This is a genomic window from Micromonospora trifolii (genome assembly GCF_022229005.1).
GTDB lineage: Bacteria > Actinomycetota > Actinomycetes > Mycobacteriales > Micromonosporaceae > Micromonospora > Micromonospora trifolii.
The window spans coordinates 1-57,671 of sequence record NZ_JAKKFD010000062.1 but is presented as its reverse complement, the minus strand read 5'-3'; the positions used below and the strand labels follow the sequence as shown (position 1 = coordinate 57,671).

At 72.3% G+C, this 57,671-nt stretch carries 46 protein-coding genes and 2 pseudogenes (1 of these 48 running past the window's edge); 32 read left to right on the top strand and 16 right to left on the bottom strand.

The window, feature by feature from the left end; genetic code table 11:
* The 4 genes from NIE79_RS30495 to pspM all read left to right on the top strand — a co-directional run.
* Positions 1-356 carry the 3' portion of a CinA family protein gene (locus tag NIE79_RS30495; protein ID WP_238681857.1) on the top strand. It extends 154 nt beyond the left edge of the window, so only the last 356 of its 510 coding nucleotides appear in the window; its start codon lies off the left edge, out of view; its stop codon occupies positions 354-356.
* Positions 357-576: 220 nt separating this feature from the next.
* Positions 577-1,011 carry a helix-turn-helix domain-containing protein gene (locus tag NIE79_RS30490; RefSeq protein ID WP_030489447.1) on the top strand — a complete coding sequence of 145 codons (435 nt, stop codon included), beginning with the start codon at positions 577-579 and terminating at the stop codon, positions 1,009-1,011.
* 198 nt (positions 1,012-1,209) lie between these two features.
* Positions 1,210-2,082 (top strand): PspA/IM30 family protein, encoded by an 873-nt coding sequence (locus NIE79_RS30485; RefSeq protein WP_238681856.1) that lies wholly within the window; start codon positions 1,210-1,212, stop codon positions 2,080-2,082.
* A 23-nt stretch (positions 2,083-2,105) separates the two neighbouring features.
* On the top strand, positions 2,106-2,891 hold the full coding sequence (pspM, locus tag NIE79_RS30480; RefSeq protein WP_238681855.1) for a phage shock envelope stress response protein PspM: 786 nt from the start codon (positions 2,106-2,108) through the stop codon (positions 2,889-2,891).
* 40 nt (positions 2,892-2,931) lie between these two features.
* Here the strand turns inward: pspM and NIE79_RS30475 are convergent, their stop codons facing one another.
* On the bottom strand, positions 2,932-6,537 hold the full coding sequence (locus NIE79_RS30475; protein ID WP_238681854.1) for a hypothetical protein: 3,606 nt from the start codon (positions 6,535-6,537) through the stop codon (positions 2,932-2,934).
* Between the two features lie 166 nt (positions 6,538-6,703).
* Positions 6,704-7,513, bottom strand: a complete 810-nt coding sequence (locus NIE79_RS30470) for a DNA-formamidopyrimidine glycosylase family protein (RefSeq protein WP_238681853.1) — start codon at positions 7,511-7,513, stop codon at positions 6,704-6,706.
* Between the two features lie 109 nt (positions 7,514-7,622).
* Here NIE79_RS30470 and NIE79_RS30465 point away from each other — a divergent pair, with 109 nt between their 5' ends.
* Complete coding sequence (locus NIE79_RS30465) at positions 7,623-8,882, top strand: DUF8814 domain-containing protein (protein ID WP_238681852.1); 1,260 nt, start codon at positions 7,623-7,625, stop codon at positions 8,880-8,882.
* Positions 8,883-8,915: 33 nt separating this feature from the next.
* Here NIE79_RS30465 and NIE79_RS30460 read toward each other — a convergent pair whose 3' ends face one another.
* Both NIE79_RS30460 and NIE79_RS30455 read right to left on the bottom strand, forming a co-directional pair.
* Positions 8,916-9,158, bottom strand: a complete 243-nt coding sequence (locus NIE79_RS30460; RefSeq protein ID WP_238671784.1) for a CPCC family cysteine-rich protein — start codon at positions 9,156-9,158, stop codon at positions 8,916-8,918.
* Positions 9,159-9,183: 25 nt separating this feature from the next.
* Positions 9,184-9,753 (bottom strand): annotated as a pseudogene (locus tag NIE79_RS30455) (SAM hydrolase/SAM-dependent halogenase family protein); the annotation flags it as partial.
* Between NIE79_RS30455 and NIE79_RS30450 the strand changes: the two are divergent.
* The gene (locus NIE79_RS30450; protein WP_238681861.1) at positions 9,733-10,290 is read left to right on the top strand and encodes a hypothetical protein; all 558 of its coding nucleotides are present in this window, start codon (positions 9,733-9,735) and stop codon (positions 10,288-10,290) included. The pseudogene NIE79_RS30455 and the gene NIE79_RS30450 overlap by 21 nt on opposite strands.
* 168 nt (positions 10,291-10,458) lie before the next feature.
* Here NIE79_RS30450 and NIE79_RS30445 read toward each other — a convergent pair whose 3' ends face one another.
* A complete protein-coding gene (locus NIE79_RS30445; RefSeq protein ID WP_238681851.1) occupies positions 10,459-15,129 on the bottom strand; it encodes an Lhr family helicase in 4,671 nt (1,556 codons plus the stop codon).
* 178 nt (positions 15,130-15,307) lie between these two features.
* Between NIE79_RS30445 and NIE79_RS30440 the strand changes: the two genes are divergently transcribed.
* The 10 genes from NIE79_RS30440 to NIE79_RS30395 all read left to right on the top strand — a co-directional run bounded on the left by NIE79_RS30440 (position 15,308) and on the right by NIE79_RS30395 (position 25,627).
* Positions 15,308-15,694 carry a hypothetical protein gene (locus NIE79_RS30440; RefSeq protein ID WP_238681850.1) on the top strand — a complete coding sequence of 129 codons (387 nt, stop codon included), beginning with the start codon at positions 15,308-15,310 and terminating at the stop codon, positions 15,692-15,694.
* Between the two features lie 214 nt (positions 15,695-15,908).
* Entirely contained in the window at positions 15,909-18,743 is a 2,835-nt protein-coding gene (locus tag NIE79_RS30435; RefSeq protein WP_238681849.1) for a Na+/H+ antiporter subunit A, read from the top strand.
* Positions 18,740-19,219, top strand: coding sequence for a Na(+)/H(+) antiporter subunit C (locus NIE79_RS30430; RefSeq protein WP_238681848.1), 480 nt, complete (start codon positions 18,740-18,742; stop codon positions 19,217-19,219). The genes NIE79_RS30435 and NIE79_RS30430 overlap by 4 nt, the downstream gene beginning before the upstream one ends.
* The gene (locus NIE79_RS30425) at positions 19,219-20,724 is read left to right on the top strand and encodes a Na+/H+ antiporter subunit D (RefSeq protein ID WP_238681847.1); all 1,506 of its coding nucleotides are present in this window, start codon (positions 19,219-19,221) and stop codon (positions 20,722-20,724) included. The genes NIE79_RS30430 and NIE79_RS30425 overlap by 1 nt, the downstream gene beginning before the upstream one ends.
* Positions 20,721-21,332: a Na+/H+ antiporter subunit E gene (locus NIE79_RS30420; protein ID WP_238681846.1), complete on the top strand. Its 612-nt coding sequence runs from the start codon at positions 20,721-20,723 to the stop codon at positions 21,330-21,332. Before NIE79_RS30425 ends, NIE79_RS30420 begins: the two co-directional genes overlap by 4 nt.
* A complete protein-coding gene (locus NIE79_RS30415) occupies positions 21,329-21,592 on the top strand; it encodes an MrpF/PhaF family protein (RefSeq protein WP_030489433.1) in 264 nt (87 codons plus the stop codon). Before NIE79_RS30420 ends, NIE79_RS30415 begins: the two co-directional genes overlap by 4 nt.
* Positions 21,592-21,951, top strand: coding sequence for a monovalent cation/H(+) antiporter subunit G (mnhG, locus tag NIE79_RS30410; RefSeq protein WP_238681860.1), 360 nt, complete (start codon positions 21,592-21,594; stop codon positions 21,949-21,951). The genes NIE79_RS30415 and mnhG overlap by 1 nt, the downstream gene beginning before the upstream one ends.
* A gap of 182 nt (positions 21,952-22,133) precedes the next feature.
* Positions 22,134-23,489 carry a hemolysin family protein gene (locus NIE79_RS30405; protein ID WP_238681845.1) on the top strand — a complete coding sequence of 452 codons (1,356 nt, stop codon included), beginning with the start codon at positions 22,134-22,136 and terminating at the stop codon, positions 23,487-23,489.
* Positions 23,486-24,550: a hemolysin family protein gene (locus NIE79_RS30400; protein ID WP_238681844.1), complete on the top strand. Its 1,065-nt coding sequence runs from the start codon at positions 23,486-23,488 to the stop codon at positions 24,548-24,550. Before NIE79_RS30405 ends, NIE79_RS30400 begins: the two co-directional genes overlap by 4 nt.
* Before the next feature lie 147 nt (positions 24,551-24,697).
* Positions 24,698-25,627: a sporulation protein gene (locus tag NIE79_RS30395; protein ID WP_238681843.1), complete on the top strand. Its 930-nt coding sequence runs from the start codon at positions 24,698-24,700 to the stop codon at positions 25,625-25,627.
* Positions 25,628-25,753: 126 nt separating this feature from the next.
* On the opposite strand, the gene leuE is transcribed toward NIE79_RS30395, so the two are convergent.
* Together leuE and NIE79_RS30385 are read right to left on the bottom strand one after the other, a co-directional pair.
* The gene (gene leuE, locus NIE79_RS30390) at positions 25,754-26,425 is read right to left on the bottom strand and encodes a leucine efflux protein LeuE (RefSeq protein ID WP_238681842.1); all 672 of its coding nucleotides are present in this window, start codon (positions 26,423-26,425) and stop codon (positions 25,754-25,756) included.
* Positions 26,425-27,669 carry a bifunctional pyridoxamine 5'-phosphate oxidase family protein/GNAT family N-acetyltransferase gene (locus NIE79_RS30385; protein ID WP_238681841.1) on the bottom strand — a complete coding sequence of 415 codons (1,245 nt, stop codon included), beginning with the start codon at positions 27,667-27,669 and terminating at the stop codon, positions 26,425-26,427. The genes leuE and NIE79_RS30385 overlap by 1 nt, the downstream gene beginning before the upstream one ends.
* A 36-nt stretch (positions 27,670-27,705) precedes the next feature.
* Here NIE79_RS30385 and NIE79_RS30380 point away from each other — a divergent pair, with 36 nt between their 5' ends.
* The 7 genes from NIE79_RS30380 (at position 27,706) to rny (ending at position 36,445) form a co-directional block, all read left to right on the top strand.
* Positions 27,706-29,046: an aminotransferase class I/II-fold pyridoxal phosphate-dependent enzyme gene (locus NIE79_RS30380; protein ID WP_238681840.1), complete on the top strand. Its 1,341-nt coding sequence runs from the start codon at positions 27,706-27,708 to the stop codon at positions 29,044-29,046.
* A gap of 344 nt (positions 29,047-29,390) precedes the next feature.
* Positions 29,391-30,095, top strand: coding sequence for a UdgX family uracil-DNA binding protein (locus tag NIE79_RS30375; RefSeq protein ID WP_238681839.1), 705 nt, complete (start codon positions 29,391-29,393; stop codon positions 30,093-30,095).
* A 216-nt stretch (positions 30,096-30,311) separates the two neighbouring features.
* Positions 30,312-31,703: an MFS transporter gene (locus NIE79_RS30370; RefSeq protein ID WP_238681838.1), complete on the top strand. Its 1,392-nt coding sequence runs from the start codon at positions 30,312-30,314 to the stop codon at positions 31,701-31,703.
* 5 nt (positions 31,704-31,708) lie between these two features.
* Positions 31,709-31,909, top strand: coding sequence for a DUF3046 domain-containing protein (locus tag NIE79_RS30365; protein ID WP_238681837.1), 201 nt, complete (start codon positions 31,709-31,711; stop codon positions 31,907-31,909).
* 184 nt (positions 31,910-32,093) lie between these two features.
* Positions 32,094-33,140: a recombinase RecA gene (gene recA, locus NIE79_RS30360; protein ID WP_053656326.1), complete on the top strand. Its 1,047-nt coding sequence runs from the start codon at positions 32,094-32,096 to the stop codon at positions 33,138-33,140.
* 14 nt (positions 33,141-33,154) lie between these two features.
* Positions 33,155-33,853, top strand: a complete 699-nt coding sequence (locus NIE79_RS30355) for a regulatory protein RecX (RefSeq protein ID WP_238681836.1) — start codon at positions 33,155-33,157, stop codon at positions 33,851-33,853.
* Positions 33,854-34,678: 825 nt separating this feature from the next.
* Positions 34,679-36,445, top strand: coding sequence for a ribonuclease Y (gene rny / locus NIE79_RS30350; protein WP_238681835.1), 1,767 nt, complete (start codon positions 34,679-34,681; stop codon positions 36,443-36,445).
* A gap of 61 nt (positions 36,446-36,506) precedes the next feature.
* Here rny and NIE79_RS30345 read toward each other — a convergent pair whose 3' ends face one another.
* Genes NIE79_RS30345 through NIE79_RS30330 form a run of 4 tightly spaced genes read right to left on the bottom strand, consistent with a single transcriptional unit; the run spans position 36,507 to position 39,914 of the window.
* Entirely contained in the window at positions 36,507-37,478 is a 972-nt protein-coding gene (locus NIE79_RS30345) for an amino acid ABC transporter permease (protein ID WP_238681834.1), read from the bottom strand.
* Entirely contained in the window at positions 37,475-38,182 is a 708-nt protein-coding gene (locus NIE79_RS30340) for an amino acid ABC transporter permease (protein WP_238681833.1), read from the bottom strand. The genes NIE79_RS30345 and NIE79_RS30340 overlap by 4 nt, the downstream gene beginning before the upstream one ends.
* 41 nt (positions 38,183-38,223) lie before the next feature.
* The gene (locus NIE79_RS30335) at positions 38,224-39,102 is read right to left on the bottom strand and encodes a glutamate ABC transporter substrate-binding protein (RefSeq protein WP_238681832.1); all 879 of its coding nucleotides are present in this window, start codon (positions 39,100-39,102) and stop codon (positions 38,224-38,226) included.
* 56 nt (positions 39,103-39,158) lie between these two features.
* A complete protein-coding gene (locus NIE79_RS30330) occupies positions 39,159-39,914 on the bottom strand; it encodes an amino acid ABC transporter ATP-binding protein (protein ID WP_088946762.1) in 756 nt (251 codons plus the stop codon).
* A 195-nt stretch (positions 39,915-40,109) separates the two neighbouring features.
* Here NIE79_RS30330 and selD point away from each other — a divergent pair, with 195 nt between their 5' ends.
* Entirely contained in the window at positions 40,110-41,099 is a 990-nt protein-coding gene (selD, locus tag NIE79_RS30325; RefSeq protein ID WP_238681831.1) for a selenide, water dikinase SelD, read from the top strand.
* Positions 41,100-41,329: 230 nt separating this feature from the next.
* On the top strand, positions 41,330-41,809 hold the full coding sequence (locus tag NIE79_RS30320) for a hypothetical protein (protein WP_238681830.1): 480 nt from the start codon (positions 41,330-41,332) through the stop codon (positions 41,807-41,809).
* Between the two features lie 49 nt (positions 41,810-41,858).
* Here the strand turns inward: NIE79_RS30320 and NIE79_RS30315 are convergent, their stop codons facing one another.
* A complete protein-coding gene (locus NIE79_RS30315) occupies positions 41,859-42,107 on the bottom strand; it encodes a DUF2277 family protein (protein ID WP_238681829.1) in 249 nt (82 codons plus the stop codon).
* 162 nt (positions 42,108-42,269) lie between these two features.
* Between NIE79_RS30315 and NIE79_RS30310 the strand changes: the two genes are divergently transcribed.
* The 6 genes from NIE79_RS30310 (at position 42,270) to fxsT (ending at position 51,452) form a co-directional block, all read left to right on the top strand.
* Entirely contained in the window at positions 42,270-42,458 is a 189-nt protein-coding gene (locus NIE79_RS30310; RefSeq protein ID WP_238681828.1) for a hypothetical protein, read from the top strand.
* A 63-nt stretch (positions 42,459-42,521) separates the two neighbouring features.
* On the top strand, positions 42,522-44,798 hold the full coding sequence (locus NIE79_RS30305; RefSeq protein WP_238681827.1) for an FxsB family cyclophane-forming radical SAM/SPASM peptide maturase: 2,277 nt from the start codon (positions 42,522-42,524) through the stop codon (positions 44,796-44,798).
* Entirely contained in the window at positions 44,782-45,606 is an 825-nt protein-coding gene (locus tag NIE79_RS30300; RefSeq protein WP_238681826.1) for an AAC(3) family N-acetyltransferase, read from the top strand. Before NIE79_RS30305 ends, NIE79_RS30300 begins: the two co-directional genes overlap by 17 nt.
* A gap of 52 nt (positions 45,607-45,658) precedes the next feature.
* The gene (locus tag NIE79_RS30295) at positions 45,659-46,318 is read left to right on the top strand and encodes a TIR-like protein FxsC (protein WP_238681825.1); all 660 of its coding nucleotides are present in this window, start codon (positions 45,659-45,661) and stop codon (positions 46,316-46,318) included.
* The gene (locus tag NIE79_RS30290) at positions 46,315-47,586 is read left to right on the top strand and encodes a TIR-like protein FxsC (RefSeq protein ID WP_238681824.1); all 1,272 of its coding nucleotides are present in this window, start codon (positions 46,315-46,317) and stop codon (positions 47,584-47,586) included. The genes NIE79_RS30295 and NIE79_RS30290 overlap by 4 nt, the downstream gene beginning before the upstream one ends.
* Positions 47,583-51,452 carry an FxSxx-COOH system tetratricopeptide repeat protein gene (gene fxsT, locus NIE79_RS30285; protein WP_238681823.1) on the top strand — a complete coding sequence of 1,290 codons (3,870 nt, stop codon included), beginning with the start codon at positions 47,583-47,585 and terminating at the stop codon, positions 51,450-51,452. The genes NIE79_RS30290 and fxsT overlap by 4 nt, the downstream gene beginning before the upstream one ends.
* A gap of 55 nt (positions 51,453-51,507) precedes the next feature.
* Here fxsT and NIE79_RS30280 read toward each other — a convergent pair whose 3' ends face one another.
* Positions 51,508-52,416, bottom strand: coding sequence for an alpha/beta fold hydrolase (locus tag NIE79_RS30280; protein WP_238681822.1), 909 nt, complete (start codon positions 52,414-52,416; stop codon positions 51,508-51,510).
* 220 nt (positions 52,417-52,636) lie between these two features.
* On the opposite strand from NIE79_RS30280, the gene miaB reads away from it, so the two are divergent.
* The gene (miaB, locus tag NIE79_RS30275; protein ID WP_308193249.1) at positions 52,637-54,130 is read left to right on the top strand and encodes a tRNA (N6-isopentenyl adenosine(37)-C2)-methylthiotransferase MiaB; all 1,494 of its coding nucleotides are present in this window, start codon (positions 52,637-52,639) and stop codon (positions 54,128-54,130) included.
* A gap of 48 nt (positions 54,131-54,178) precedes the next feature.
* Here the strand turns inward: miaB and NIE79_RS30270 are convergent, their stop codons facing one another.
* The 3 genes and pseudogenes from NIE79_RS30270 to NIE79_RS30265 form a co-directional block, all read right to left on the bottom strand.
* Entirely contained in the window at positions 54,179-55,102 is a 924-nt protein-coding gene (locus tag NIE79_RS30270) for a pectate lyase family protein (protein ID WP_443677173.1), read from the bottom strand.
* 72 nt (positions 55,103-55,174) lie between these two features.
* Positions 55,175-55,507 (bottom strand): annotated as a pseudogene (locus NIE79_RS34305) (cellulose binding domain-containing protein); the annotation flags it as partial.
* 257 nt (positions 55,508-55,764) lie between these two features.
* Positions 55,765-57,348 (bottom strand): cellulase family glycosylhydrolase, encoded by a 1,584-nt coding sequence (locus NIE79_RS30265; protein ID WP_238681858.1) that lies wholly within the window; start codon positions 57,346-57,348, stop codon positions 55,765-55,767.
* Positions 57,349-57,671 lie beyond the last annotated feature (323 nt).

The window sequence follows — 57,671 nt, the reverse complement described above, 5'->3', positions numbered from 1 at the left end:
GGGTCTACCGGGGTGGCCTCGTGGTCTACGCCACCGAGTTGAAGGCGACCCTGGCTGGCGTACCGGATGACCTGCTGTCCGAGCGAGGCCCGGTGGACCCGGAGGTCGCGGCGGCGCTCGCCGAGGGCGGCCGGCAGCGGTGCGGCGCGGACTGGGGGCTGGCCACCACCGGGGTCGCCGGCCCGGAACCGCAGGACGGGAAACCAGTGGGCCTGGTCTACGTCGCGGTCGCCGGCCCGAACGGCGGCGAGGTCCGCCAGCTCGACCTGGGCAGCGGGCGGGACCACGTCCGCGCGGGCGCGGTGGTCGAGGCGCTGCGGTTGCTCGCCGAGCGGCTGGCCGCCGCGAACTCATGAACGCCAGGGGCCGAAGCGGTCAGAGCCACCCAAGCCGACGCCACACGGGCGGCGGCGCGCCCCGGTGAGCCCGTCCCGGCGAACCGACGGGCGGGGCGGGATGTCGCCCGGGCCCGCAACGGGTACGGTTGCGGGAAGGCTCCGACGTTCGGGGTCGGCGCGGTCCGCCGCCGCCGGCCGCCCAGCGGCGGGCGCGAGGTATCCCTCAGGGGGAGGTGCGATGATCCTGCTACGCCGGGTGATCGGTGACGCACTGCGGGCGCGCCGGCAGGGCCAGCAGCGCACGCTGCGTGAGGTCTCCACCGCTGCCAACGTCAGCCTCGGCTACCTCTCCGAGATTGAGCGCGGGCACAAGGAACCGTCCAGCGAGCTGCTCGCCGCGATCTGCGACGCCCTCGGCGCCCGCCTCTCCGAGCTGCTGCTCGAGGTGAGCGACACAGTGGCGCTCGCCGAGCAGATGCCCGGGGTGCTCGTCTCGATGCAGGACGAGCCGGCCGACGCCGCAGCCAAGAGCACCAACCGGGGTGTCCGTCAGGTCACCTCCGACGGCAAGGTCGCTGTCTCGGTCCGCCAGGACTCGCCGCTCAAGGCCACTCTGCGCAGCACCCGCGTCCGCCCGACCGAGCGCGACCGGGACGTGGTCTGCGCGGCCTGAGCCGCCGATCCAGTTGACCATGGGCGGGCTGGCCCCGGCCGCGTAGGGTTGCTCGCAGGAGCCGCCGGTGCTGTCGACCGCCCGGTACGGATGCCTCGTTGGCGTTCTGCTGGGACGATGGAGACCGGCCGGTCACGGTCGGTCGGTTCAACCGGCCCGGCCGTGGTGGAGCGACGCTACTGAGGGGATACCACGGAGATGGCGAACCCGTTCGTCAAGGGTTGGAACTACCTGATGGCGCTCTTCGGTGCGAAGATCGACGAGCATGCCGATCCCAAGGTGCAGATCCAGCAGGCCATCGAGGATGCCCAGCGGCAGCACCAGGCGCTGGTTCAGCAGGCTGCCGCGGTGATCGGCAACCAGCGTCAGCTGGAGATGAAGCTGTCCCGGCAGATGTCCGAGGTCGAGCGGTTGCAGGGCAACGCCCGGCAGGCCCTGGTGCTCTCCGACCAGGCGCGGGCCAAGGGCGACGAGGCCGAGGCGGTGCGGTTCGAGCAGACCGCGCAGACGCTGGCCAGCCAGCTCGTCTCCGCCGAGCAGGCCACCGAGGACCTGAAGACCCTGCACGACCAGGCGCTGGGCGCCGCCGCCCAGGCCCGCCGAGCGGTCGAGAACAACTCGATGATCCTCCAGCAGAAGCTCGCCGAGCGCACCAAGCTGCTCAGCCAGCTGGAGCAGGCCAAGATGCAGGAGACGGTGGCCCGCTCGCTGGAGTCGATGTCGTCGCTGACCGCGCCCACCAACACCCCGTCGCTGGACGAGGTGCGCGACCGCATCGAGCGGCGGTACGCCAACGCGATGGGTCGCGCCGAACTGGCCGGCAACTCCGTCGAGGGCCGTATGTTGGAAATTCAGAAGGCCACGATCGACTCGGCCGGCTCCGCCCGGTTGGAGCAGATCCGGTCCAGCATGGCGGGGGAGCAGCTCGGCGGCGCTGCCCAACGACCGGCAGTGCCGCAGGCCGAGAAGACCGGCCCGGCCAACGACCCGACGGCCGCCGCCCGACTGGACGAGCTGCGTGCCAGCATGGCTCGCGAGCGGGGCACCGGCGACCCGACCGCCGCCGGCTGAACGACCGGATCGAGGGGGTCACTGTGGCAGACGAACGGACACGGTACTTCCGCAGGCTGGATCGGCTTCGCCGGTCGGCCCGACGGTGGAGCGTGCTGGCCGGTGGGCTCGGCGGCGCGGCGGTGGTGCTGACTCCGTACGCCGGCCTTGGTCTGCCCGACGCGGCCTGGGCCGGCGCCGCGGGCAGTGCGGTGGCGCTCGCCGCCTGGCGCTGGATCGACGTGCGCGCCCTGGCCGCCCAGCCGGCACCCCCCGCGCTCGACCCGGCCGAGGCAGCGGCCCGGTCGCGGGCCCGGTTGATCGCCGCCGTCGAGCGGCTGCCGGTCGGCCCGGGCGTGCTGGCCGAGGTGCGCCGGGTCCGCTCCCGGATCGCGCTGCGCGGCACCAGCGCCGGAGAGCAGTGGGCCCGACTGGACCGGGCGGCGCTCACCCTGGCCGGGATGGCCCCCCGGCTCACCGGGCTGGCCGAGCCGGCGGTGCTGGAGGCCGCCGCCGCCGACCGCTCGCTGCGCGATCTGGCCGCCCGGGTGGCCAGCGTCGAACGCGCGCTGCGGCTGGCGCCGGCCGACGCCCGGCCGCCGCTGGCCGAGGCGCACGCCGCGCTGACCGCCCAACTGGAGGGCGGGGTGGCGGCGTACGAACGGCTGGTGGTCGCCGCCGCCGGCTACCTGGCCGAGGACGCCCGACCGGAGACCGCCCACCCGGCGGCCGACCGGCTCACCGAGGCGACCGACCTGCTGCACGGGGTGGCCGGGGCCCTGGCCGAGCTGCGGGCCGTGGGCACCCCGCTGCGCGCCCCGACGCGCTGACGGCGCACGCCTGAGAGACCGCGCGCCGGCCCTGAGCCGGTCACTGTGGTGTCGTCACCAGGACCGGCAAGGTGTACGACGAGGTGCCGACGACGTTGAACGACCGGATCCGGTAGTGGTACGTCACTCCCCGGGCCAGCCCCGTGTTGGTGAAGCCGCGGCCGGTCACTGTGAAGGTGGCCGTCTCCTGCTCGAAGGCCGGGTCGAGGGCCCGCTGCACCGTGAACCCGGACCCCGGGCCGCCGGGTGTGCTCGCCTCCCAGGCCAGGGTCACCGTCGCGGTGTCCGGCCCCGGCGCGCTGGCGATGGCGCTCACCCCGTTGGGGGTTCCCGGCACGGGTGGCGATGTCACGGTGGCGACCGTCGACCACGCCGAGGCGGCGCCCAGGTAGGTGGTCCGCACCCGGTAGTAGTACGTGGTGTCCGGTGCCACTGCCGAGTCCAGATGGTTGTCGCCGACCCTGATCGCCGTGGTGCCCGGGCCGCTGGTGAACGTCGGGTTGGTGGCCCGCTGCACGTCGATGCCGGTGGCGAACGAGCGGTTCGTCCAGCGCAGCGCCACGCGCAGCGGCGCGGCCGGCGGGAGCGTCGCGACCAGACCGCTCGGCGCGGCCAGGTGCACCGAGGCGGGCACCCCGTTCGACCAGGACGAGTAGCTGACTGTGTTCTCCGCCCGGATCCGGTAGTGGTAGGTCACCCCGGGGGTGACTGTCGCGTCGGTGTAGCGGGTGGCGGCGGCCGCGACGGTGATCGTGGTGACGTCCCCGCCGAAGGTCGCGTCGGTGGCCCGTTGCAGCAGGTGGCTCGTGGCGGGGGGTCGCCCGCCGTTGCCGGTCCAGGTCAGCGCGATCGCGGGTAGCGCGGTGGCCGAGCCGGGCACCGGTGTGGCGGTCAGCCCGGTCGGTGCCGTCGGCGCCACCCGCAGCACCAGCGGTCGGCTCATCCCGCCGTCGCGGTGCCCGGCGAGTTGACTGTGCCAGCGGTACTCCCAGCCCAGGTTGACCAGCTGGTTGACCACAGTGGCCGGTCGTCCGTCGGCCGGGCTGACCGGCGTCGACCCGGTCCGCGCCCCGGCCGGGCGACAGGGGTCGAGCAGCCGGACGCTGTCACCCAGCTTGAACGGCAGCACCGGTGCGACCGGGCGCAGCGCCACCACCACGTCCTCCCGGGGGTTGACCCGGATGATCCCCTTCCAGCCCAGCTCCGTGCCGTGCGGGGGTCGCAGCGTGCCGTCCCAGCCAACCCGGTTGACCACCTGCACGTCGCAGCCGCCGACGTGCAACGGCTCGGTCTGCCGGACGTTGCCGCTGATCCGCCAGAGCTGCGTGCCGTCGGTGGGGACGCCCACCGGCACGGCGGGGTCGGTGGCGAAGAGCACCTCGGTGACCGGGTCGGTCGCGCCCAGCGGCAGCGTCGTCGGGTTGAGCGGCCCGGCGTGCGGGTGCCCGACGCCGAGTCGGCCCGCCAGCCGGCCGTGGCCCGGTTCGAAGATCTGCTGTGCGGCCTTGACCGCGATCGGCACTGTCACCGGGCCGGTGCCGGCCGTCGGCGTGAACGTCACAGTGGTGGCGTGCACCGGCACCGTCGTCTGCGCCGGGGTCCGGGTGCCGAACGCCGGGTCGTACGCCGGCTGCGGGACGATCGGTGGCCGTTGGCTGGCCGCGTACGCCAGGGGTAGCCGTTCGCGCAGTCGGCTCAGGTCGTACGGCGGCTCGGGCGTCCCGGTGACCCGGAACTGGAGCACGGTGCGGGTGTTCGGGCCGTACCCCGGTTCGGTGGGGGGTGGGCCACCCTCGGCGCTGCGGTCCGGGGCGTCGGTGTGCTGGTCGTAGCGGCTGTCGAAGCCGGGCAGCGGGGCCGGAGCGTCGTTGTACAGGATCAGCGTGCTGCCCGGTGGCATGGCGGAGAAGTCGACGAGCACGTCGGCCCGTTCGCCCGGGGCGAGCAGCACTGTGTGCCCATCGACGTTCAGCACCGTCGGGTCGAGCCGGTCGTAGCGGTAGCCGATCGGTCGGTTCGGCAGCACCACCGGCGCCGGCAGGAGGCCGGCCTCGTTGCCGATCTGGATGAACTCCGGGCCGGCGGCGCGTGGGTCCGGCACGCCGCCGTCGCGTCCGTCGGTCGGCCACCCCGCCGGACGGTCCGCCGCCCGCGCGGCGGGCACCATCGGCACCTCACCGGCGTCGGGGTCGGCGAGCGCCCCGTCGGCCGTCCACATCGCCGCGTCGGAGCACGCGCGGTAGAGCTGGAGGTTGAGACTGCGGTCCAGGCAGGCGTTGAGGATCCGGAACCGGTACGCGCGCGGCCGCACCTCCAGGTACGGGTAGGCGACGCCGTTGACGAGCGGGGTGTCGCCGAACGCCTCGGGAACGGCCGACGGGTGCGGTACGCCGGGGCTCAACGGCGGCTCGTCCGGCGCGCCGACCGGGTCGTGGTACGGGTTCGGCACCCAGCCGTCGGCGCGGGTGTCGTCCGGGGCGCAGTTGTGGGACCAGGGTCCGTAGTCCCACCGGCCGGTGGGGTTGCGTCCGCCGGAGGAGTACGGGTTCTGCCGGGGTTGGTAGACGTGCGGGTGCCAGAGGCTGCCCCGGGCGCCCCAGCGTTCCCGGTCCCAGGTCGGGTCCTCGGCGGCGAGTTGGGTGTCGTCCGGAACGAACGTCTTGTCCTCGATCACCAGGGGTACCTGGTCGGCCGGCAGCACGGCGTCGGCGACGAGCTGGTCCTCGGCCGGGTCGGTGAGCAGGTAGAGCGCGAGCTGTCCGCCGTAGACGGTGAGCCGGGCCAGGCCGAGGGTGTTGTCGTGGAACCACAGCAGCCGGCCGCTCTGCTCGTTCGGGAAGTAGAGCGTGGTGGCCCCGGCGCCGGGCGCCGGCATGTCCGGCACGTGGGCCAGGCCGGGCCCGGTCGGGTACGGGGTGATCTCCCCGGCCGGGGTGATCCACTGCCCCGGATTGCCCGCGCTGGTCCAGCCGGTCTGCGCACCGGCCAGGTGCAGCACGGCCCGGTTCTGCGGGTAGGGCGCCGGTCCGTCCAGGGGGCCCAGGCCAGCCCCCTCGATGGTGTCGTCGACAGGCAGGAACAACTCGCCGGCCCGACCGGTGGGGAGCTGGTTGATGAACTTCACCCGGACCGGTCGACCCCGACGGGCGCGGATCATCGGCCCGAGGTGCCACTGTCGCTCCGGAGGCGCCACAGTGTTGTGTCCGGCGGGGTCGGTGCCCAGGTTGAGCTGCCGGTAGCCGCGCAGTCGGGTGGCCGGCAGGTCCCGGTGCAGCCGCTGGGCGTACTCCTGGAGGCCGATCTCGTAGTAGTCGCAGCCCGGATAGCTGATGGTGTCCGGCACCGCAACCGGCAGGTGGCTGCCGAGATCGCCGCGGCCCGGCTGGCCCGGGAGGGGCAGTGGGTCGACGAACTTGCGCAGCCCGGTCCCGGCCGCCACCTGTCCGTCGGGGTCCCGGGTCGGGCGAGGGCTGTGGGCGAAGTTCGGCACCGGGCCGAAGTAGCGGGGCACGACGGCCGGGTCCAGGCTCGGCGTGACAACGGCCTCCTCGGCGGTACGCGCGGCCGGCACGGACGCCGCCCGGCCGTCGGCGTCGGTGGTGGTCCGCTCGAAGAAGGTGGAGCGGAGTCTGCGGAACATCGCCATGACTCTCCCCGGTTCGGGGGCGCGAGGCCCGCCACCCCGGCGTGGGGGACCTCGACACTCTGCTGACGGTCGGTGAGCGCTCAACCGCAGCATGCGACTCTGACGGCCGGTTAGGAATTACCCAATCGTCCGTTTCTGCCATGTGTCCCGTCTGGCGAGAGCCTGGTCAGCCGGATGACGACGAACCGGGGCGCTCGGGCTGGCAGACCGGGCACCAGTAGGTGACCCGCTCGCCCAGCTCCTCCTTGCGGATGGCGGTGCCGCAGCGGCGACAGGGCTGGGCGCGGCGGCCGTACACGTAGCTGGTCTGCCCCCGGTGCAACGAGCCGGTGCTGCTCTGCGTCCACCGGCCCCGGTTGGCGGCCAGCAGCCGCTGTGCGAGGGCCACCATTCCCGGCAGGTCGGGCACCCCGCCGACCGGGGTCCACGGTGACACGCCCCGCAGGAACAGCACCTCGCACTTGTAGAGGTTGCCCACGCCGGCCAGGTTGCGCTGGTCGAGCAGCGCCTCGCCGATGGTCTGCTCCGGGTGGTCGGCGAGCCGGCGGACCGCCTCGGCCGGGTCCCAGTCCGAGCCGAGCAGGTCGGGGCCGAGGTGGCCGACCAGTTGGTCCTCCTCGGCGGTCGGCACCAGGGTCAGGTCGTGCAGGTGGTAGCCGACCGCGACGGCGCCGGGGCTGCGTAGCACCACCCGGATCAGGTGCGCGGGTCGGCCGCTCCAGCGTTCCCCCGGGGCGTACGCCCGCCAGGCGCCGTCCATCCGCAGGTGGGAGTGCAGGGTCCAGTGCTCCTCGGTCGGGGCGTCGAGCCGCAGCAGCAGGTGCTTGCCCCGGCTGGCCGACTCGCGGACGGTCCAGTCGGTGAGGTCCGTGGTCGCCAGCTGCGGCACCCGGAAGTCGCTGCCGGTGATCCGTGCGCCGGCCAGCGCGCGGTGCAGCACGCGCGCGGTGTTCCAGACGGTGTCGCCTTCGGGCACCCTGCCATCCTCCCTCTTTCGAGCAAGATTCGCATGTGTCGCCATTTGTACTCAGGTTCCTCATGATCTCCCGACATGCGAAGGTCAGGGGGTTCTGAGGAGAATGCCCATGACGCGACCCCGTTGTCGTATCCCATCCGTCGCCCTCATCGCCACCCTCGCCCTCCTGCTCACCGCAGCGCTCCTACCCGTCGGCTCTGTCCCGGCCGCACCCGGCGGCGCCCCCATTACCCTCGTCGCCGCCGCACCCGGCGACGAACTGTGGAGCGCCGACCTCACCATCGTCGACCGCGACGATGTCAACGTCCGGCGCACCGCCGCCGGCCTACGCCTGCGGGAGGCCCGGTCCACCGGGCGCGGCGCGCGCAGCCCGCACAGCGCGGTCGCCGAGGGGATGCTGCTGACCGCTCCCCGCACCCTCGCCCGGCCGGCCACCCGGGTCCGCGCCGACATCAACGCCGCGGTTCCCGCAGGGGCGACAGTGGAGGCGCAGGTCCGCGGCTGGCGGACCGCCGGCTGGACGGAGTGGCGGGCGGCCACCACCGGTGCGGTCTTCGACCGACCGGTCACCCGGGTGCAGACCCGGGTGGTGCTCACCGCCCCCGATGGTGGCGCCACGGCGACGGTACGGGGTGTGCAGCTCGCCGCCGACGCGAACGCCGCCGTCTCCGCCGCCACGCCCGGCCGCACCTACCGGGTGTACGCCACCCGCATCGGACTGGTCGGCGAGCTGACCGCCAACGGCCGTACCGTGCAACCCCGGGACCACTTCGCGGCGCTGCCGTCGCGGCGGGGTCTCTCCCCGCTCAACACCGGCGACTACACGGTGCGGGTCTGCACCACCAACGGCTCCCGCTGCGAGTACGCCCCGGTCTGGGACGTCGGGCCGTGGAACACCCGCGACGACTACTGGAACCCCTCCTCGGTCCGGGAGAACTGGAAGAACCTGCCGCAGGGCCGGCCCGAGGCGCAGGCCGCGTACCAGTCCGGCTACAACGGCGGACGGGACCAGTTCGGGCGGACCGTGCTCAACCCGGCCGGCATCGACCTGGCCGACGGCACGTTCTGGGATGGGCTGCGACTGACCACCAACGCCTGGGTGGACGTCGCCTATCTGTGGACCGGAGGCGGGCCGCGTGGCGTGGTCGGTGACGGACCGCTCAACATCCGTACCGGGGCCAGCACGTCGTACGGGACCCGTGGCCTCGCCGCCCGGCTGGCCCACGTGCCGATCCAGTGCTACGTCACCGGTCAGTCGGTCGCCGGCCCCTACCGGACCACCACCCGCTGGAACCGTCTGGCCAGCGGGCAGTACGTCAGCCACGCGTACATCTCCAGCGTGTACGGCGGCAGCGTGCCCGTCTGCTGAGCCACGCTCGCCCCGTCGGGCGCCCCGTCAGGGTCAGGGGCGCTCGTCGGGGCGAGCCGTACGCACCATGTCCTGGTAGCGCGGGTGGCTGGCACCGTAGACGGCGTAGTTGAGGCGGGCGTGCGTGAGGCTCAGGTCGCCGTTGGGGCCGCCCCGGACGGCGTCGGCGTCGGCGTCGGTCTGGCCGTCGTCGGTCCAGAAACAGACGGGGCAGGTCCCCCCGCCGGTCCGTGACGCACAGCAGGGACAGCCCACAGGAACCACATGCTCACCCACCGGAGAAGCATTCCACAGTCGAACATCAGCCCGATACCCGCAGGAGGTCCCCCGGGGAGGCCGCGAGGAGGTCCGCGGCCCGCCCGCCGTTGACAGCTACCGCTACCAGGCCGGCCGAATCGACGTACGCCACCAGGCCGCCGGCCGGGGCGTCGCCGAAGGTCCGCCCGCGCACCGCCGCGAGGGCCGCCGCCGGTGCGAAGACGTCCCGGCCGTGGAACGTGGTGGACACCCGGGCGGCCAGCCAGCGCGGCTCGGTCAACTCGACCGCGTCGGTCACCCCACCGAGCGCGGTGGCCGCGTCCAGCAGCAACCCGTTGTCCGGACCGACCAGCAACCCACCCGGGGTGGCCAGCGCGACGCCCCGTCGGGCGGTGCCCACGCCCGGATCGACCACCGCCACGTGCACTCCCACCGGCAGGTACGGCACCGTCTGTAGTCGGTGGTCAGCGAGATCCAGGGCACTGCGGACATGTCCGCAGGCTAGTAGAACCGCCGGTGCTGGCGGATACGGGACAGCGCAGTGGCCGACCGGCCCCTCCCGCCGACGGGGGGCGTTGGGCAGACTGCCCTGGTGACAACTCGGAACCTCCCCGCAGTCGGAATCCTGCTGGTCGCCGTCGCCCTCAGCGCCGGTTGTGGCAGTGACGACGACGGCAGCCCGAACGCGACCCCATCCGTCTCGTCCGAGGCGGCCCCGACCGGCCTGCCGACGCCCCAAGCCACACCCGGTGCCGACGGCGCGACCCCGCCGTCCGCCGCCGCACAGGGCACGACGCAGCGACGGCCGTCCAGCCCGCCGCCGGTGGTGCTGCCCAAGCGCCCGGCCAGTGCGCCTGGCGCGAAGAAGGTCATCGAGGCGTTCCGCGCCGCCGGCCTGAAGGTGTCGCACCCGAAGGACCGCTCGGTCGACTGTGGGCCGGACGGCCTCGGCCTGGGCTGTTCCGAGCTGATGGCCACCGACGCCGTCACCGTCTACGTCTTTCCGGACGAGACCAGCGCCAGCGACATCGCGGAGACCTGGGGCGGCCAGTCGTACCAGCGCGGCGCTGTGGTGCTGAACTACCTGGAGGCGAAGACCCCGGCCGCCGATCGCCCGCGCTACGAGAAGGTCCTCAACGGTCTGGGCTGAGCGCCGGGCCTGGCATCCGCGGGGCCGGAAGCATGTCGTGCTTTCGCGCGTGATGCCGGTGAGTCATCTTGATGACTCACAGGCATCACGCTCAAAGAGATAAACGCCCACAGACGCTGGCCGGGCGGCCCGGCGGGCGGGAGTCCCGCCTACGGCGGGTGGGGCGGGTCAGCCGCGCAGGCGCAGGCCGCGGGGGGTGGCCCGGAAGCCGGCGGCGGTCAGCGCGTCCCGCAGCGGCGACGAGTGCACCGCCTCGCCGTCGGCCCGCTCCACCGACATCGCTCCCAACGCCCCCGAGTGGACGGCGTCGGCGAGCGCCTTGCCGGCCGCGGCGAGCGTGTCGGTGTCGTCGGTGAAGGAGAGCAGCGTCCGGCCGCCGCGTTCGACGTAGAGGACGAGGTCGCCGCCGACCTGCACCACCAGGGCGCCCGCCTTGCGGCCGGCCCGGTGCCCGGTCGCCGGGGTGGCCCCGTCGCCGGAGTCGATCACCCGTTCCGGCCAGGGCAGCGCCGCACCGTACGGGTTCGCCGGGTCGGTAGCGGCGAGCACAGTGGCCGCGGCGCCCCGACCCCGGGCACCGTCGGTCGGCTCGGCCAGCGCGCGCAGCCGGTCCACCGCACCGGGTACGGCGAACTGCGCCGCCCCGAGCCCTTCGACGAAGTAACCACGGCGGGCCGCCCCGCGCTCCTCCAGCGCCGACAGCACCGGGTAGACCGCCGAGAACCCGCCAACCACCTGCTCGGCCATCACCGCGCCCCGGGTGACCACCCCGTGCCGCTCCAACAGCAGGTCGGCGAGCGCGGCGGCCCGCCGGGTCGGGTCGAGGTCCCGCTCCGGGAGACGTGACCAGCGGCCGGCGACCGTCGGCGGGCCACCCCGGGTCGGCAGCGCCACCCGACCGGGCCGCCGGTAACGGGTGCGGGGCGCGGACGGCCGGGAGCGGTGCGCACCGCCGGCGCCGAGCACCGCGCGCAGCGGGGCGAGGGTGTCGTTGCTGAGGTGCCCGGCCCAGACCAGGTCCCAGATCACCGCGGTCAGCGCGGCGTCGTCGGTCGAGCCGACCCGGTCGGCCAGCGGGCGGAAGAACAGCGCCTGCCCGTCGCCGAGCGCGTCGAGCACCGCGTCGTGCAGCGGAGTGCGGGTCAACGCCTCGTCCGGCGGCGGCAGCAGCAGCGGCGCGGCGTCCGCGTACGCCAGGGTGACCCAGCCGTCGCCCCCGGAGATCGCGCCCGACCCCGCCCAGAGCACCTCCCCGCTGGCGCACAGCTCGTCGAGCTGGGCGGGGGAGTAGTCCGCGACCCGGGCGGGCAGCACCAACCGCTCCAGGGCGGACGCCGGCACCGCGGTGCCCTGCAACTGCTCCACAGTGGCGGCGAGCGCCCCCACACCTCGGGCGGACGAGCCGACCTGCTGCCAGCGGGGCAGGAACGTCGCCAGCGCCCGGGGCGGCACCGGCTCGATCTCCCGGCGCAGCGCCGCGAGGGAGCGGCGGCGCAGCATCCGCAGCACCTCGGCGTCGCACCACTGGGCGCCGGCCGACTCCGGGGTGAACTCCCCGGAGACCACCCGCCCGGTGGCGCCGAGCCGGCGCAGTGCCTGCTCGACGACGAACACGCCGAGCCCGAACCGGGCCGCACAGCTGGCAGCGGCGAACGGGCCGTGGGTGCGGGCGTAGCGGGCCACCAGGTCACCGAGCGGATCGGCCACCGGGGCGAGGTATGCCTCGGCCACCCCCATCGGCAGCGCCACGCCGAGGGCGTCGCGCAGGCGGGCGGCGTCCTCGACGCCCACCCAACGCTGCTCGCCCGCGATCCGGACCCGCAGCACCCGGCGGGTGGCCTCCAGCTCGCTGAGCCACGTCTCCGGCACCCCCCGCTCGGTCAACTCGGCGTCGCTCAGGTCACCGAGCACCCGCAGCAGCTCGACGACGTCCTCGGCGTCGCGGGGGCGGCGCTGCTCGGTCAGCCACCGCAGCTGCCGGTCGGTCTCGGTGAGCACCGCCGGGTCGAGCAACTCCCGCAGGTCGACCCGGCCGAGCAACTCGCCGAGGAGCGTGGAGTCGAGGGCGAGCGCTGCGGCGCGGCGCTCGGCCAGCGGGGCGTCGCCCTCATAGAGGAACGCGCCGACATAGCCGAAGAGCAGCGACCGCGCGAACGGCGACGGCGCACTGGTCTCCACCTCGACCAGTCGCACCTTGCGGGTGGCCAGGTCGCGCATCAGCCCGGCCAGCGCCGGCTGGTCGAAGACGTCCTGGAGGCACTCCCGGGCGGCCTCCAGGGTGACCGGGAAGTCCGCGTACTCGCGGGCGACGTCGAGCAGTTGCGCGGCGCGTTGCCGTTGCTGCCAGAGCGGTTGACGGCGGCGCGGGTCGCGGCGCGGCAGCAGCAGGGACCGGGCGGCGCACTCCCGGAAACGGGCGGCGAAGAGGGCGGAGGTGCCGACCGACTCCTCCACGAGTTGGGTGATCTCGTCGGGCTCGAAGACCACCACGTCGGCGCCGGGAGGCTCGTCGGCGGTGTCCGGAAGTCGCACCACGATGCCGTCGTCGGAGGGCATCACCTGGGCGTCCACCCCGTACCGCTCGGCCAGCCGGCGGCCCACCGCGAGGGCCCAGGGTCCGTTGACCCGGGCACCGAGCACGCTGTGCACGGCCAGCCGCCAGTCACCCAACTCGTCGCGGAACCGCTCGACCACGACAGTGCGATCGTCGGGCAGCGAGCGGGTGGCCTCCCGCTGCTCGCGCAGGTAGGCCATCAGGTTGCCGGCGGCCCAGTCGTCCAGCCCACCGTCGCGCAGCGCGGCCAGTGCCGCCTCGTCGGTCTGGCGCAGCAGGGTGCGCACCCGGGCGCCGATGGCCCGGCCCAGCTCCACCGGCCGACCCAGCTGGTCGCCCTTCCAGAACGGCATGCGCGCGGCCTGCCCCGGGGCGGGCGAGACCAGCACCCGGTCGGGAGTGATCTCCTCGATGCGCCAGGAGGACGAGCCGAGCAGGAAGACGTCGCCGACCCGGGACTCGTAGACCATCTCCTCGTCCAGCTCGCCGACCCGGGCGGCCCGCTCGGCGCCGGCCAGGAAGACCCCGAACAGGCCCCGGTCGGGGATCGTTCCGCCGCTGGTCACCGCGAGGCGTTGCGCTCCCTGGCGGCCGGTGAGCACGTCGGTGGCTCGGTCCCAGACCAGGCGGGGGCGCAGCTCGGCGAACGCCGTGGACGGGTAGCGGCCGGAGAGCATGTCGAGCACGGCGTGCAGCGCCGAGTCGGGCAGCTCGGCGAAGGGCGCGGCCCGGCGGACCAGCACGGCCAGGTCGCCGAGTGGCCACGGCTCCAGCGCCACCATCGCGACGATCTGCTGGGCCAGCACGTCCAGCGGGTTGCGCGGGTAGTGCAGCTCCTCGATGGCACCGGCGGTCATCCGCTCGGCGACCACCGCGCAGGACAGCAGGTCGCCGCGGTGCTTGGGGAAGACCACCCCCCGCGAGACGGCGCCCACCTGGTGCCCGGCCCGGCCGACGCGTTGCAGGCCGGCGGCCACGCTGGGCGGCGCCTCGATCTGCACCACCAGGTCGACAGCACCCATGTCGATGCCCAGCTCCAGGCTGGAGGTGGCCACCACCGCCGGGAGCTGACCGGACTTGAGCGCCTCCTCGATGTGCTTGCGCTCCTCCCGGGAGACGCTGCCGTGGTGGGCGCGGGCGATCACGGGCGCCGCGCCGGCGGCCGCGCCGGACTGGGCCATCACCTCGGCAGGCGGCCGGTTGCGCAGCGGACCGGCGGGGCCACCCCACCGCTGCGCGCCGGACGCCGGGCCGTCGTCACCCGCCGACTCGTCGCCGGCCGGCAACCCCTCCGGTACGCCGATCGCGCCCTCGTTCGACGCGGACGCGGCCACCGCCTCGGCGGCCAGCTCGTTGAGCCGGGCGCAGAGGCGCTCGGCACTGCGGCGGGAGTTGGTGAAGACGATTGTCGAGCGGTGCTGCCCGATGAGGGTGAAGACCCGCTCCTCCACTGCCGGCCAGATCGACGCCCGACGCGGCCCGGGCCCGCCGAGGTCGTCCTCCGGTGGCTGCTCCTGCTCGTCCAGGCGGGTCATGTCCTCCACCGGGACCTGCACGCTGACCTCGATGGTCTTCGGCGTGGCCGGCTGCACCACGTCGACCGGGCGGGCGCCGCCGAGGAACTGCGCGCAGGCGTCGATCGGCCGGACGGTGGCCGAGAGGCCGATGCGCTGCGCCGGGGCGGGCAGCAGCTCGTCGAGGCGTTCGAGGGAGAGGGCGAGGTGGGCGCCGCGTTTGCTGCCGGCCACCGCGTGCACCTCGTCGACGATCACCGTCTGGACGCCGCGCAGCGAGTCGCGAGCCGCGGACGTGAGCAGCAGGAACAGCGACTCGGGCGTGGTGATGAGGATGTCCGGTGGGGTGCGGGCGAAGGCTCGTCGCTCGTCGGCGGGCGTGTCGCCGGTGCGCATGCCGACGGTGATGTCGGGCGGTGCGACGCCCAGCCGGGTGGCCGCCTGCCGGATGCCGGCCAGCGGGGCGCGCAGGTTGCGCTCGACGTCGACGGCGAGGGCCTTGAGCGGGCTGACGTAGAGCACGCGGCACCGCTGGCGGGCCTCGGCCGGCGCCGGCTCGCGGGCGAGTCGGTCCAGTGACCAGAGGAAGGCCGCGAGCGTCTTGCCCGAGCCGGTGGGCGCCACCACGAGCGCGTTGCGGCCGGCGGCGACCGACCGCCAGGCGCCGGTCTGCGCGGCGGTCGGTGCGGCGAAGGCGTTGTCGAACCAGGCGCGGGTGGCCGGGCCGAACCCGGCGAGCACCGCGCTGGCGTCTGCGTCTGCCCCGGTCACCGGTCCATGGTGCCCCGCCGGTCCGACATCCACGAGTGATCTCACGACGGAATGGGCCAGCAAAAGGCAAAAAGCGTGGAACGTGCGCTTAATACGTTAAGTCTCACTTAACTGCTTGCTTCTAAGGAGCAACATAAAGTAACTTCACTCGCAACGCGAACCGGGGTGAGGGGATTTGATGGCCGGCGAGCAGCGCACCGTCGAACCGGGCACCGACGTGCTGATTCGCAAGGTCGACGGCCACCTCGCCGCGCTCCGCGCCGGTCTGCACGGCCCCGAGCTGGAGCTCGCCGAACGCCTCGCCCGCTGCCTGCGCGAGCTGGTCCTCTGCACCGCCCAGGCCAGCGCCGCCGACCGGGGTCAGGTCCGCGTCGCCGTCCACTACTTCGTGTTGCGTCGCGAGAGCCGTGGCCGCCTGCTATCGGTGCGGTCGCTGACCGCCGCCGAGCGGGTGGTCGACCGCGTCGCCCGCCAGCTCGGCCGCACCGATCTGCTGGCCGAGCTGCGCCGCGACCGCCCCACACCCGACGACGCGCAGACCCTCGACAACGCCCTGCTGCGCTGACGACGTTCAGCCCTCCCCTCCCGCGTTGATCAAGAGGTTTGCGTCAGGAACGCCGGCCCGGATGACGCAAACCTCTTGATCAACGGCGTGAGGTTGGGGTTCCGGCTCGGGGGCGAATTCTGGCAAAACCGCCCGGCGGGGGAGGAACTGGCGTCTGATCGCTGCTAGGCGCCACCGCTGCCACGGGCGTCGGCCATGTCGATCGGGAGGGCAGGTGCTGGTACTGCTCATCCTCCACCTCGTGGCGGCCCTCGCCGCACCCCTGCTCGTGAGGTGGTGGGGTCCGCGTGCGTGCTACCCGCTGGCGCTCGCGCCGGCCGCAGCGTTCTGCTGGGCGCTGGCTCGCACCCCGGCCGTCGCCGACGGCGGGGCTGTGGTCGAGACGTACCCGTGGATCCGGCAGTTGGGCCTCGACCTCGCGTTCCGGCTCACCACACTGTCCTGGCTGATGACGTTGCTGATCGGCGGCGTCGGCGCGCTGGTGCTGGTCTACAGCGCCCGCTACTTCGACGCCGGCTCGACCGGGCTGGCGCAGTTCGCCGCGGTCCTGGTCGCCTTCGCCGGCGCGATGCTCGTCCTGGTCTTCGCCGACGACCTGCTGCTGCTCTACGTCGGCTGGGAGCTGACCACGATCTTCTCGTACCTGCTGATCGGGCACAGCACCGAACGGCGGTCCAGTCGCTGGGCGGCCGCGCAGGCGTTGACAGTCACCACGCTGGGCGGCCTCGCCATGCTGGTCGGCTTCATCATGCTGGGCGAGCACGCCGGCACCTACCGCTGGTCGGAGATCAGCGCGCAGCCGCTGCCCGGCGGCGGGTACCTGGTGGGCGCCGTGCTGCTGATCCTGGCCGGCGCGCTGTCCAAGTCGGCGGTGCTGCCGTTCAGTTCGTGGCTGCCGGTGGCGATGGCGGCACCCACGCCGGTCAGCGCCTACCTGCACGCCGCCGCCATGGTCAAGGCCGGCGTCTACCTGGTCGGGCTGCTCGCGCCGGTGCTGGCCACTGTCGGCCCGTGGCGGCCGCTGGTACAGATCGCCGGCGTGGCGACCATGCTGCTCGGCGGTTGGGCCGCGCTGCGCCAGACCGACCTCAAGTTACTGCTGGCGTACGGGACGGTCAGTCAGCTCGGCCTCCTGGTGGCGGTGACCGGCTCCGGCACCCCGGACGCCGCGCTGGCCGGCACCGCGATGCTGCTGGCGCACGCCCTGTTCAAGGCGGCGCTGTTCCTGGTCGTCGGCATCATCGACCACGGTGCCGGCACCCGTGACCTGCGCGAGCTGTCCGGGGTGCGGCACTGGTCCCGGCCGCTGTTCGTGGTCGCCGTCCTGGCCGCGGCGTCGATGGCCGGGGTGCCGCCGCTGGTCGGCTTCGTGGCCAAGGAGGCGGTGTTCGGGGCGTTCACCGACCGCCCGGTGCTTCTCACCGGCCTGGTCGCCGGGACGGTGCTCACCGTCGCGTACAGCGTCCGCTTTCTCTGGGGCGCGTTCGCCGACCGGCCGGGTGTGGCGCCGGTCCCGCCGGGGCCGATCGCCGCGTCGTTGCTGGTGCCGCCGGCGGTCCTCGCCGGTGTCGGTCTGCTCGCCGGCCCGGCCGCGGGCGTGCTGGACGACCTGCTGCGCCCGTACGCCGATCTGCTCGGCGGGGTCGACGTGCACCTGGCGCTCTGGGCCGGGCCGACCCCGGCGCTCGGCCTGTCCGTGCTGGCGCTCGTCGGCGGCGGCCTGCTCTTCGCCGTGCGTGGGCCGCTCGCCCCGGTGCTGGCCCGGCTCCGGTCGCCGGTGCGGGGAAACCAGGGGTACGAGTGGGTCATCGGCCGGTTCGACCGGCTGGCCATCGAGGTCACCAGCGCGACCCAGCGCGGCTCACTGCCGCAGTATCTGGGCATCATCCTGGTCACACTGGTGCTGGTGCCGGGTGCGGCGATGCTCTCCGCCAGCCCCTGGCGGGCACGGATTCCGCTGTGGGACAGCGCGCTGCAACCGGTGGTCGTCCTGGTGATCACGGTGGCGGCGGTGCTGGCGGTCGGTGCCCGTCGCCGGTTGACCGCGATGCTGCTGGTGGGCATGACCGGTTACGGCACGGCGATGTTGTTCGTGCTGCACGGAGCACCCGACCTGGCGCTCACCCAGTTCCTGGTGGAAACGTCGACGATCGCGGTCTTCGTGCTGGTGCTGCGTCGCCTGCCGGAGCGGTTCTCGGCCCGTCCGCTGCGCCGTGCCCGCTGGGCCCGTCGGGTGATCGGCGTGGCGGCGGGGGTGGTGGCCGCCGGGTTGGCCCTCACCGCCGTCGGCGCCCGCCGGGCGCCGGACATCTCCGCGGCCTTCCCCGATCTGGCGGTGGTGCACGGGTATGGCCGCAACGTGGTCAACGTGACCCTTGTCGACATCCGGGCCTGGGACACGATGGGCGAGCTGGCGGTGCTGGTGGTGGCCGCGACCGGGGTGGCCAGCCTGATCTTCGAGCGCTCCCGCACCGGGCCGCGGCCGCGCCGACCCGACTCCGACCAGGGGGCGGGTGGGCGTGGCCGGCCGGTCTGGCTGCGCGGTGGCCCCACCCTCTACGAGGAACGCCGCTCGATCGTGTTGGAGGTGGTCATCCGACTGATCTTCCACACCGTTGTGCTGTTCTCGCTGTTCCTGCTCTTCTCCGGGCACAACGCGCCGGGCGGCGGGTTCGCCGGTGGGCTGGTGGCGGGTCTCGCCCTGGTGGTCCGCTACCTGGCCGGCGGCCGGTACGAGCTGACCGAGGCCGCCCCGATCGGCGCCGGCGCGATCCTCGGCGCCGGCCTGGCCATGGCGGTGGGCAGTGGTGTGGTGGCGCTGCTGCTCGGCGGGTCGGTGCTGGAGAGCGCGAAGGTCGATCGCGCCCTGCCACTTGTCGGCGACGCCCATCTGGTCACGTCGCTCTTCTTCGACATCGGCGTGTACCTGGTGGTGATCGGGTTGGTGCTGGACATCCTGCGCAGCCTGGGGGCCGAGGTGGACCGTCACATCGAGGCCACCGGAGCAGCCACCGGCGGGTTGGCCGTCGACAAGGGAGACCGGGCATGACGCGGAGCGGTGCGGGACCGACGTTGGTGTTGGTGCTGGCCGTCGCGGTGCTGGTCGGGTGCGGGGTGATCCTGCTGTTGGAGCGCAGCCTGACCCGGATCCTGCTCGGGGTGATCATGCTCGGCAACGGGGTGAACCTGTTGATCCTGTTGGGTGGGCGGTCGGGCGGGGCGCCGATCGTCGGCACGGGCCCGGTGGAGCGGATGAGCGACCCGCTGCCGCAGGCGATGGTGTTGACCTCCATCGTGATCACCTTCGGGTTCACCGCGTTCCTGCTCGCCGTGGCGTACCGCAGCTGGTATCTCTCCGGCGACGACGAGGTGCCCGACGACCTGGAGGACCGGCAGATCATCCGCCGGGCCGGGCGCAACGAGGTGGGTGCGCTCGATCGCGGTGGGGAGGGCCCGAACGGCGACCCGGAGCAGGTCGATCCCGAGCCGGCTCGCCGCCGGTTACGACGCGGGGACGAGTCGTGATGCGTGCCCTGGTGCCGCTGCCGGTGGTGGTGCCGCTGCTCGGTGCGGCGCTGACCCTGCTGCTGGCCGGGAATCCCCGAATCCAACGCGCGACCAGCGTGCTGTGTCTGAGCGGCACGCTGACTGTGGCGGTGCTGCTGCTGGTGCAGGCGTACCGGCACGGTCCGGTGGTGGTGGCGGTCGGGGGGTGGCCGGCGCCGGTCGGCATCGTCCTGGTGGCCGATCAACTGGCCGCGCTGATGCTGGTGGTCTCCTCGGCGGTGACCCTCTGCGTGCTGCTGTACTCGATCGGCCAGGGTCGCAGCGAGACGAGCGAGAGTTCGCCGGTGTCGATCTTCCACCCGACGTACCTGGTGCTCACCGCGGGCGTCACCAACGCGTTCCTGGCGGGTGACCTGTTCAACCTCTTCGTCGGGTTCGAGATCCTGCTGGCCGCCAGCTTCGTGCTGATCACCCTCGGGGGCACCGAGACCCGGATCCGGACCGGGTCGACGTACGTGGTGGTCAGCATCCTCTCCTCGATGATCTTCCTGACCGCTGTGGGTCTGGTGTACGCGGCCACCGGCACGCTCAACCTCGCCCAGCTCGCCCAACGGCTCGACGACCTGCCCGACGGTGTCCGGCTGGCCCTGGAGCTGATGTTGCTGCTGGCCTTCGCGATCAAGGCGGCGGTGTTCCCCCTGTCGGCCTGGCTGCCGGACAGCTACCCCACCGCGCCGGCCCCGGTCACTGCCGTCTTCGCGGGTCTGCTCACCAAGGTGGGCGTCTACGCGATCATCCGCACCGAGACGTTGCTGTTTCCCGGTGGGCGTGCCCACGTCCTGCTCATGGTCGTGGCCGGGTTGACCATGGTGATCGGCATCCTCGGTGCGGTGGCCCAGTCGGACCTGAAGCGACTCTTCTCGTTCACCCTGGTCAGTCACATCGGCTACATGATCTTCGGGGTGGCGTTGAGCACAGTCGCCGGCCTCTCCGGCGCGATCTTCTACGTGGTGCACCACATCACCATCCAGACCACGCTGTTCCTCGTCGCCGGGCTGGTCGAGGAGCGCGCCGGCAGCACCGACCTGCGGCGTATCGGCGGGCTGGCCCGGGTGGCGCCGCTGCTGGGTGTGCTCTTCTTCGTCCCGGCCATGAATCTCGCCGGAGTGCCACCGTTCTCCGGTTTCCTCGGCAAGCTCGGCCTGCTCCAGGCGGGGGTGGCGGCCGGCGGGCCGCTGCCCGGGGTGCTGGTGGCGGCCGGCACGCTGACCAGCCTGCTCACCCTGTACGTGGCGTCCCGGGTGTGGAACATCGCCTTCTGGCGGGCGCCCCGGCTGGCCACCAGCGAGCCGGTCGTCCAGTTGCCGAGGCTGATGGTGGGCGCCACAGTGGCCCTGGTCGCCATCGGGCTGGCGTTGACGGTGCTGGCCGGTCCGCTCTTCGACGTCACCGCCGACGCGGCCGAGGACCTGCGGCTGCGCACCCCGTACGTGCGTGCCGTGCTGCCGGGCGGTGTGCCGTGACCGGCACCTCTGAGCCGGCTCCCGACGCCCCCGGGCCCGCTGTGGTGGGGCGGGGCCGGCTCGGGCGCTGGCGGGACCAGGCGGTGGCGCTCGGGTGGCTGGTGGTGGTCTGGATCCTGCTCTGGGGCGACATCAACTGGGCCAACCTGGTCGGCGGCCTGCTGGTGGGCGCGGCCGTGCTGGTGTTCTACCCGCTGCCGGCGGTCAGCTTCGGTGGCCGGTTGCGACCGCGGGCGCTGCTGGTGTTCGCGGGCCGGTTCGCCGTCGAGCTGGTCAGCGCGAGCCTGCACGTCGCCCGGATCGCCGTGCAGCCCGGCTACCGGCCGCGCGGGGCGATCATCGCGGTCCGTTTGCGGGTGTCCACCGACCTGAACCTGGCGCTCACCGCCGAGGCGGTCTCGTTGGTGCCGGGCACCTTGATCCTCGAGGTGGACCGGGACTCCGGAACGCTCTACCTGCACGTCCTGGACACCCACGGCCCGGGGGACCTGGACGTGGCCCGGGCCCGCACGCTCGCCGTCGAGCGGCGCATCATCCGCGCGGTCGGCTCCACCAGCGAACTGCGCAGCCTCGACGTCACCTCACCCGAGAAGGGAACCCGCCCGTGACCACGTTCCTGGCCGTCGTCCTCACCGCCCTGCTGTCGGTCACCGCGCTCCTCGCGCTGGCCCGCCTCTACCGGGGCCCGTCACTGGTGGACCGGGTGATCGCCGCGGACATGCTGCTCGCCACGATGGTCGGCGCGGTGGGCGCCGAGGCGGCGGTCAACCGGCACGCCACCACGCTGCCCGTGCTGGTGGTGCTCTCCCTGCTCGGCTTCGTGGGCTCGGTGTCGCTGGTCCGCTTCGCCGTCCGGGAGCAGCAGTGATCGCGACGATCGCGGACTGGCTCGGCGCCGGTTGTCTGGTGGCCGGCGCGCTGCTCGGCCTGGCCGCCGGGATCGGCGTCCTGCGTTTCCCGGACGCGCTGTCCCGGATGCACGCGGCCACCAAGCCGCAGGTGCTCGGGGTGCTCCTGTTGCTGCTGGGCATCGCGTTGCGGCTGCGGTCCCCGGCGGACGTGGGCATGATCCTGCTGGTGGCGGTCTTCCAGTTGGCGACCGCGCCGGTGGCGGCGCAGATGATCGGGCGGGCCGCGTACCGGTCGGGGCGGGTGGACCGCAGTCTCCTCGACGCCGACGAGCTGGCCGAGCGCGCACCAGGCGGCGGGCCGGCGGGGCCGGCGTGACGACTCGGAGGCGCTCGCTGAACCGGACGTTGCGCTCCTTCGGCCCACCCCCAGCGGAGTCCCAGCCAGCGCCGATAAAATGATGGCATGATCGACTCTTCTGCCCAGGAGGGCAGCAGTAGCCAGCCGGGTCGTGCCCGGCATATCCCCGTACCGACGACCCCGGGAGCCCTGAGCGACCCGTGTTGATCGTCGTTGGTCTCCTTCTGATCATTCTTCTCACTGCCGCCACCGGTTACTTCGTCGCGCAGGAGTTCGGCTACGTTGCCGTCGACCGCGGCAAGCTGCGCCAGCTCGCCGATGACGGCGATCAGGCAGCCGCCCGGGCCCTGACCGTCACCAGCCGGCTCTCCTTCATGCTCTCCGGTGCCCAGTTGGGCATCACCGTCACCGCACTGCTGGTCGGTTACGTCGCCGAGCCGTACCTGGGCGGTGGCCTCGCCGACCTGCTCGGCGTGGCCGGCGTCAGCGAGGCGGTCAGCCTGCCGCTGTCGGTGGCGTTGGCCCTGGTCATCGCCACCGTCGTGCAGATGGTCCTCGGTGAGCTGGCGCCGAAGAACCTGGCCATCGCCCGGGCCGTGCAACTGGCCCGGGCACTGAGCCGATCCACCCTGATCTACCTGGCCGTGGCCGGGCCGCTGATCCGGCTCTTCGACCGGGCCTCGGTCCGGCTGCTGCGCCGCATCGGCATCGAACCGATCGAGGAGCTGCCCAGCGGTGCCACCCCGGCGGACCTGGAACAGATCATCGCCGAGTCCCGCGAGGAGGGCAGCCTCGACGCCGAGATGTCCACGCTCCTCGACCGAGGTCTGGACTTCCGCGAGCTGACCGCCGGCGAGGCCATGGTGCCGCGCGTCGACGTGCACACCGTCCGCGCGCACGAACCGGTGAGCCGGGTGGTCGAGCTGCTGGACACCGGCCACTCCCGCTTCCCGGTACGCGGTGCGGAGGGCGTCGACGACCTGCTTGGCATCGTCGGCATCGCCGACGTGCTCGGCGTACCCCCGGGGGAGCGGGCCACCACCCCGGTGAGCGCGGTGGCCGGGCCGCCGCTGCTCGTACCGGAGACGTTGCCCCTGCCCACGGTGCTCGACCGGCTGCGGTCCGGGCACCGGCAGATGGCGTGCGTGGTCGACGAGTACGGCGGCTTCGCCGGCGTCATCACGCTGGAGGACATCGCCGAGGAACTGGTCGGCCCGATTCGCGACGAGGACGACCCACCGGAGCGGGCACCGGCCCGGCAGGACGACGGGTCCTGGGTGGTGCCGGCCCGCTGGCGGATCGACGAGGTCGCCGACAGCACCGGCATCGCCCTGCCCGAGGCCCCCGAGTACGACACCCTGTCCGGGTTGGTGATGCGGGAGCTGGGCCGGGTGCCGGAGGTCGGTGACCGGCTGGAGATCAGCCTGCAACCCGAAGGGGCGGACGGCGAGGACAACGAGGCGGAGCCCCGGGCACTGGTCGAGGTGCTGGCCGTGGACCGGCACGTTGCCGACTCGGTGCGGTTGCAGCTGACCAAACCAGAGGTGACCGCATGAGCCCCGGGATCGCACTGTTCAGTTCGGTGATCCTGCTGGCGCTGAACGGGTTCTTCGTGGCCGCCGAGTTCGCCCTGGTGGCCAGCAAGCGCTACCGCCTGGAGCAGGCGGCGGCGAACGGTGGTCGGGCGGCACGTGCCGCGCTGGATGGCGTCCGCGAGCTGTCGCTGATGCTGGCCGGCGCGCAGCTCGGCATCACGCTGTGCACCCTGGGTCTCGGCGCGCTGGCCGAGCCGGCGATCGAGCACCTGCTCAGCCCTCTGCTGCACGCGGTGGGCCTGCCGGACGCGGCCAGTCACCTCATCGCCCTGGTCTTCGCCCTCGGGGTGGTGACCTTCCTGCACCTGGTGGTGGGTGAGATGGCGCCGAAGTCGTGGGCGATCACCGACGCGGAGCGCTCGGCGACGCTGCTCGCGTTGCCGTTCCGCGCCTTCGCCCGGGTCTCCCGGCCGGTGCTGTCCGCGCTGAACGCCCTCGCCAACGCGATCCTGCGGCTGTTCGGCGTCAACCAGCAGGACCAGCTCGCCCAGGTGCACGGGCCGGACGAGCTGCGGATCCTGCTGGAGCAGTCCCGTGAGCACGGGCTGCTCGGTGCCGAACAGCACCAACTGCTCACCAGCATGCTGGAGTTGCAGGGCACATCGGTGGCGCAGGTCATGGAACCGTTCGCCACCATGGTCACCGTCCGCCGGGACGACCCGGCCGGGCGGATCGAGGAGGTCAGCCGGGACAGCGGCCGATCCCGGCTCGCGGTGCTCGACGAGGCGGGTGACGTGTGCGGGCTCGTGCACGTCCGGGAGGCGGTACGGGTGGTCACCACCGGCCGGGTCGCCACCGCCGGGGAGCTGATGACGCCCGCGTTCACGCTGCCCGCCACGTCCTCGGTCACCGAGGCGGTGGCGGCGATGCGGGCCCGGCAGTCGCAGCTCGCGTTGGTCCGCAACGGCGGTGGCCCGGCCCGGCCGATCGGCTTCGTGGCCCTGGAGGATCTCCTGGAGGAGGTCATCGGGGAGTTCGACGACGAGACCGACACGGTCCCGCGCGGGCGTCGGTTGCGCTGACCTGCCGACCCGGCCGCACTGACGACGTGCGGCCGGGTCAGCGCTCGGCCCGCAGCGCCGCTGGACGCGGGCGGGCTTGAGCCGACACCGACCGGGTAGGCGCGCCTGGTGGGGCCGGCTGGGCCCCGTCCCGGGAGGGGGCGCGCGGTGCGGCTGACGGGAGTGTCCCCGGAGTCCGGTCGGACCGGGTTCTCCGTGCTGACCACGCTGCCCAATCCGAGTACCCGCCCGGGCCTGCGCCTGCCGGGGCGGGTGACTCTCGCGGCCGGTCCGGAGGACGTGCTGGTGCGGCACATCCGGCTCGGCCTCGTCACCACTGTCGAACCGGACGACCCGAACGCGGCCCGACGTCTCGTGCAGTTCCACCACCTGCCGATCGCCGGCCGGTTCGTCGTACCGGCCGGCCGGCGGCGGGCTGTCGACTTCGCGTTCCCGCTGCCGTGGGAGACCCCGGTGACCATCTTCGGTGGGGTGCCGCTGCTGAGCCTGCGGATGGGCCTGCGGACCGAGGTGTCGCTCGACCCCGACCGTGACCAGGGGGCCATGGTGCCGGTCTTCGTGCATCCGATCCCCACCCAGCAGCACGTGCTGGCGGCGCTGGACACGCTGGGCTTCATGATCCGCCAGTCCGGGTTGCAGGAGGGCGGGTTGCCGGGGGTGGAGCACACCCTGCCGTTGCACCAGCGCTGGGGCTACTGGGTGGGGCCGCTCTACGCCGGCCCGATCACCGAGCTGGAGGTGATCTTCGTGACCAACTCGGCGGGCCTGGAGGCGATCCTCTGGATGGATCGCCGGCTGGCGCTGGCCGGAATCACCCACCAGAGCATCAGCCGGTTCCGGATCTGGCACGAGGACGCCGACCGACGCGACTGGGTCGCCACGGTGGACGGCTGGGTCCGCCAGGCGATCAACAGGCATGCCGCCGCGGCCGCACACGCCGACTGGTCCGCGCAGATCGCCGGGTCGGCCCACGTCAGCCGCCATCCCGACGAGCCGATCCGACCGGGCTACGGCCTGGGCGGCACCGCCGGCGGTGCCGGCGTAGGAGGCGGCGGCTCCGGCGGCGACGGAACCTGACCCCCGCCCCCGCGATCTTGCAGTTTCTGCGGCGACAAAACGGCACATAGTGCGCGTTTCGGCGACCGAAAGCGCAAGATCGCGGCGGACAGGGAGCGGGGCAGCGCGGGACGGGGGTGGGGTGGGTCAGCCGGCGCTGGCGGTGGCTAGCTTGAGGCTGAAGGCCAGGAACAGGGCGGCTACGGCGGTGGTGCCACCGGCGGCCAGGCGACGGCGTTGGCGGAACTGGGCGGCCAGGAAGGTGCCCGCGAAGATCAACGCGGTCAGGTAGATCGCGCTGGTCACCTGCGCGATCAGCCCGAGCAGCAGGAACGACAGCGCCGGCCAGGCGTAACCGGGGTCGACGAACTGGATGAAGAACGAGATGAAGAACAGGATCGCCTTCGGGTTCAGCAGGCTGATCACCAGCGCCTTGCGGAACGGGCTGCGCATCGCCGCCGGCTCCGCGGCGTCGATGAGCCGCGGCGTGCTCGGGTCGTTGCGGTCGCGCCAGCGCCGCGCGGCGCCGAGCAGCATGGTCACCCCGACATAACCGAGGTACGCGGCACCGGCGTACTTGATCACCATGAACAGCGGTGGGTACGCCTTGAGCAGCGATGCCACCCCGGCGGCGGAGAGGAACATCAGCACCCCGTCGCCGACGAACACGCCACCGGCAGCCCGGTAGCCGACCGCGACGCCCCGTTTGGCCGCTGTGGAGAGCACGAAGAGTGAGTTCGGCCCGGGCAGCAGGATGATGGCCACGGTGCCCAGCACGTACGTCCAGATGTCGTTGATCCCCAGCACGCCCGCCATCATCACGCCACCGGTGCCGTCCGCAGAAGTCTTTCTCGCAGCCTGGCCTGTGCGTTCGGCCACTCGTCGACTGTCATCGCGTACTGCACGGTGTCCCGCCAGGAGCCGTCCGGGCGTTGCCGGTGCATCCGCAGCACCCCTTCCCGGGTCGCGCCGAGCCGTTCGATGGCTTCCTGGGAGCGAACGTTGCGGATGTCGGTGTGCCAGGCGACCCGTACCGCGCCCAGGTCGTCGAAGGCCCGGCTGAGCAGCAGCAACTTCGCTTCGGTGTTGATCCCGGTACGCCACCAGGGCTGGCCGAGGAAGGTGTGCCCGATGGCCACCGCCCGCCTCTCCGGGTCGATGTCGTAGTAGGAGGTGGTGCCCACCACCGCCCCGGTCGCCGCGCAGCGCTGCACCCAGGCCACCCGCTCGCCGCGGTGCTGGGCGGCCAGGGCGGTGCCGATCACCTCGGCGGTCTCGGCGGGGGCGGTGGGTGGCGCGACGCTGAGGTGCCGCCACACCTCCGGGTCCGCGGTGGCGGCGTGCAACTCGTCGGTGTGGGCCAACTCCAGCGGCTCCAGCCGAACGTGCTCGCCGTGCAGCGGCACCGGGTCGTGCCAGGGCGTGCGGGGCGTCCGCAGGTACGCCGGCAGCGGCGCGGTGACCCCGGCGTCCGGCTCGGGTGCTCCGGCGGTCAGTCGCAGTGGCAGTACGCCGGCCCAGTGCGGCAGGTCCAGGTCGGCCTCGTCCTCGCGGACCCCACCGCTGCGGGCCCGGACGGACACCTCGCGCAGTGGCAGCGCGAGTACTGCGGTCTCGGCCAGCTCGCGACGGCTGGGCGGACGGGTGGCGGTGCTGCGTCCCGCGCCGACCTTCTCGACCAGCGCGGTGAGCATGGCGAGCTTCTCCCGCTCGTCGGTGACCAGGCGGGCGGTGCCGTGCGCGACGACCGAGCGGTAGTTGGCGCTGTGGTGGAACTGGGAGCGGGCGTAGACCAGCCCGTCGAGCAGTGTCACCGCGACGCAGACCGGCAACCCGTCGTCGCCCCGGGCGGCGAGCAGCGGCCGACTGCCGGTGGAGCCGTGCAGGTAGAGCGTGTCGCCGATGCGGACGTGCAGGGTGGGCAACACCCGTGGCTGGCCGTCGACGGTGAAGCTCAGCGCGCAGTCGTACGCCTCGTCGAGCACGGCGTGGGCGGCGGCCCGGTCGTAGCTCATCTTGTCGCGGGAGCGGTGGGGTGTGGTCCGGGCGGTGGGTGGATACATGCGCTCACCCCTTCGTTCTAGTACAATCTCTTATTTGTGTCAGCACACTATCAGCTCACCGGTACGACAGCCGTCGAGATTTCGGCCAGCATCGAGTCGGGCATCCGTACCGGCGCCCTCTCACCGGGGGCCGCCCTGCCACCCGTGCGGGCACTCGCCGCCGAGCTCGCGGTCAGCCCCGCCACCGTCGCGCGCGCCTACCAGGAGCTGCGCCAGCGCGGCCTGCTCGCCACCGCCGGTCGCCACGGCACCCGGGTGCGCCCCCGCCCGCCGGTTGCCGCCCGCCGCTCCGCGCTGCGCCCTCCACCGTTGCCCGGCGCCCGAGACCTGTCCCGGGGTGAACCCGACCCCCGGCTGCTTCCCCCGCTGGGCCCGCACCTGGCGGCGCTCGCCGCCGACGACGGCCCGCCGGTCGGCTACTCCGATGCCGGAGTACTGCCCGAACTGGCCGAGGCGGCCCGCGCCCGGCTGCGCGCCGACGGTGTCCCGGCCGGGGACCTGACGCTCACCGGCGGTGCGCTGGACGGCATCGAGCGGCTGCTCGGCGCCCACCTGCGCCCCGGCGACGCGGTGGCGGTCGAGGACCCGGGCTGGGCCAACCTGCTCGACCTGGTCGCCGCGCTGGGTCTGCGCCCGATCGGTGTGCCGCTGGACGACGAGGGGCCGCAGGTCGCCGGGGTGGCAGCGGCCCTCGCCGCCGGAGCGCGGGCGCTGATCATCACCAGCCGGGCGCAGAATCCGACCGGCGCCGCCGTCTCCGAGGAGCGCGCGGAGGCGTTGCGGGCGCTGCTCGCCGGCCGGCGGGACCTGCTGCTGATCGAGGACGACCACGCTGCCGAACTGGCCCGCGTACCCCTGCACCCGCTCGCCGGTGCGACAGCGAGTTGGGCCTTCCTCCGCTCGGTGAGCAAACCCTTCGGCCCGGACCTCCGGCTGGCGGTGCTGGTCGGCGACGAGACGACGGTGGCCCGGGTGAGCGGCCGCACCCGGGTCGGCGCCGGCTGGGTCTCCACAGTGCTGCAACGCCTGGTGCTCGCCCTGTGGCGGGACCCTGCGGTCACCGAGCTGGTGCAGCGGGCGGCACAGAGCTACGAGCAGCGCCGCGACGGGCTGCTCGCCGCGCTGGCCGAGCACGGCCTGACCGCACACGGTCGTAGCGGCATCAACGTCTGGCTGCCGGTCGCGGACGAGACCAGCACTGTGACCGCGCTCCGCGACGCCGGCTGGGCGGTGGCCCCCGGCGCGCTCTACCGGATCGCCGCCCCGCCCGCCCTGCGCATCACCGTCAGCTCCCTGGAGCCCACCGACCTGGCCCCCCTGGCCGCAGCCCTCGCCCAAGCCGAGAACCCACCGCCCTCCCGAGGCTTCCCCACCTGACTCTGCCCCCGCGCCCCACCCCGCCCCCCGCCCTCGCGATCTTGCGGTTTGTGTTGGCGGAATGTCGGGCCTGTGCATGTTGGTCGGGGCAGAAAGTGCAAGATCGCGGGGATTCGGGACGGCCGGGACGGGTATGCGGGCGCCCGGAGGTGGGGGACATGGCTTCTGGTGGGGCTCGTAAGGGGATCTGGATCGCGGTGGCGGTGGCGATCATCATCATCGTCATCGTGCTGATCGCGATCGCGTCCGGCGGCGACGGGGGCGGCAACGGGTACTGACGCAAAGCGGCCGGGGCGCCGGGGCGTATCCGGCGGCGAGCACCGAACGGGTATATAACAGTCGGCATGGCCGAGCAGACCGGGAGCCCTCCGGGCGCCCAGCGGTTCATCCCGCCCGATGCCGACACCATCGACGACCTGCGCACCGCCGCCGGCGGCTGCCGGGGCTGCGAGCTGTACCGGGACGCCTCGCAGACGGTCTTCGGCCGGGGCGACGAGAGCGCCCGGGTGGTGCTCGTCGGCGAGCAGCCCGGTGACATGGAGGACCAGAAGGGGCTGCCCTTCGTCGGTCCGGCCGGACGCCTGCTGCGCCGCGCCGTCGACGACGCCGGGCTGGACCCGGGTCACCTCTACCTGACAAATGCCGTAAAGCACTTCCGCTTTGAGCTGCGTGGCAAGCGGCGGATCCACCAGACCCCGGACCAGGCGCACATCACCGCCTGCCGCCCCTGGTTGGTCGCCGAGTTCGCCCGGCTGCGTCCGGAGGTCGTGGTGGTGCTCGGCGCGACCGCCGCCAAGGCGCTGCTCGGCCCGTCCTTCCGGGTCACCCGGCAGCGGGGCGAGCTGCTGCCCTGGCCGGAGTCGGCCCAGCACCCAGCGGATTTCGAGCAGGTGCCGGTGGACAGTGCCGGAAAGCGGGCCGACGCGCCGGAGGCTCGGCTGCTGGCCACCATCCACCCGTCCGCCGTCCTGCGGGCCGACGACCAGGACAAGGCGTACGAGGGCCTGGTCGCCGACCTCACTGTCGTCACCCGCGCCCTGCCCGGCTGACCGGTGAACCGCCACGCACGACCCCTGCCGGGAACCGGCGACCGCAGTTCGGCATCGCTCATTCGGGCACCATAGGCGTGGGCCGCGCAGGGAGCGACCCCGTTCCGGCGCGACGGGGCGTGCTCGGCCGGACCGGGTTCGGCTGTCGGCAAAACCCACTGCCGCTGGTCGGTGCGGGTGCGCGAGGATGAGTCACCCCTTCCGACAGGAGCGCCGATGGCGACCGACCTGACCGCGCCGCGTACCGCCGCCCGACCCGACGTCGCGTCGATCCAGCGGCGTACCCTGCGGCTGCTCTTCACCACCCAGATCATCGGCGGGATCGGCGTGACCATCGGCATCGCCGTGGGCGCGCTGCTCGCGGCACGGATCGCCGGGACCGCTGTGGCCGGTGTCGCGCAGAGCGCCGGGGTGGTCGGTGCCGCGCTGCTCGCCGTGCCGGTCACCCGGATCATGGCGCGGCACGGTCGCCGGCCGGGTCTGGTGCTGGCGTACGCGGTCGGCGCCGTCGGCGGCCTGCTGGTGGTGGTGGCCGCGGCCACCCGCTGGGTGCCGCTGCTCTTCCTCGGCATGCTGCTCTTCGGCGGGGGCACCGCGGCGAACCTCCAGGCCCGCTACACGGCGGTGGATCTCGCCGAGCCGGCCCGCCGGGGGCGGCAGCTCTCCCTGATCGTCTGGGCCACCACCATCGGTGCGGTGGCCGCGCCGAACTTCGCCGCGCTGGCCGACCGGGTCACCACCGGCTGGGGGCTGCCTCCGCTGGCCGGCCCGTTCGCGTTCAGCGCGGCCGCGTTCGTGCTGGCTGCCGTCGTACTCCTCGGGTTGCTCCGCCCCGACCCGCTGCTCACCGCGCGGCGGATCGCGGCGGCCGACGCGCCGGCCGCCGATCTGCCGCCGGTCGCCGACGCGACGGCGACAGCGGTGGCGGCCGAGGCGCCGGTGGCAGGTGGCGGTGCGACGCCGGCCGCCGCGTCGGTCACGGTGCGCGCGCCGCGCGGCGCCGGGATGCGTGCGGCCTGGTCGGTGGTACGCGGACAGCCCGCCGCCCGACTCGGGATCGCCGCCGTGGCGGTGGGTCACCTGGTGATGGTGGCGGTGATGGCGATGACTCCGGTGCGGCTCGGTGAGTCGCACGCCGACGCCGACGTGTTGCGGCTGGTCGGCATCGTGCTGAGCCTGCACATCGCCGGCATGTACGCGTTCTCCCCGGTGGTGGGTTGGCTCACCGACCGGCTCGGTCGACGGGCGGTGATCCTCGGTGGGGTCGGGCTGCTGCTGGCCGCCTGTGCGGTCGCCGGCACCGCCGGGCACCACACGCCCCGACTCTCGGTCGGTCTGGTCCTGCTCGGGTTGGGCTGGTCGGGGACGATGGTGGCCGGTTCGACACTGCTGTCCGAGTCGGTGGCGGCCGAGGTGCGGCCGAGCGTCCAGGGGCTGTCCGACCTGATCATGGGGTTGGCCGGGGCCGGGGCCGCCGTGGTCAGCGGGTTTGTCATGCAGTTCGCCGGATATCCCGTGCTCACCCTGCTCGCGGCGGTCGCGGCGGCGCCCCTGGTGGCGCTAGCGTTGCGCCCGGTGCCGACCGGGGCACCGGACGAGGAGGGCTGATCACTGTGCGGCTGACCGACTTCTGGACGCGGTTGGACGAGGCGTTCGGGCCCGGCTACGCGGCCAGCATCGCCCGCGATCAGGTGCTGTCCCAGCTCGGCGGGCGGACCATCGAGCAGGCCCTGGCATCGGGGGAGCAGACGCACATGGTGTGGCGGGCGGTTTGTGCCGCGTACCCCGACCGGGTGCCCGCTCGACTACGCTGAGCAGCCTTTTCGCCGGTTCCGCGTGTCACTTGTCTAGTCGTACACCTGTTCGGCTATTGTCCACAGCGGGGTGCTCGTCCACAGCTCGCGGCCCGTCGGCTGGTTTTCTGTCGGACCTAGCGCCTAGCGTGTCCGCGTGACGCGAAGCTCAGCAAAGACGCCGGCGAAGGCAGGGGTGGCAGCCATGGCAGCAGGGCCTGACCGGGAGAAGGCACTCGACCTTGCTCTCGCTCAGATTGACAAGCAATTCGGCAAGGGCTCGGTGATGCGGCTGGGTGACCGGCCGGTCGTCCAGACCGCAATCATTCCGACCGGCTCCATCGCGCTCGACGTGGCCCTCGGCATTGGCGGCCTGCCCCGTGGCCGGGTGGTCGAGATCTACGGCCCCGAGTCCAGCGGTAAGACCACTGTGGCGCTGCACTCGGTGGCCAGTGCCCAGCGACTCGGCGGCATCGCCGCCTTCATCGACGCCGAGCACGCGCTCGACCCGGAGTACGCGAAGGCCCTCGGGGTCGACACCGACGCGATGCTGGTCTCGCAGCCGGACACCGGCGAGCAGGCGCTGGAGATCGCGGACATGCTGATCCGTTCCGGCGCGATCGACATCATCGTGATCGACTCGGTGGCGGCCCTGGTGCCGCGCGCCGAGATCGAGGGTGAGATGGGCGACAGCCACGTGGGCCTCCAGGCCCGGCTGATGAGCCAGGCGCTCCGGAAGATCACCGGTGTCCTCAGCAACACCGGCACCACGGCGATCTTCATCAACCAGTTGCGGGAAAAGATCGGCGTCATGTTCGGCAGCCCGGAGACCACCACCGGCGGTCGGGCGCTGAAGTTCTACGCCTCGGTCCGGCTCGACGTGCGACGCATCGAGAGCCTCAAGGACGGCACCGACGTGGTCGGTAACCGCACCCGGGTCAAGGTCGTGAAGAACAAGGTCGCCGCGCCGTTCAAGCAGGCCGAGTTCGACATCATGTACGGCAAGGGCATCTCGCGTGAGGGCTCGCTGATCGACGTCGGCGTGGAGCAGGCGATCATCCGCAAGTCCGGAGCGTGGTACACGTACGACGGCGACCAGCTCGGCCAGGGCAAGGAGAAGGCCCGGGAGTTCCTGAAGGAAAACCCGGACGTGGCCGCCGAGATCGAGAAGAAGATCCTGGAGAAGCTCGGCGTCGGGGTCGGCGCGGGTGACGCCGCCGGTGGCCCGGAGCTGCCGCCGGTCGACTTCTGACCGGTCGCTGACCCATGGCAGGACGACGCGCTCGTACGGGGCGGGGCTGGGATGCCAGTCCGCCTCGTACGGGCGACGCCACCGATGCGCCCCGCCCTCGGCGAGGCCGCCGGGGCCGGTCCGAGGACGCCGACACCGTCGAGTCTCCGGCGCCCCCGCGCGACGAGTCCGAGGTGGCCCGGGAGATCTGTCTGCGCCAGCTCGCCGTCCGGCCCCGCACCCGGGCCGAGCTGGCCGGGGCGTTGGCCAAGCGGGGCATCTCCGAGGAGGTCTCGGCCGAGGTCCTCGACCGGTACGACGAGGTCGGCATCATCGATGACGCCGCGTTCGCCCGGGCGTGGGTGTCCAGCCGGCACGCCGGGCGTGGCCTGGCTCGCCGGGCGCTCGCCAACGAGCTGCGCCGCAAGGGCGTGGACGGCGAGGTGGCCACCGAGGCGCTGGGTGAGCTGGACGAGGAGACCGAGGCGGACACCGCCCGTGGTCTGGTGGAGCGCAAGCTGCGCACTGCCCGAGGTGAGCCGGACTCGGTCTTCCGCCGACTGGTGGGCATGCTGGCCCGCAAGGGCTACCCGCCTGGCGTGGCGATCCGGGCGGTGAAGGACGCGCTCGCCGCGCAGAGCGCCGAGGCGGCCGAGTTCGCCGAGCAGATCGACGCCGACGCGCTCGCCGACGCCGAGGGCGAGTTGGAGCGCGACAACCGTCTGGTCGAGTGAGCGCGCCGGCGTCGCCTCGGCGATCATGGAGTTGTGGTGGGCGACAAAACGCCCGTAAAGTGCCAATCCAGGCACCACAATTCCATGATCCCCAACCCTGAGCGAACTCCAGCTCCGCGATCTTGCACTTTCTGTCCAGACATAAGGTGCATACCACTCATGTCGACAGCCGAAACTGCAAGATCGGCGCGATCTTTCGCCGTCCGTAGCCCTCACGTGACGGTGTCGACTCTCAGGAGCGCGCGCGATCTTGACGTGACGAGCCCGACGAAGGTCCAGGTGTGGGCCGGGGGTCACTGGTGTCACAAAGTCGGCTCTTGCGCGGGGTGTCGCCGTCTCTGAACAGGCACGACATCCGTATCGGGGCCGCCGGCTCGCCGCGTTTGTCCTACCGTGTCCGACACGACATCAGCTTTGAGTGACGCCACAACTTCGCTCCGTTCGGGGGGTTTGATCATGAGTCCTTGACCAGAGCACCTCCGGCGACCTAGCCTCGCCATACAGGCTCACATTGCCCGACCAGCGCAGGCTAAGCGCACAACATAGATCGCGTAACAGAACAGCATCACTTTGGCCGACTCCGCGGCCTTTGGCGGCAGTTCCGGACAGGCCGGTCCGGAACGCTGCGACAACTGCACCCGGTCGCCGACGCTGCCCCATGGGCACCGCCGGCGGAGAAAGCTACCCACGGCCAGCCGCTCCGGTCGGGCGTCCACAGCCGCAGGAGTGTGCCCCCGGCACGGTCGCTGCGGTCTCGACGTTAGGGGAGGCGGCCATGGCGGGGCGGCGGCACAGGTTCATCGGTAGACCCGACGGGGTCCCGGCATGAACGCGTTCGACGTCGTGCTCCTCGCGGCCGTCCTCGTCCTCGCGGTGGTGGTGATCGGGGCCGTGCTGGTCGGCATCCGGACGATGCGCCGGATGGGCGCCGCGCCGGCTCCGGAGGATCCCGCCTTCATCGCCGAGAAGGACCGCCAGGAGCAGTCCCTCGCTGCGCTGCGGACCGCGGCTGACGAGGCGAACAGCACCATCGACGTGGCGAAGTCCGCGGCCGCCGCAGCCCGTACCGAGGCGGCGGCGGCGAAGGCCGAGGCGAAGGCTGCCCGCGCCGAGGCGCGTCGGGTCCTCGACGATGCCCGGGCCGAGGCGGACACCGTTCTGGAGCGCGCCCACAAGCAGGCCGAGGCGGACGCCGAGCAGTTGCGGACGGCGGCCCGGCGCAGCGGCGAGCGGGAGGTCGCGGTGCTCGCCGCCACCACCCGGGAGCAGGCCGCCGAGGTGGAACGTCGGGCAGCTCGGATGGACGAGCGGGAACGGATGCACACCGAGGAGGTGGAGCGGTTCGCCGAACGGGAGCGGCAGCTCACCGCCGCCAAGGCCGCCCTCGCCACCCGGGAGGCCGCGCTCGCCCAGCGGGAGGCCGAGCTGACCGAGTCGGAGGAGCTGCGCCGCCGGGAGCTGGAGCGGGTCGCCGGGCTCACCGCCGACTCCGCCCGGCTGGAGCTGGTCGACGCCATCGAGACGCAGGCCAAGCGGGAAGCGGCGTTGCTCGTGCGGGACATCGAGTCCGACGCGCGCAACACGGCGGAGCAGCGCGCCCGACACATCGTGGTGGACGCGATCCAGCGGGTCGCCAGCGAGCAGACCGCGGAGAGCGTGGTCAGCGTCCTGCACCTGCCCGGTGACGAGATGAAGGGGCGGATCATCGGCCGGGAGGGGCGTAACATCCGCGCCTTCGAGTCGGTGACCGGCGTCAACCTGATCATCGACGACACCCCCGAGGCGGTGCTGCTCTCCTGCTTCGACCCGGTCCGCCGGGAGGTGGGCCGGGTGACCCTGGAGAAGCTGGTCCTGGACGGGCGCATCCACCCGCACCGGATCGAGGAGGTCTACGACCTGGCCCGGCAGGAGGTGGAGCAGCTCTGTCTGCGCGCCGCCGAGGACGCCCTGGTAGAGGTCGGCATCACCGAGATCCACCCCGAGCTGGTGACCCTGCTCGGCCGGCTGCGCTACCGCACCTCGTACGGGCAGAACGTGCTCAAGCACCTGGTGGAGACCGCCCACATCGCCGGCATCATGGCCGCCGAGCTGCGGTTGGACGTGCCCATCATCAAACGGTCGGCGTTCCTGCACGACATCGGCAAGGCGCTCACCCACGAGGTGGAGGGCAGCCACGCCATCATCGGCGCGGACCTGGCCCGCAAGTACGGCGAGCACGAGGACGTGGTGCACGCCATCGAGGCGCACCACAACGAGGTGCCGCCGCAGACCATCGAGGCCGTGCTCACCCAGGCCTCCGACGCCTGCTCGGGTGGTCGGCCGGGCGCGCGCCGGGAGAGCCTGGAGGCGTACGTCAAGCGGCTGGAGCGGATCGAGGAGATCGCGGCCGGCAAGCTCGGCGTGGACAAGGTCTTCGCCATGCAGGCCGGCCGGGAGATCCGGGTGATGGTCAAGCCGGACGACGTGGACGACATCGGGGCGGCCGTGCTGGCCCGCGACGTGGCCAAGCAGATCGAGGAGGAGCTGACCTACCCGGGTCAGATCCGGGTCACAGTGGTCCGCGAGTCGAGGGTCACCGAGATCGCCCGTTAGTCGGAACAGTGGAAGGGCCAGCCCGGATGCCGGGCTGGCCCTTCTCCTTGCGAGCTGAGCGTCAGAAGCCCTGACCGTTGCTCTCGGCCTGGGAGACCAGGGCTGCCGGCGGCGGGTTCTGCGCCGGGGTGCCGGCGGTCTTGCGGCCCCGGGCGAGCCGCCGCTGGACGTACTGGGCGAGCTTCGACAGCGAGTAGTTCACCACGATGAAGAGCACGGCGATCACGACGTAGACCGGGATCGGGTTGCCCAGCACGCCGATGATCTGCTTGCCGATGTTCAGGGTCTCCTCGTAGCTGATGATGAACCCCAGCGAGGTGTCCTTGAGCACCACGACCAGCTGGCTGATCAGTGCCGGCAGCATGATCCGGAAGGACTGCGGCAGCAGGATCATCCGGGTGGTCTGCGCCGGGGACAGCCCGATGGCGGCTGCGGCCTCCCGCTGGCCGCCGGGCAGCCCCTCCATGCCGGAGCGGAGGATCTCGCCGATCACCACCGAGTTGTAGATGGTGAGGCCGATGACCAGGTACCAGAGGTTGTCGAGGTAGAGACCGAACTCGGGAAAGCCCCGGGCCACGAAGAAGATGGTGATCACGACGGGCAGGCCGCGGAACACCTCGACGCAGACCCGGGTGACCGCCGACAGCAGCGTGCTCACGCCACGCAGCAGGTAGGCCACCGGCGTTGCCAGCCCGGTGAACCGGAGCCGGTTCAGGCTCTTGAGCTGGATGCGCAGGACGGCGAGCAGTGTGCCCAGCACCAGCGAGGAGACGACGGCCAGGGCCGCCGCGATCAGGGTGTTCTTGAAGCCGAGGCCGATCCGGTCCCACACCTGGGAGAAGTTCTCGTTGGAGGGGTCGAGCAGCGGCCCCCACAGCTCCATCGAGAGCTGGCCCTTCTCGTCCAGGGGCTGGTAGATCAGGAAGTAGGCCCCAACGAGCAGGACGACGCCGGCGACGATGCTGCTGATCAGGGTGATCCGCCGCTGCCGGGGCCCGGGGACGTCGTAGAGGACGCTGGTCTGCTGACTCATCGGGCCACCGCCTGTCGCTTCTCGATCCGGTCCAACAGGGCGCCGAGCGGCACGGTCATGATCAGGTAGCCGAGCGAGATGCCGATGGCGACCGGGACGAAGGCGTAGCCCTCGGCCCCGGTGAGCTGGTCGGCTGTAGCCGACAGGTCGCCGACCACCCCGAAGAAGCCGGCCAGTGCCGAATTCTTGATCATCGCGATGATCACCGAGCCGAGCGGCACCACGGAGGCCTGCCAGGACTGCGGCAGCACCACGTGGCGCAGGTTCTGCCCGAAGGTCAGGCCCAGTGACCGGGCCGCCTCCGCCTGGCCGGCGGGCACCGCGTTGACCCCGGAGCGCAGCGCCTCACAGACGAACGCGGCGGTGTAGAGCACGAGGGCGATCAGCGCGAACCGGAAGTACGGAAGATCGGTGCCGAGCCGGGTGAACAGCGAGTCGATCACCGGGATGCGGAGGAAGTCCGCGTTGGAGCCGAGTGCCGGCAGGCCGAACGCGGCGAAGAACATCACCACTGTCAGCGGCATGTTGCGGAAGACGTTCACGTAGCTGGTGCCGAGCGCGCGTAGCGGCGGCACCGGTGAGATGCGCAGCACCGCCACGATGGCGCCCAGGACGAGGGCACCGATCGCGGCGAGGATGCAGATCTGGAGGGTGAGCCAGAAACCACCCGCAAAGACGTCGAACTTGTCGATGAGCACGTTCACGGGTCGGTGTTCCTCCCCACCCTCCAGATCGAAGGATCAGATCAGTAGCGGTTGATGGTGGGCGCCGAGCCCAGTTCCGCGCCGAACTTGCCGGCGGTGCCGTCCCAGGCCTTCTTCCAGCTGCCGTCCGAGACCGCCTTGTCCAGCGTGTCGTTGATGAAGCTGCGGAAGTCCGCGTCCTCCTTCTTCACCCCGATGCCGTACGGCTCCTTGGTGAAGTTGCTGCCGGCCAGCTTGAACGACGCCTCGTCCTTGGCGATGTAGCCGAGCAGGATCACGTTGTCAGTGGTCACGGCGTTGACCTGGCCACCCTTGAGGGCGTCCCGGCACTTGTCGTAGGTGTCGAAGAGCACCAGCTGGGAGCCGACGTCCTTGACGTACTGCTTGATCGTCTCGGCCGGGGTGGAGCCGGTGACGGAGCAGACCTTCTTGGTGCCGTCCTTGAACGAGTCCGGACCGGTGATGGTCGTGTCGTCCTTCTTGACCAGGATGTTCTGGCCGGCCTCGTAGTACGGGCCCGCGAAGGCGATCCGCTCCTTGCGCTTGTCGTTGATCGTGTAGGTGGCGGCGACCAGGTCGACAGTGCCGTTGACGATCACGTCCTCGCGGACCTTCGAGGGGGCCTCGACCCACTCGATCTTGTCCTCGGGGATGCCGAGCTCCTTGACGATGATCTTGGCGATCTCGACGTCGAAGCCCTCCGGCTTGCCGGAGAGGCCCTTCAGGCCGAAGCCGGGCTGGTCGAACTTGGTGCCGACCTTGATCTTCTGGGCCTTGTTCAGCTTCTCCATGGTGGTGCCGGCGGTGAAGGACTTGCTGCCAGCGCCGGTGCCCTCCCCGCCGTCGTCGCCACCACAGGCGGTGAGGCCGAGCGCCAGAGCGGCAACCGCGGCGACTGCCGCAACGCGCTTGATACGCATACTCTTCTCCTTCTTCAACGGAGCCCACCGAGTACGGCGCGCTCCACTACGGACGCCTAGTGCGTGAGGATCTTGGAGAGGAAGTCTCGGGCCCGCTCGCTGCGCGGGTTCGCGAAGAACTCCGCCGGTGGGGCGTCCTCGACCAGTTGCCCGTCGGCCATGAAGATGACCCGGTTCGCCGCGTGCCGGGCGAAGCCCATCTCGTGGGTCACCACGACCATCGTCATGCCGTCGCTGGCCAGCGAGGTCATCACGTCGAGCACCTCGCCGACCATCTCCGGGTCCAGGGCGCTGGTGGGCTCGTCGAAGAGCATCGCCTTGGGCTGCATGGCCAGCGCCCGGGCGATGGCCGCCCGCTGCTGCTGACCGCCGGAGAGTTGGGCCGGGAACTTGTCCGCCTGGTTGGCGATGCCGACCCGGTCCAGCAGGGCCAGGCCGCGCTCGCGGGCGGCGGTCGGCTTCTCCTTGCGGACCTTGATCGGGCCGAGGGTGACGTTCTCCAGGATGGTCTTGTGCGCGAAGAGGTTGAACGACTGGAAGACCATGCCCACCTCGCTGCGCAGCTTCGCGAGGGGCTTGCCCTCGGCCGGCAGCGGCTGACCGTCGAAGGTGATGGTGCCCGAGTTGATCGGTTCCAGTCGGTTGATCGTGCGGCACAGCGTCGACTTGCCGGAGCCGGACGGGCCGATCACCACGACCACCTCGCCCCGACCCACCGACAGTGAGACGTCGTCCAGCACGTGCAGCGGCCCGAACCACTTGTTGACCGCGTCCAGCACGATGAGCGGTTCGCCCGTCGTCACGTCGTCCACCGTCCCCTGTCGTCTCCCGGATCGGGGTCGGTTGACCCCCGGTGCGGCCACTGTAGGCGGCCTGATGTGGCAGAACGCAACCCAGCGGGTCACGGAGCGGTAACACCGGTCACGATCGTTCTCGGGCGTCCGATTTCGGTCACCGACTGGGTGGTCACGGTGGCGATCGTGGCGCCTTGTCGCGATCATGGGGGGATGACCGAACCCGTACGGTTGACCAAGTACGCCCGCGGCGGTGGCTGCGCCTGCAAGATCCCGCCGGGCGAGCTGGAGATCATGGTGGCCGGTCTCGGCCCGGCGACCGGCACCGCCGAGTTGCTGGTCGGGCTGGACCACGGCGACGACGCGGCGGTGGTGCGCCTGGATGAGCGGACCGGCCTGGTCAGCACCGCCGACTTCTTCACCCCGGTGGTCGACGACGCCTACGACTGGGGTCGGATAGCCGCGGCCAACGCGCTCTCCGACGTGTACGCGATGGGCGGCACCCCGCTGGTGGCCCTCAACCTGCTCTGCTGGCCGCGCGACGTGCTGCCGCTGGAGTTGGCCCGTGAGGTGCTGCGCGGCGGCCAGGACGTGGCGCGGGAGGCCGGCTGTCACCTGGCCGGCGGGCACAGCGTGGACGACGACGGCCCGAAGTACGGTCTCGCGGTCACCGGCACGGTCCGACCGGAGGAGCTGATCACCCTCGACGCCGGGCGCGCCGGGGTGCCGTTGTCGCTGACCAAGCCGCTCGGGGTGGGTGTGCTCAACACCCGGCACAAGGCGACCGGGGAGAGCTTCCCGGAGGCGGTGGCGACGATGAGCGCGCTCAACCGGGACGCCGCCCGCGCGGCGGTGGCCGCCGGCATCCGGTGCGGCACCGACGTGACCGGGTTCGGGCTGCTCGGGCACGCGTCGAAGCTGGCCCGGGCCAGCCAGCTCACGGTGGCCATCGACACCGCCCGGGTGCCCTACCTGGCCGGTGCCCGCGAGGCGCTGCGCGACGGGTTCGTCAGCGGCGGCAGCCGGCGCAACCTGGACTGGGTGACCCCGTGGACCGACTTCGGCGCGGCGGACGAGGCCGAGCGGCTGCTGCTGGCCGACGCGCAGACCTCCGGTGGGCTGCTGGTCGCCGGCGAGGTGCCCGGCGCTCCCGTGGTGGGTGAGCTGCTGCCTCGGGGAGAGCACCGGGTGGTCCTGCGCTGACAAAGGCCGGTCGACCCGCGGCGGGACACGCGGTGGCGGTGGTGCGAATGGCGCACCATACCCGATAAACTGTCACCTTCCCGCTACTCCGAGCAATGCCGCTCAGGGAAATTTTGCCCGGAATGGTCACAGACCGGTAACTTGCCCCCGGCTGGGGTCAAATGCCCCCCACCATCGTGTGTAAGGCCCGATTCGGAGGCCGGTGGGGACGAACGCAGCGAGGAGGCGGAATGACCGAGCTGTGGAACTGGAGAATCGACGGGGCTCAACCCGTGGAGGTCTACCCGGCGCTGGCCGAGGCGCTTGGTCGGGTTGTGATGCCGTTGGCGGTGGCCGACCCGGCGCGGCTGCCGGCGTACGCGGTGGTGTGTGACGTCTGGCAGGCGCCGGGCGAGTTCTCGACAGTGGTGGACTGCTACGGGGTGCCGGAGCAGCTCTCCGAGCACGCGAGCATCGCGGCACTGGCCCGATTGCTGGGCCGCAACTGCCTGTTGCGCGACGACACGCTCGACGCGGGCCGGCACCTGCTCGTCGCCCCGGACGGCACGGTCCGTCCGGTGCACTTCGACGTGCGGGACACCGAGGACGGCGAGGTGCTCAGCAGGCTTCGGCTCTGCTCGCTGGGCGACCCGGGTTGCCGGGGCTGGTCGCAGTGTCACCGCTCGCGCTGGGCGCCCGACACTGTCGCCCCGGCGCTCGCCGCGGCCTGACCCTCCCCAGGGTCAGGCCCGGCCGGGGTGCCGTGCCGGTGGGCGGCGCTCAGTTGGCGGCGGTGGCCGACCGGTCCGTGGTGCCCGATCCGGCACCGCGCACCACCAGTTGGTCGAGCAGGGTGCGCGTCGCCTCGGCCACGGCAGCCACCGCGGCGTCGAAAGCGGCGGCGTTGTGCGCGGCGGGCGTCCGGAAGCCAGAAATCTTCCGGACGTACTGCAACGCCGCCGCCTCGACGTCCGCGTCGGTCACCTGCGGGGTGAACGGCTCCCGCAGCGTCTTGATGCTCCGGCACATGTCAGCTCCTCCTCCGTCCACCGCTGTGGTCCACTCGCCGTGCCGGCGGTGGTACCGACGGTGACACTGGGTCGATATTTGTCTATCCTGGTCACGGACCAGAGCCGTTCGCGCCACAGCCGCCGCTCGCGCTCCCAGCGCCCGGGCCCCCGGAGACTCATTGTGGACCATGCCCCCGCCCGCTCATCCCGTCCCGACCTAGACGATCTCACCCGTAGCCTGCACGTTCCGCTGGAACGGATCGCCGTCGAGCACGCCGATCTGATCGAGGCGGTGCGCAGCCGGGTCGTCACCAACGCCTCCGTGCCGTCCGGCATCGTGGCCGTCGCCGCCTTCAACTCGTCCATCTGAGTGATGGTCTGCCGGTGCGGTCCGCCCGGAGCGGGCGGATCCTGCCGGCGGATCAGCCAGTTCGTGCTGAAGGTGCACAGCCGGTGCGACCTCAGCTGCGACCACTGCTACATCTACCAGCACGCCGACCAGACCTGGCGCGGCCGTCCGGCGCGGATGCCGCCGGCCACCGTCCAGGCCGCCGCACGGCGCATCGCCGAGCACGCCCGCGAGCACGAGTTGCCGGTCGTGCACGTGGTGCTGCACGGGGGTGAGCCGCTGCTGCTGGGGGCCGCCGGGTTACGGGAGGTGCTGGCCGAGCTGCGCACGGCCATCACCCCCTGGGCGCGGCTCGACCTGCGCATGCAGACCAACGGCGTGCTGCTCGACGAGGAGCTGTGCCGGCTGTTCGTCGAGTACGACGTGCGGGTCGGGGTCTCCTTCGACGGCGACCGTGCCGCAAACGACCGCCACCGGGTCTTCGCACACGGCGGCAGCAGCCACGACCTCGTCCGGCGGGCGCTGGCCCTGCTCCGACGGCCGGAACACCGCGCCAGCTACGCCGGCATCCTCTGCACGATCGACGTCCGCAACGATCCCGACCGGGTGTACGAGGCGCTGTTGGCCGAGAGCCCGCCCCGGGTCGACCTGTTGCTGCCCCACGCCACCTGGGACAACCCCCCGGAGCGACCAGGCCCCGAGCCCACCCCGTACGCGGACTGGCTGGGGCGGCTGCACCGGCGGTGGGTGGACGACGGGCGCCCGATGTCGATCCGGATGTTCGAGGCGCTGCGCCCCGGTGGCGGCGGCACCGAGGCGTTCGGCCTCGCGCCGGCCGACGTGCTCGTCATCGAGGCGGACGGCACGTGGGAACAGGTCGACTCGCTGAAGACCGCGTTCCACGGCGCGGCCGGCACCGGGTTCGACGTGTTCGACCACTCGGTGGACGAGGTCGCGCGGCACCCCGGGGTCGCCGTCCGGCAGGAGGGCGTGGACGGGCTCTGCGCGACCTGCCGGGCCTGCCCTGTGGTCGACCGGTGCGGCGGCGGCCTGTACGCCCACCGCTGGCGCACCGGCTCCGGCTTCGACAACCCCTCGGCGTACTGCGCCGACCTGCTCCGCCTGATCGACACAGTGGACGCCTACCCGCCGCCCACCCGACCCGCGTCGGGCGAAAGGGCCGCCACCTCGCCGGTCGACGAGTTGCTGGACGACCTGGCGACCGGGCACGGGTCGGCCTCGACGCTCGCGCTGCTCGCCGACACCCAGCTCTCCATCACCCGCGCGCTGCTGGCGGCCTGCCGGGACGGGTCCGGCACCACTGCCGCCTGGGACTTGCTCGTCGACCTCGACCGGTCGGCGCCGGAGGCGGTCCGGGCGATCCTGGCGCACCCCTTCGTCCGGCCCGGGCTGGTGCATCGCCTCGACTCGTCGGCGCCGCCCGGCCTCGGCGCGGCAGTCGACCCACTGCCGGCCCTCGCCATCGCCACGGCGCTGCGGGCCGGCGTCCCGGCCGCGTTGCACGTCCCGGTGCGGGCCGACACGATCACGTTGCCCACGCTCGGCAGCCTGGTGCTGCCCGGCCTGGGGGGAAGCGCCGAGGTGACCGTCCGGCCCGGCGAGTTCCAGGTCCGGGGCGGGTCGGTCGCGCAGACGGTGCTCCTCGATCCGCTGGCTCCGCCGTCGACCGGCTGGTTTCCGACCCGCGACGTGTCGATGCCCGGTGGCCGGTTGCTTATCGAGGACGGCGACCCCTACCGCGACTGCTACGGCCAGCCGGTCGAGTCACGCCTGGACGTTCCGGCGGCGCGGGCGTTGGGTCGTACCCTGGCGGCGGCCTGGCGAATCGTGCACCGGGACGTGCCGGCGCACGCGGCGGCGCTCGACGGCGGCCTGCGTGCCGTCGTTCCGTTGGCGCCCGACCCGGCACGACCCCTGCGGAGCGCTACCGCCCGGCACGCGTACGGCGCGGTCGCCGTCACCCCCCATCCCGACCCGGAGACGATGGCGGTGCTGCTCGTGCACGAGTGGCAGCACGCGAAGCTGGGTGCGGTGCTCGACCTGTACGACCTGGTCGAACCCGGGCAGGGCCTTCGGATCCGGGTGCCCTGGCGGCCCGACCCGCGGCCACCGGAGGGCGTCCTCCAGGGGGTGTACGCGCACCTCGCCGTCACCCAGGTCTGGCAGTCCCGGGCGGCCACCGACGATCCGGACGCGTCGGCGCACGCGGCCCACTTCCTGGCGTGGACCCGGGACGGCGTCGACGCGCTGCTGGCCAGCCGGTCGCTCACCGCGGCGGGTGAGCGGTTCGTCGGCCAGCTGCGCCACGCCCTGGAGGAGACCCGTGTCGGGTCCAGATGAGCACCCTCCGCCCAGACTGGGCCGTCCCCGCCTCGCCGACGACCTGCGGGCGTTGGGCGTACGCCCGGGGGTGTGCCTGCTGGTGCACTGCGGCCTGCGTCGGGTGGGCCCACTGGAACACGGCCCGGCGACCCTCGCCGGCGCGCTGCGCGACGTCCTCGGCCCGGCCGGCACGCTGCTGGTGCCCACCCACACCGACGGCAACTCGACCACCTCCCGGGCCCACCTGGCAGCCACCGCCGGCATGGACCGGGCGCAGCGCGAACGGTACGAGGCGGCGCTGCCGGGCTGGGACCGCCGGACCACCCCCGCGCAGCGGATGGGTGCGCTCGCCGAGTACGTCCGGTGCACCCCCGGTGCTGTGCGCAGTGACCATCCGCAGACGTCGTTCGCCGCGCTCGGTCCGAGGGCCCGGCAACTCACCGACGGCCACGACCTCACCTGCCACCTGGGGGAACGCTCACCGGTCGGCGGCCTCTACGCGGCGGACGGGCAGATCCTGCTGCTCGGCCTCGGCTACGAGGCGTGCACCGGCCTGCACCTGGCCGAGTACCGGCTGCCGGTGCCGCCACCCGAGCGCGACTACCAGTGCTTCCGGCTCGTCGACGGGCGGCGGGTGCGCCTCGACTTCCGGGCTCTGGACCTGGACGACAGGGACTTCCCGACGGTGGGTGCCGCACTCGACGAGACGCCGTTGGTGCGGCACGGCCGGGTGGGGCGAGCCAACGCCCGACTGCTGCCGGCGCGGGCCGCTGTCGACTTCGCGACTGGGTGGTTCGCCACGAACCGGTTGGCGGCGCGACGTTGACGCCGGGACTACGCTGATGGTCCGGCCGCGTGGGGAGGGCGGAGGGGCTGCAGTGAGCACAGTGGACGCACCCTCTCAAGCACGCGCCCCACTCTTCTTCATCAGCTATTCGCGGGCGCCGGTCGGCCGGGCCACCGGCAAACCCGCCGAGTACGTCTCCCGTTTCTTCGAGGACCTCTCCGTGCACGTCAGCGAGCTGGTCGGCCCGGTGACCGGGGTGGACGCCGGCTTCCTGGACAGCTCCATCGCCGGCGGCGAACGCTGGAGCCCGGAGCTTCTCCAGGCCGCCGGCACCTGCCAGGTCTTCGTCCCGCTGGTCTCCAGCGCGCTGCTCGGCAGCGACTGGTGCGGCCGGGAGTGGGACGCGTTCTCCCGCCGACGGATCACCCCGCGACACAGCTCCGCCTCGGTCCACGAGACGGCGATCGTGCCGGTCACCTGGTCGCCGACGAACGGCACCGCGCTGCCTCGGGTGCTCCGCGACATCCAGCGCTTCACCCCGACCGCGATGCCGGATCCCGACATCGCGGTGCACTACCAGCGGGACGGGGTCTACGGCTTGCTGACCATGCAGTGGGAGAACGCGTACCGGGCGGTGGTCTGGCGCCTCGCGCAACGGATCGTGGCCATCCACCGGTCGTATCTTGTCGAACCCTGGGTGCCGGCGAGCGTGGACGAGCTGTGCAACCGGTTCGCCGAGGAGCCGGAGTGAGCCCCCCGACGGCCCGGCGCCGGCCGGGGGCGCGCGGGACGTACTTCTTCCTGAGTTACGCCCACTCGGCGCCGCCGCCGGGCGGGCGGGCCGACGCCGACGTCTGGGTCGGCCAGTTCTTCGCCGACCTGACCGACGAGGTGCGGCGCCAGGCGCGACCGGTCGCCGGGATGCGGATCGGCTTCTTCGACCAGCACATCCCGTTGGGCGCCGACTGGAAAGCCGCCCTCGCCGAGGCGCTCGGTGACGCCGAGGTCTTCGTTCCGCTCTACTCACCCGGCTACTTCAGTCGCCCCTGGGCGCTGGGGGAGCAGGAGTCCTTCCGGGCCCGACTGGCCGCCGCCGGGTCGGCCCGGGTCACCGCCGGCCATCTCACCCCGGTGCTGTGGATCCCGTTTCCCCCGTGGGAGGCCCACCCGGAGCTGGACGGCGCCCTGGACCTGGGCCGGGACGTCCCGGAGTACGCGGCGGACGGCCTGCGCGCGTTCTGCATGCTGGCCTCCTACCGGGCCCAGTACGAGCTGATGCTGAGCCGCCTGGCGAGCCGGATCGTGCACACCGCCGAGCGGCGACCGATGGGCCCGTCGCGGGCGCCCGGCCTGGACGAGGTGGTCCGTCCGGCGCCCACCGACCCGGACTTCGTCGTCGCCGTCCTGGCCCCGACGCGGGACCGGCTGCCGACCGATCGCGACCCCGCCGGCTACGCCGCCAGCGGCCGGCTCTGGCGGCCGTACGGGCGCAGCCAGCAACTGCCCGCCGCCGAGTACGCGGTCAGCACCGCCGAGCGGCTCGGGCTCTCGGCCCGTACCGAGGACTTCGCGCAAGCGTCCGCGATGCTCGATCGGCGGCCGGCCGTGCTGTTGGTCGATCCGTGGATCGCGGCGGCGCCGGACGCGGCAGCGGTCCTCGGCCGCATGCTGCACGGCCTGCGGGAGTGGGTCGTTCCGCTGGTGGTCACCGACGACGACGACAGTCAGGACGCCACCCGCTGGGCCACCGCTGTGACGCAGCTGCTGCACGACGCCGGTCTGCCCCAGGTGAAGCGGGCGTGCAACATGCCGGAGTTCGTCGACCTGATGCCGGCGCTGGTCACCGAGGCGCGCCGGCAGTTCCTCAAGTACGGCCCGGTCGTCCCCTTCGAACCACCGCCGGAGCCGGTGCCGAGCCTGCGGGACGGCCTGCCCGCCGCCGGCTCGACCGTTCCCACCGACCCCGCGTCCCCGCCTGATGATCCGGCCCCACCGCGTCCCCACGGAGAAAATCGATGAACAACGATCGCGAAGGCCAGGTCGTCACCTTCTACTCGTTCAAGGGTGGGACGGGCCGGACGATGGCGCTGGCCAACGTGGCCTGGATCCTGGCGGCCAGCGGCCGGCGGGTGCTCGTCGCCGACTGGGACCTGGAGTCACCCGGTCTGCACCGCTTCTTCCACCCGTTCCTCGACGCCGAGGCGATCCAGGGCACCAGCGGCGTGATCGACATGATCCGCGACTACGAGTGGGAGACCACCCGGGTCGACGACCGACCGGACCGCTGGATGGAGCAGTACGCCCGGGTCGGGCGGCACGCGTTCTCGCTGCGCTGGAACTTCCCCGACGGCGGCGGCCTCGACTTCCTCTCCGCCGGCCGGCAGAACAGCGACTACGCGGTCTCGGTGAGCGGGCTGGACTGGGACAACTTCTACAACCGGCTGGGCGGGGCGCAGTTCTTCGAGGCGCTGCGCGCGGACATGAAGCGCCAGTACGACTTCACACTGATCGACAGCCGGACGGGGTTGAGCGACGTCGCCGACATCTGCACCCTGCACCTACCGGACACCCTGGTCGACTGCTTCACGCTCAGCGACCAGGGCATCGACGGCGCGGCCCGGGTGGCGCACTCGGTGCGGGACCGGTACCGGCGGCGCGACATCAGGGTCCTGCCGGTGCCGATGCGGGTCGACCAGGCCGAGAAGGAGCGGGCCGAGGCGGGTCGCCTGCTGGCCATGCGCCGGTTCGCCGGGTTGCCGGCCGGCATGACCGAGGCGGAACGGCGGCGTTACTGGGCCGCGGTGGAGGTCCCGTACCGGCCGTTCTACGCGTACGAGGAGACCCTCGCGACGTTCGGCGACCCGCCCGGCTCACCGACGTCGCTGCTGGCCGCGTTCGAGACGTTGACCGGGATCCTCACCGACGGCGCGGTGACGGCGTTGCCGCTGATGGACGAGTCGGTGCGGGAGCGGGGCAAGGCCCGGTTCCGCCGACGCACCGAGGCGATCGACGACCAGATCGTGCTCCGGTACGCGCCGGAGGATGCCATCTGGGCCGAGTGGCTGGAGCGGGTGCTCAGCTCGGCCGGGCTGCGGGTGGTGGAGCCCACGTCCGCCGTCGGGTCGGCCGGTACGCCGGCTCCACGCACGCTGACAGTGGTCTCGCCGGCCTACGTCGCGACGCCGTCCGGTGGTCTGCCCGACCGGGACACGAGCACCGGTTCCACGGCCCTGGCCGTGTATGTCGCCGACCTGCGCCCGCTGGCCGAGTTCCCGTCGCAGAGTTCCACCAACCTGGTGAACGTGAGCGCCGCGACCGCCGTGGAGCGGGTGTTGCGGCTGGTCGGCCGGCCGGTGCCGTCGTCGGCGGACGGGCCGGCGGGCGGGGCCACCCGTTATCCCGGCACCGAGCCGTTGATCTTCAACGCCCCCAACCGGAACGCCCGGTTCACCGGCCGGGAGGACGACCTGGCGCGGCTGCGCGCACAGTTGCAGAGCGGGGGCAGCGCTGTGGTGCTGCCGGTCGCCCTGCAGGGCATGGGCGGCGTCGGTAAGACGCAGGTGGCTCTGGAGTATGTGCACCGGTTCAAGGCCGCGTACGACGTGGTCTGGTGGATCGTTGCGGACCCGCCGCAGTTCGTCGACACCGCCCTCGCCGACCTCGCCAGTCGCCTGGGCATCCTCGTCGGGCCGACCCTGCCCGACACGGTCCGGTCGGTGCTCCAGGTGCTCGGTCGTGGTGAGCCGTACGAGCGGTGGCTCGTCGTCCTGGACAACGCCGAAGAGCTCGACCAGATCGAGCCGTTCCTGCCGCAGGGCCCCGGGCACGTCCTGCTGACCTCCCGCAACCGCGCTTGGGGTGACCGGGCGAACCCGATCCAGGTGGACGTCTTCGACCGCACCGAGAGCGTGGCGCACCTCGCCCAGCGGGTGCCCACGATCAGCGCCGAGGAGGCCGACCGGGTGGCCGAGGCGCTCGGCGACCTGCCGATCGCTGTGGCCGCTGCGGGTGCCTGGCTCGCCGACACCGGCACGTCGGTCGCCGACTACCTGCGGCAGATCGAGCGGCACGGCCCCAGCGCCCTCTCCGTGGAGGCGACCTGGGACCTGTCGCTGAACCGGCTGCTGGAGCAGGCGCCCGCCGCGTACCGGCTGTTGCAGCTCTGCTCGGTGCTGGCCCCGGAGATCGCCCTCGAACTCATCTACAGCGACGAGATGGCGGCGGCCCTCGTGCCGTTCGACCCGTCGGTGTCGGAGCGGCTCGTGCGCGGCGCCCTGGTTCAGCAGATCAACCGCCTGGCACTGCTCAAGCTCGACGTCCAGGGCGGTCGGGTCCAGGTGCACCGGCTGTTGCAGGCGGTGGTCCGCGACCGGATGACCGACGACGAGATCGTCGCCGCCCGACACCAGGTGCACCTGGTGCTGGCCGCGTCTCGGCCCCGTGGCGACGTGGACGACCCGACCACCTGGGCCCGGCTTCGCATGCTCTGGCCGCACCTGGAGGTCTCCGAGGCGCTGACCTGCCCGGACGAGCCGGTGTGTCAGCTGCTGATCGACCGGGTCCGTTATCTGTGGCAGCGCGGCGGTCTGGACCAGGCCGACACGTTCAGCCAGGAGGTGGACGACACCTGGAGCGCCCGGCTCGGCGACACTCACGACGAGGTCGAGGCATCGGCGCTGGGCCGCCAGCTGCTGCACCTGCGGTTCAACCGGGCGAACATCCTGCGCAGCCTGGGCCGGTTCAACGAGGCGCGGGACCTGGACGAGGCGGTGCTGGCCGAGCAACGCCGGCTGCTGGGCCCGCTGCACCCGCACAGTCTGATGACCGCCGGCAGCCTCGGCGGTGACCTGCGGGCGCTCGGCCGCTACGCCGAGGCCCTGGAACGGGACCGGTCCACCTACGCCTCCTGGCTCCAGGTGTTCGGCGAGGACCACCCCCGGACGTTGAGCGCGGCCAACAACCTCGCCGTGTCGTACCGGCTGGTCGGCGACTACCGGTCGGCCCGCCGCTGGGACGACGAGGTGCACCAGCGGCGGCGGCTGGTGCTCGGCCCCACGCATCCCTACACCCTCGTCTCCGCCGTGCGGCTCGGCAGCGACCTGCGGGAAGCTGGCGAGTACGAGAGGTCGGCCACCCTGCTGCGCACCGTGTACGACACGTACTGCGAGGTGCTCGGGCCGGATGACGGCCAGAGTCTCGCCGCTCAGGTCAACCTGGCGGTGTCCCTGCGCAGCTCCGGTCGGGGCAGCGAGGCCGCGCCGATGTTCGAGACGGCCTACCGCGAACTCGACGAACGCTTCGGGGCGGACAATCCAGACACTGTGGCGTGCCGATCGAGTCGCGCGGCGAACCTGTTGGCCGTCGGCGACGCGGCCCGGGCGCTGACCGAGATGAACGCCGTGCGGGTGGCGTTCGAGGAGCAGCTCCGGCTGGGCCCGGAGCACCCGCACGCCCTGGCGACGGTGAGTAACATTTCGGCGGCGGAGCGCGCGCTCGGGCGCAGGTCGGACGCACTCGCGTCGGCGTCCCGGGCGGTCGGCGAGCTGCGCAAGGTGCTCGGGCCGGACCACCCGCACACGCTCGCGGCGGAGGTCAACCAGGCGGTGTGTCTCGCCGAGGAGGGTGACTGGGAGTCGGCGCGGGACCGGCTGCGGGAGACCGCCGGCCGACTGGCCGCGGTGATCGGTGCGGAACACCCCGACACGCTGCGCTGCCTCGGCGACCTCGCCCTGGTGGCGAGGCGGGCCGGCGACGGCCCGGCCACCGAGGACGTCGGCGCCGTGGCGGACCGGCTGGCCGAGGTGATCGGTCTGGAACATCCCACAGTGCAGACCCTGCGCGAACGGCGGTTCGTGGTCCGGGTGATCGACCCACACACCATCTGAGCGGGTCGTTCGGCGGGCGCTCCGGCGGTCCGGGCCGGCCGGCCGGACCGGGCGCTCAGAGCTGCGGGCTGGTCGCGAGGTCCGGCGTGGCCAGCCAGGTCAGGGTCTGCGGCAGGATCTCCACCGCCCCGAAGTGCGCGGCGCCGGGCTGCACCTGCACCTCGGCGCGCGGAATCCGCGAGGCGAGCCAGTGGGAGTGCTCCACCGGGGAGAAGCGGTCCTGCTCGCCGTGCCAGAGCCGGACCTCCGCGCGGATGGCACCCAGGTCGAACCCCCAGCCGCGCCGGATCGCCAACACGTCGTCGATCCAACCCTCGGGGCCGTGTCGCAGCGCCTCGGAGTACATGTCGGTCAGCAGTCGGCGAATCGCTACGTCGTCGACGACCCGGATGTCCTCGTCGGGAAGTTGCGGGCGGAGGAAGTCCAGCAGCGTCATCGGGTCCCGGCGGGCCTCGTCCGCGCGCACCTTCAGGTTGAGCGTCAGCTCGGCCAGGTCCTCGTCGGCCTGCCCGTAGTCCTCCACGTTCGATTCCGCCATGCCCGCGTACCAGTCCAGGTCGGGCGCGCCGGCCGGGGCGAGCCCCACCAGCACGGCGGCCCGGGTGACCCGGTCCGGCAGCAGCGCGGCGCAGGCCAGGGCGTGTGGCCCGCCACCGGAGCGGCCCACCACCGAGAACCGGTCGATGCCCAGGTCGTCGGCGATCGCCGCCACGTCGGCCGCGGCGTCGGCCACCCGCCGACCCTCGTGCCGGTCGGAGTCGCCGTACCCGGGTCGGTCGTAGCAGACGAGGTGCACGCCGAGGCGGTAGACGACGATGCCCCGGGGTCGGGGGCCGCTGCGGCTGCCCGGGGTGCCGTGCAGCAGGAAGACCGCCGGCCCGTCCGGCGCTCCGGAGGTCTCCACCGCGAGGTGCCGCCCGTCCGGGGTCGTGACGGTGCGCTGTGTCGCATCTTGTCGCGTCACGGTTGGCCTCCCGCGGGTCGTCATGTGCTCCCCCGTGAACGGAGCCGCGCATCGTCGGCGCCGAGTGCAAAGCCCCCGAAATCGCCCAGAACACATTCTTGTTGTGCAGCGTACTGCCCGTCGTGGATGCCCGCCATGGGCCAGCGGGTCAATGCCGGTGGGTCGGGCCTCCCGAACGGGCCGCTACCCTGGTAGCCCGAGGGGAAGGGGCACCAAGAGGGTGGCTAGGACCTACAACGTCGTGACGTACGGCTGCCAGATGAACGTGCACGATTCCGAGCGGATCTCCGGCCTGCTCGAACAGGCCGGCTACGTGCGCGCGGTGCCGACCGACGACACCCCGGACATCGTCGTCTTCAACACCTGCGCCGTACGGGAGAACGCGGACAACCGGCTCTACGGCAACCTCGGTCGCCTGCGCCCGGTCAAGGACAAGCACCCCGGGATGCAGATCGCTGTCGGCGGCTGCCTGGCCCAGAAGGACCGCGGCGACATCGTCCGCAAGGCCCCCTGGGTGGACGTGGTCTTCGGCACCCACAACATCGGCGCGCTGCCGGTGCTGCTGGAGCGGGCCCGGCACAACGCCGCCGCCGAGGTGGAGATCCTGGAGTCCCTCGACGTCTTCCCGTCCACGCTGCCCACCCGCCGCGAGTCCACGTACGCCGGCTGGGTGTCGATCTCGGTGGGGTGCAACAACACCTGCACGTTCTGCATCGTGCCGGCCCTGCGCGGCAAGGAGAAGGACCGGCGCCCCGGCGACATCCTCTCCGAGGTGCGCGCCCTGGTCGACGAGGGCGTGCTGGAGGTGACCCTGCTCGGGCAGAACGTCAACTCGTACGGCGTGGAGTTCGGCGACCGGTACGCGTTCGGCAAGCTGCTGCGGGCCTGCGGCGACATCGACGGGTTGGAGCGGGTGCGCTTCACCAGCCCGCACCCGAAGGACTTCACCGACGACGTGATCGCCGCGATGGCCGAGACGCCGAACGTCTGCCACTCGCTGCACATGCCGTTGCAGTCCGGCTCCGACGACGTGCTCCGGGCGATGCGCCGGTCCTACCGTTCCGAGCGCTACCTGGGGATCATCGAGAAGGTCCGGGCGGCGATGCCGGACGCGGCGATCACCACCGACATCATCGTCGGCTTCCCCGGTGAGACCGAGGCCGACTTCCAGCGCACCCTGGACGTGGTCCGGGACGCCCGGTTCTCCTCGGCCTTCACCTTCCAGTACTCGAAGCGGCCCGGCACCCCCGCCGCGACCATGGACGATCAGCTGCCCAAGCAGGTCGTGCAGGAGCGCTACGAGCGGTTGATCGCCTGCGTCGAGGACATCACCTGGGCGGAGAACAAGCGCCTCGTCGGGGAGACCGTCGAGGTGCTGGTCGCCGTCGGCGAGGGCCGCAAGGACGAGCGGACCGGCCGGATGTCCGGTCGGGCCCGCGACGGTCGACTGGTGCACTTCGCGACCGAGACCGCCGACGGGGAGTCCCTCGCCGGTCAGATCCGGCCCGGCGACATCGTGCACACCACAGTCACCTACGCCGCCCCGCACCACCTGAACGCCGACGGAGCGCCGGTGGCGCACCGACGGACCCGGGCCGGTGACGCGGCCGAGGCTGGTCGCTCGCCGCGTACCCCCGGGGTGTTGCTCGGTCTGCCGACGATCGGCGCACCGCCGGTCGCGGCTGCCCCCGCTGCTGGCTGCGCCACCCACTGACCGCACGGAAGGGCCCCTGGACGAGGGGCCCTTCCGGAAAAGGCTGAGTCAGACGGTGATCCGACCGGCGCCGGCGCCCGCCGTCACGATGGACTTGACGTTGCTCGCGGTGTCCAGCTGGTAGGAGTACGGGATGCTGCCCACGCTGCCGCCGGCCTGGCCGGTGGGCGAGTTGACGAAGTGGTTGTTGCGGGCGACCAGGCTGCCGGGGCCCGAGTCCCCCTCGCCGAGGTGGTACGGGTCGTCGACGTTCTCGAAGTAGTTGCCCTCGACGAGCACTCCGGCGTTCTCGGTGGACGCGACGCCGTAGCCGCCGTTGGCCCGGTAGTAGTTGTTGTACACGTGCACCGGGTTGCCGAAGCGCACCCGGGGGTTGCGCTGGTTGCTGCCGTCGAACCAGTTGTGGTGGTAGCTCACCCGCAGGTGGCCGACGTCCTGGCTGGCGTTGTCGTCGCTGTGGCCGAGCAGCATTGTCTTGTCGTGGCTGAAGACCCGGTTCCACGACACGGTGACGAAGTCCGAGCCGCGCTTGATGTCGACGGCCCCGTCGTACCCGTTGCTGAAGCTGTTGTGGTCGATCCAGATGTTGGTGGCCGACTCCTGCACGTTGATCGCGTCGTCGTTCCAGCTGCGGAAGGTCAGGTTGCGGATGATCACGTTGCGGTCACCGCTGATGTTGAACCCGCAGCCGGCGATGGTCGCGCCGTAGTTGCCGAGGATGGTCTTGTTGGACCGGACCCGCAGCATGCCCGAGCAGGTGATCGTTCCGGAAACCCGGATCACCGCGGCACCTGTCGCGTTCAGCGCGCTGGTCAACGCCGAGGCGGTGGTGACGGTGGCGGTGGCGGCGTTGCCACCACCTGTGGTGCCGCCGTTCTGGGTGGCCCAGCCGACAAGTGTCGACGGCGGCTGCGTGCTGGGCGGGGGAGTGCTCGACGGTGGCGGCGTGGTCGGCGGCGGGGTGGTCGGGATGGTGCTGCCGGTGCAGGCGACGTTGTTCAGGCTGAAGCCGCTCGGGGCCGGGTTGCTGGAGCTGTTCCAACTCGCGTTGAAGCCGAACGTGGCGCTGGCGTTTGTCGCGAGGTTGCCGTTGTAGTCGACGTTGGTCGCGGAGACCTGGTTGCCGCTCTGCGAGGCGGTGGCGCCCCACGCCTGGCTGACCTGCTGACCGGCCCCGTACGACCAGCGCAGCGTCCACCCGGAGACCGGGTCGCCGAGGTTGGTGACTGTGACGTTGCCGGTGAACCCGCCCGGCCACTGGCTGGCGACCGAGTAGGCCACCTGGCAGCCGGCGGCCGCCTGGGCGGACACGGAGGTCAACAGCCCGGCGGTGACCAGTGCGGCGGTGGCTGCGGCAGTGGTGGCGATCAGCGTCATCCGACGCCGTCCTGTGCGCATGCTGCTTCCTTTCGGTGAGGCGGGCGGAGGTGTCGCGACGCCCATGCCCGTGGGCGGCGAATCTCGGCCGGGACCAGTGGTCCTCGGGCCCGCCAGTGCAGGTTCGTGAAGGAAAGCGGCTCCAGCGCTCGCGCCCACCCACGATGAGGCAAGCGCTTTCCCGATAAAAGCATAGAAGGGTCTCGATGTAAATGGCCGGGACGGCCGATGCGGTGCGCACCGGCCGTCCCGGTGGATCAGCAGCTGGCGCCGCTGAGCTTCACAGTGCCCGGCGCGCTCGCGGTGCCGTTGGCGGTGAAGCCCACGGTGACCGAACCGCCCGCCGGCAGGGACGGGGCGTGGCTCGGAGCCGCAGCGGTGACCGTCGTGCCGGACTGCGTGACTGTGGCGTTCCAGCCACTGCCCAACGTCACCCCGGACGGCCAACTCCAGGTGACCGACCACGGGTTCACCGCGCCCGAGCCGGTGTTCTTCACTGTCAACTCGCCCTGGAAGCCGCCCTGCCAGGCGTTGACCTGCCGGTAGGTGGCCGTGCAGGCGCCGGCCGGCGGATCCGTCGGCCCACCGGTCGGCGGCCCGCTGGTGCCGCCGCCGGACGGCGCGATCAGGTACGGCTGGAGGATCGCCTGCTTGGCGGTGTTGACGTTCGTCCAGTCGTCCAGCGCGATACCGCCGGTGTCACCCGAGTTGGGGTTCCACGACCAGTAGGTGAAGGACATCCCGGTCACCCCGGTCCCGGTGTACGCCATCAGCCTCTCCAGCCACACCTTGTCCTTCGGATCGACGAGGGTGCTGCCGAACTCGCCCATCATGATCGGCGCGATGTTCTGCTTGTAGAGGTAACCGAAGTACTTGTCCCAGATGGCCGGCATGTTCGCCGGGTAGTCCGGGGCGTCGAACCAGGTCTGCCGATAGACCGAGGTGGCGTACTCGTGCGGCGAGTAGACCAACCGGTTCGCCACGCTCAGCCGGACCGGGAACTGCCCCGCCTTCGACAGGTTGCCGCCCCACCAGCCGCAGTCCTCGTCGTTGCTGGTGTCGCCGTCCCAGACATTGGAGAGGCCGCCGCTCGGGCAGCTCACCCCCTCCACGAAGATCAACCAGTTGGGCTGGACGCCGAGGATGGCGTTGCCGGCCCGCTCGGCGGCGAGCCGCCAGTCCCGGGTGGTGTCGCCACAGCCCCAGCACGCGCCGGTGGCCGCCGGGTTGGTGCCCTCCGCGTGCGGCTCGTTGTGCAGGTCGGCGCCGATCACCGTCGGGTTGCCCACGTACCGTTGGGCGAGCATCTTCCAGTCGTTGATCCAGGTCGCCTCGGAAACCGTCGACGTGTACCAGAGTGGCGACTGCCCGGCCGCCGTCGGCCGGTGCCGGTCCAGGATGATCCGCATGCCCTTGCTGCCGGCGTAGTCGATCACCTTGTCCAGGATCTGCAACGGAGACAGCCCGATCAGGTCCGGGTTGACGAAGTCGTTGATCCCACTGGCGGTCGCGCCCGGCTTCAGCGCGTCGTTCGAGTACGGCACCCGCAACGTGTTGTAACCCAACCGGGCCATCGTGTCGAGCTGTCCCCGCCACGGATTGTTCGACCACAGCCCGTGGAAGGTCTTGTTGTCGGTCTCCATGCCGAACCAGTTGATGCCGGTCAACCGGACCGTCGCACCGGTGCTGTCCACGATCTGGTTGCCACTGGTGTGCAGATAACCCGTACCGGTGCCAGCGGCGACGGCCGGGCTGGTGCTGACGGCGGCGGCGAGGAACACGCCGGCCGCGACGGTGACGAGCGCAGTGAGCGCGCCGCCGAGAGCTTTAGGACGGAACAATTCGAGCTCCACTTCGGAGGTCCGCCGCCGTCCAGAGACGACGCCGGCAGGCGGCCGTCCGCACGTCACGGTCCCCAAGGGGGTACGCGGACAGTGCGCGACGGCCCATGTCACGCGGACGTGGTCACTCGCGGAAGCTCACCGGCGACCCTCGACGGCGGATGTTCCGCCTTCGTCGCCCTCGTGCCGGTGGCCCTACCTGGCTCCGTCGCTCATTCTGATCAGCCCACGTCACTGCGTCAACCCGCCCCACCGCCCTGCGCGCCCCACCGCCCTGCGCGCACCCCGCCCTGCGCGCCCCACCGCCCTGCGCGCACCCCGCC

What these genes read in the sequence shown, in the direction of transcription:
- NIE79_RS30490 (WP_030489447.1), top strand. Translation starts at nt 577, where the DNA reads ATGATCCTGCTACGCCGGGTGATCGGTGACGCACTGCGGGCGCGCCGG.
- NIE79_RS30485 (WP_238681856.1), top strand. Translation starts at nt 1,210, where the DNA reads ATGGCGAACCCGTTCGTCAAGGGTTGGAACTACCTGATGGCGCTCTTC.
- NIE79_RS30475 (WP_238681854.1), bottom strand. Translation starts at nt 6,537, where the DNA reads ATGGCGATGTTCCGCAGACTCCGCTCCACCTTCTTCGAGCGGACCACC.
- NIE79_RS30465 (WP_238681852.1), top strand. Translation starts at nt 7,623, where the DNA reads ATGACGCGACCCCGTTGTCGTATCCCATCCGTCGCCCTCATCGCCACC.
- NIE79_RS30440 (WP_238681850.1), top strand. Translation starts at nt 15,308, where the DNA reads ATGGCCGGCGAGCAGCGCACCGTCGAACCGGGCACCGACGTGCTGATT.
- NIE79_RS30430 (WP_238681848.1), top strand. Translation starts at nt 18,740, where the DNA reads ATGACGCGGAGCGGTGCGGGACCGACGTTGGTGTTGGTGCTGGCCGTC.
- NIE79_RS30425 (WP_238681847.1), top strand. Translation starts at nt 19,219, where the DNA reads ATGCGTGCCCTGGTGCCGCTGCCGGTGGTGGTGCCGCTGCTCGGTGCG.
- NIE79_RS30400 (WP_238681844.1), top strand. Translation starts at nt 23,486, where the DNA reads ATGAGCCCCGGGATCGCACTGTTCAGTTCGGTGATCCTGCTGGCGCTG.
- leuE (WP_238681842.1), bottom strand. Translation starts at nt 26,425, where the DNA reads ATGATGGCGGGCGTGCTGGGGATCAACGACATCTGGACGTACGTGCTG.
- NIE79_RS30385 (WP_238681841.1), bottom strand. Translation starts at nt 27,669, where the DNA reads ATGTATCCACCCACCGCCCGGACCACACCCCACCGCTCCCGCGACAAG.
- NIE79_RS30375 (WP_238681839.1), top strand. Translation starts at nt 29,391, where the DNA reads ATGGCCGAGCAGACCGGGAGCCCTCCGGGCGCCCAGCGGTTCATCCCG.
- NIE79_RS30370 (WP_238681838.1), top strand. Translation starts at nt 30,312, where the DNA reads ATGGCGACCGACCTGACCGCGCCGCGTACCGCCGCCCGACCCGACGTC.
- recA (WP_053656326.1), top strand. Translation starts at nt 32,094, where the DNA reads ATGGCAGCAGGGCCTGACCGGGAGAAGGCACTCGACCTTGCTCTCGCT.
- NIE79_RS30355 (WP_238681836.1), top strand. Translation starts at nt 33,155, where the DNA reads ATGGCAGGACGACGCGCTCGTACGGGGCGGGGCTGGGATGCCAGTCCG.
- rny (WP_238681835.1), top strand. Translation starts at nt 34,679, where the DNA reads ATGAACGCGTTCGACGTCGTGCTCCTCGCGGCCGTCCTCGTCCTCGCG.
- NIE79_RS30345 (WP_238681834.1), bottom strand. Translation starts at nt 37,478, where the DNA reads ATGAGTCAGCAGACCAGCGTCCTCTACGACGTCCCCGGGCCCCGGCAG.
- NIE79_RS30335 (WP_238681832.1), bottom strand. Translation starts at nt 39,102, where the DNA reads ATGCGTATCAAGCGCGTTGCGGCAGTCGCCGCGGTTGCCGCTCTGGCG.
- selD (WP_238681831.1), top strand. Translation starts at nt 40,110, where the DNA reads ATGACCGAACCCGTACGGTTGACCAAGTACGCCCGCGGCGGTGGCTGC.
- NIE79_RS30320 (WP_238681830.1), top strand. Translation starts at nt 41,330, where the DNA reads ATGACCGAGCTGTGGAACTGGAGAATCGACGGGGCTCAACCCGTGGAG.
- NIE79_RS30315 (WP_238681829.1), bottom strand. Translation starts at nt 42,107, where the DNA reads ATGTGCCGGAGCATCAAGACGCTGCGGGAGCCGTTCACCCCGCAGGTG.
- fxsT (WP_238681823.1), top strand. Translation starts at nt 47,583, where the DNA reads ATGAACAACGATCGCGAAGGCCAGGTCGTCACCTTCTACTCGTTCAAG.